We start from the raw sequence: 55,648 nt of genomic DNA, 5'->3' as shown, positions 1-55,648 counted from the left end.
GGTACGGCCGGAAGTTGGCGTACGAGGTGGTGCTCAGCGACACGATGACGTTCACGCTGCCGTCGGCCGGGTCGACGAACCACTCGGGGGCCCAGGTGTTGACGATGCCGGAGATGCCGACCGGCACGTTGCGCACGAACGACCAGTTGATCAGGTCGGTGCTGGACGCGATGCCGAACTCGGTGCCGGTCCAGTTGGTGGTGTAGACGACGTAGTAGCGCCCGTCGCTGTGCTTGAGCACGCTGGGGTCGCGGATCAAACCTGACGGCGGGGTGTACGCCGGGCCGCGCAGCAGGGTGAAGTCGCGCGCGTTGGTGGACGTGTAGACGTACAGGTTGCTCTCGCTGCTGTTGGTGAACGCGGTGAGCACGTAGCGGGTCACCGTGGCCGCGGCGGCGGGGCGTGCGCCGGACAGGCCGGTGAGCAGGGCGAGCAGGACGGCCGCGGTGGCGGCGACGGCGCGGGCGGTGGGGGACAGCCTGGGGGACGGAATGCTGCCGAGCATGTGCTGCTCCTTGTCGCAGTCGGCAATGCATAGAGGTACGTGTATGTTAGCGCTAACATAACGCGCCCGGACATGCCCGGGTAGGCCGGACGCGATGCTCCACAGTGTCCGTACCCTCATCGAGAACTGTCAAGGTCACGGCCGCCCTCGGCACGGCGTGACCGGGGCCACGCTTGCCTTGACACCGACGGCAACGTTTAGCGTGTTGCAAGGACAGGGAGGAGGACCCGGATGCTCATCGGCGAACTGGCGCAGCGCGCCGGCACCAGCACCCGCACGCTGCGGTACTACGAGCAGCACGGACTCATCCGGTCGCGTCGCGCGACCAACGGCTACCGGGCCTTCGACGAGGCCGAGCTGCGCGTGGTGCACGAGATCCGGGCCCTGCTCGCGGTCGGGTTCGACCTGGACGACATCCGCCCGTTCGTGGCCTGCCTGCGCGCCGGGCACGCGACCGGCGACGTCTGCCCCGACTCGGTCGCCGTGCTGCGGCGCAAACTCGACGAGGTCGACACCTGCCTCGCCCGCCTCAACACCGTCCGTGAAAAGCTCGACCACCAGCTCAACGAAGCCATCGCCCACCGGGAGAAGACATGTCTGAGAAGAACGGCCCCCTGATCGAGGTCACCGACGCCACGTTCGCCGACGTCGTGCTGAAGTCGGACCGGCCCGTGGTGGTCGACTTCTGGGCCGAGTGGTGCGCGCCCTGCAAGGTGCTGGAGCGCTCGCTGAACGAGCTGTCCGCGGAGTACGGCGACCGGGTGGTGTTCACCAAGCTCGACTCCGACAACAACCCGGAGACGGCACGCGCCTACAAGGTGATGTCGATGCCGACGCTGCTCGTGTTCCGCGGCGGCGAGGTCGTCGCCAGCCAGATCGGCAACCGCCCGAAGATGGCGCTGCGCCAGTTCCTGGACGCCGGCATCGAGGGCTGAGCCCGGATCAGGCCGCGGCGGGCGACGCCGCCGCGGCCCGCCGCCCCGCCGCGATAATCAGGACGGCGATCGTCAGCAGGTGCGCGGTGAGGCCGAGCACCCCCCGGGTGTACGCGGTGACCGGGTCGATCGGGTCGCTCAGTTCGCTGCCCAGGATGACCGACGCCTGCGCGTGCAGCGCGACCCCGGCCTCCGCGGCGAGCAGGATCACCGCCGCGACCCGGGCCGGGCGGGTGAGCCCCGCGAACATCCAGCGCCACAGGTCCCTGGTCTTTTTGCTGTCGGGCATCCCGTGCCGGGCCATCGTCCCGCCGATCGCGATCGCCAGGAAGATCACCCCCAGCGGGGCCGTCAGCGACACGAGCTCCTCGAAGTCGATCGACGTGGTCGGCAGGAACGTGGCGGCGGTCAGCGCCACCCACACGGCGTTCACGGCGGCGGTCACCCGCAGCGTCCAGAGCATGCCAGCACCGTAAGAGCCGTCCGCAACCTTCGATGCCTCGCCGGCGCTCCTGTTCCGCGCCGGTCGGCGGGCTGCTTTGACATGATCGGCGCATGGGCCAGGCGTACGCCGTCACCGCCGAGTTCTACGACCTGCTGCAGGCCACCGAGCATCGCGCGGTCACCGGGCGGCTGCTGGACCGGTGGCTCGGCAGCCCCGAGGTCGGCGTGCTGGACGTCGGTGCGGGCACCGGGCTGGCCACCGACCTGCTGGCCCGCCGCTGCGCCGTGACCGTGCACGCCGTGGAACCCGCCGCGAGCATGCGGGCCGTGCTGCTGAGCCGTCTCGCCGGGCAGGCCGAGGTGCTGCCCCGGGTCCGCGTGCACGCCCGCTGCGTCCAGGATCTGGGCCTGACCGGCGTCGCCGACTTCGCCTGGTGCCTGAACACCATGGCCGGGCTCGACCGGTCCGACCGCGCCGCGGCGCTGCGTGCCCTGGCGAGGGCGCTGGTGCCCGGCGGCCGCCTCGTCGTGCAGCGCCCGCCGACCCGCGCCGCGCAGGAACGCCGTGACCTGCCGTCGTGGCGGCTCGGCGGAGACCTGTACACCGGCGAGGTGTCCACCACACCGGTCGGCGCGGACCGCGTCCGCTGGCGCTTCAGCTACCGGGTCAGCCGCGACGGCGCCCTGGTGCGCGAGGAGACCGAGGTCTTCGACGGCCACCTCGCCACGGAGTCCGGATTCGACGCCGAGCTGGCCGCCGCCGGGTTCACCGTGGTCGGCACGGACGAGCCCGACATCGTCGTCGCCCGGCGCTGAGGCGAAGAACTGTGCCCTGACCGGCCGGTCCTGAGCGGCGCGCTTCGGTAGCGTGGTCGTTCATGAACGACAACGGGGTGACGATCCGCCTGGCCGGCGCGGAGGCCGTCGACGCGCTGGAGCCGCTGTGGCTGTCTTTGCACCGCCACCACCGGCAGGTCGCGCCGGAGCTGGCCATGTACCCCGACGAGCGGTCGTGGGGGCTGCGCCGGGACCTGTACCGGCAGTGGATCACCGAGCCGGGCTCGTTCATCCTGCTCGCCGAGGACGGCGGGGAGCTGGTCGGCTACGCGTTCACGCACGTGTTCGCGGGCCCGGACGACACCTGGGTCTCCGGCGACCGGATCGCCGAACTGGAGTCGCTGTCCGTGGCGGCGAGCCACCGCGGCCGGGGCGTCGGCACCCGGCTGCTCGACGCCGTCGACGAGCGGCTCGCCGAGCTGGGCATCGGCGACCTGTACATCGGCACGCTGGCCGCCAATCTCGGCGCGCAGCGGGTGTACGAGAAGCGCGGCCTGCGCCCCTTGATGATCAAATACGCGCGGCTGGCCGCTTCGCCTGCCCGCGACTGAGCCACCCGTCGCGAATTGGCCGTGGGGGAGCGCGATCGCCCACCGTACGGTCGACGAGTGGAGATCTTGAGATACGCGGCGTTCAGCGCCGACCCGGCCGGCGGCAACCCCGCGGGCGTCGTGCTCGACGCGAGCACGCTCGACGACGCGGCCATGCTCGCCATCGCGGCGGACGTCGGCTACTCCGAGACGGCGTTCCTCGTGCCGCGCGGCGGCGGCCGGTTCACGGTCCGCTACTTCAGCCCGCTGGCCGAGGTGGACTTCTGCGGGCACGCGACCATCGCGTCCGCGGCGGCGTACGCCGAGCGGCACGGCGCGGGCCCGCTGACCTTCGACACGAACGCGGGCACCGTCGAGGTGTCCACCGCGGTGGCCGCCGACGGCACCGCCACGGCCACCCTGACCAGCGTCGCACCGCGTACCGCGCCGATCGCGGAGTCCGATCTCGCCGCGCTGCTGGACGTGCTGGGCTGGTCGGCGGCCGAGCTGGACCCGGCCCTGCCGCCGCGGTTGGCGTACGCCGGGAATTGGCACCCGATCCTCGCCGCGGCGACCCGGCAGCGGCTGTCCGACCTGGACTACGACATGGCCGTGCTCGGTGAGCTGATGGCCCGGCGCGCCTGGACCACCGTCGACCTGGTGTGGCGGGAGTCCGCGGACGTGTTCCACGCGCGCAACCCGTTCCCGCCCGGCGGTGTGGTCGACGACCCGGCGACCGGCGCGGCCGCCGCGGCGTTCGGCGGCTACCTGCGCGAGCTGGGTGCGGTGACGCCGCCCGCCGCGATCACCGTGCACCAGGGCGTCGACATGGGACGGCCCAGCCTGCTGACGGTCGGGATCGGGCCCGACCCGGCCGGCGGCATCGCGGTCAGCGGCGCGGCCGTCGCCATGTAGTCCTGGCGGCGGGTGTTTTCGCAGGTCACGGGCGTGGCGAAGATCGGTTCGGCGCAGTCGCCTCCGTAGGATCTGGTCGATCCCAGGAAAGGTGACATGTAGTGAAAAAGTCGTATCGAGCGGTGGCGCTGAGCGCGGCGCTGCTCGCCGGATCCGTCGTCGGCGGCGCGCCGTCCTGGAGCGCCGTCGCCGCCGGTGAGCAGGTCTACGACACCGCGGGCACATACACGTTCGACGTGCCCGCCGGTGTCGAGGTGACGCTGGAACTGTGGGGCGCGGGCGGCGGTGGCGGTGGCGGCAACGGCGGCGGAGCCGGCGGAGGCGGCGGCGGTGGCGGCAAGTCCCTGTTCGGCAGGGGCGGTGGCGGCGGTGCAGGTGGCAGTTCCGGCGGCGGCGGCGCGGGCGGCGGCTCAGGCGGTGCGGGGCAGTACGTCAAGTGCGTGCTGCCCGCCGGCTTCCCCGCGACGCAGCTGTCCATCGTGGTCGGCCGTGGCGGCAGCGGAGGACGCGGCGCGGCCGCGGCGACCGGTGGCGCGCCGAGTTCGCCCGGCGGCAACGGCAACGCCGGTCAGATCTCCCGGGCGGGCGCGGACGGGGCGGAGGGCGCGCTCACCGAGGTCAGCGTGCTGCTCAACGGAACCGAACTGCTGCTGACCCAGGCCGCGGGCGGTGCGGGCGGCCAGGGCAGCCCCGAGTTCTCCAACGGCGGCCCCGGCGGCATGGACGCCACCGGCAGCCGTCCGGGCAGCACCCGCCCCGGCGGGATCGGCAGCAGCGCACCCGGTGACGGCGGAGCGGGCGGCACGATGACGGTGCCCTCGGCAGCCCTGTGCACCGGCACCGACGGCGAGGCCGGGAACGCGGGCAAGGGCGGCGGCGACGGCGCGGGCGGCGGCTCCGGGGTCGACGGAGCGAGCAGCGGCACCGGCGGGGCCGGCGGCGCGGGCGCGACCGTGGTCGGCCTGGGCGGTGCGGGCGGCGTCGTGACCGACGGCGTCGAGCACGGCGTCGGCGGGGCCGGTGGCGCGGGCGGCAACGGCGGACGAGGTGGCGCGGGTGGTCGCGGGGGCTACTTCCGCAGCCTCGCCCCGAACGGCGGCCTCGCGGGCGGAAACTCCGCCGCGGGCGTGACCGGCAAACCCGGAACCGACGGGTACGCCCGCCTCACCTGGTGAGCCGAGGACCAGGGCGCCTGCCGACCGGTCAGCGGTCGGCAGGCACCCTGCGGTCACGGCGTCGCGCAGACGGCGCGGCCGGTCAGGGTCCATTCGGCCAGGCCGGGGGCGTTGTTCATGAGGGCCACGGTGAGCACGCCCGTGGCGGACGGGGCGGCGGCGACCGGGAAGATCGAACCCGGGAACCTTGAGTTGACGTCCCAGCCCGTGCCGAGGGCCGCCGTGCCCGCCGGGCAGGCCGGGGACGCGCCCTGCTGGAAGCCGGTCGTCGGCGGGCTGGTCACCGTCGGCAGGGCCAGGCCGGGCAGCGCCGGCGCGCAGATCGCGTACGCGGTCAGGGTCCAGGTGGCGGTGGTGCCGTCACTGTCCTCGTAGGCCGCCGCGGTGACCGTGGTCGTGGCGGGCATCATCGCGTCGATCACCACCTGGCCGAGCCCGCCGGTGACCGTCGCGCCGCCGCCGAGGGCCCGCTTGCCGGTGGGGCAGGCGGCGGTCGTCGAGCGCGCGGCCGAGCCGGGGGCGCTGACGGCGGTGACGATCTCCAGCCCCGGCACCGGGTCGGCGCAGACCGCGTACGCGCGGATCCACCAGCTCTCGGCCGTGCCGTCCTGGTCCTCGTAACCGGTGGCGGTCACCGCGCCCGCCGCCGGGATGAGGTCGTCGAGCACCACCTGCGCGGCCGCGCCGTCGAGGTAGAAGCCCGCGCCGACGACCCGCTTGCCGGCCGGGCACGTGGCCGTCACGCTCTTGGGCGAACCGCTGCCGCCCGCGCTCGCCGTGGTCACGATCTGCAGGCCCGGCACCGCGGCCTCGGCGGGTGCGCCGGTCTGTGCCAGGCCGGTCGCCGCGGCGAGCGCGACGGCGGCCGCTGCCGCCCTGGTCCTGCCCCTCATCTGTGGCCTCCTCCGCCGGTGGTCGGTGCACTGTGCACGGTGCCGCATGAGCGGGCGCATCCGCGCGTTCTGTCACGGCTCCGACATGGAGCGGCGGCTCGGCGTCGCCGGGAAGGGTCAGGAAGTTCCCGGTGAATCGGTGAGAGTCCACACATACGTGCGGGAACCGGCGACCGGGTTCGCGCGACCTGTGTCGCGCGGTGACCCTGTCGCCGCCGGGCGCGCCGCGTGGCGTGCCGGGTCCCCGAGGTGAAGGACGCGAGATGAAGATCGGTGCGAGGGCACGGTGGCGGGCCGGCGTGGTGACGATCGCGGCGGCGGCGATGATCGGCCTGTCGGCGGTGCCGGCGGCGGCGCATGTGACCGTGAACCCGAAGGAGGCGACGGTCGGCGGATACGCCCGGCTGACCTTCCGGGTGCCGAACGAGAAGGACAACGCCTCGACGGTGAAGGTGGAGGTAACGCTGCCCGAGGACGCCCCGTTCGCGAGCGTCTCGGTCAAGCCGACGCCGGGCTGGACGGCCGTGGTCGAGAAGCGCGAGCTGGCGACGCCGATCAAGAACCACGACCGTGAGATCACCGAGGCCACCTCGAAGATCACCTGGACGGCGGACGCCGCGTCGGCCGTCAAGCCCGGCCAGTTCCAGGAGTTCGACGTGTCCGCCGGGCCGGTGCCGGAGGTCAGCCAGGTCGTGTTCAAGGCGCTGCAGACGTACTCCGACGGCGAGGTCGTGCGCTGGATCGAGGAGCCGAAGGAAGGCGCGGAGCTAGAGCACCCCGCGCCGGTGCTCAAGGTCGTGCCGAAGGCGGCCGCGGCCGCGTCCCCGGCAGCGGCCGGTAACAACGCGGCGTCGGGCGCTGCTCCGGCGTCCTCGGACGGCGGCAACGGCTGGCCGCTCGGCCTGAGCATCGCCGCGCTGGTCGTGGCCCTGGCCGCCCTCGGCCTGGCCCTGCGCGGCAAGCCCGGCCCCGCCCAGCCCTGACCCGTCGCCGGGCGGGGCCGGCGCATCCTGCCGGATCACGTGATCACGTGATCACGTGATCCAGCCGCACTTCATAAACGGTGGCCTATCTCATCGAATGACACGAGATCGAACTCGATGAGATAGGCCACCGTTTATGCAAAACGGGGCGGCGGTCACCCGGCCGCCAGGCGCGGGTGGCGTGAGCGGGCGGAGCTGGTCAGACGGCGCGCAGGTGGCGGCGCGGGGTGGCGGAGGCGCTGTCGCCGAGCGCGGCGGCGAGGTCGTCGCGGGCGCGGGCGACCCGGGACCGGATGGTGCCGATCGGGCAGCCGATGACCTCGGCGGCCTCGCCGTACGACAGCCCCAGCACCTGCGTGGCGACGAACGCCTCCCGCCGGTCGGGGTCCAGCCCGGCGACCAGCCGGTCGAGCAGGATCTGCTCGTCGAAGCGCCCGGCCGCGCCCGCCGAGACGGTGTCGGCCACGGCGGCCCAGTCCGCCAGGTCCGCCGAGCGCGGTCGGCGGGCGAGCATACGCAGGTGGTCCACGACGGTGTGCCGGGCGATGGCCAGCAGCCAGGTGCGGGCCGAGGAGCGGCCCTCGAACGAGGGCAGGGCGCGCATCGCCCGCAGGTAGGTGTCCTGCGCGAGGTCGTCGGCGTCGGCGGCCCCGGCCAGGTGCGCCACGAAGCGGACCACGTCGCGCTGGGTCGCCGCCACGAACGCCTCGACGGCGGCGCGGTCGCCGCCGCGGGCCGCCAGGGCCAGCGCCGTGATGCGCTCGTCGTCACCGCCGTAAGACATGACCGGAAGCGTATCGTTCGCCGCCCGTCGATGCGATCCCCCCGGTGCGCGACAGCGCCGCAGGTCACAGCGATGTCCGGGAACCAACTCGCGGGTACGGGCGACAATGTGTCCCATGGGAGTGGGCATGGGGTGCACACAGGCACGTGAACTGCTGTCGGCCCGCCTGGACGGCGCGGACGAGCCGGGTGAACGCGCGGCGGTCGACGCGCACGTCGACGGCTGTGCGGAGTGCGCGGACTGGTGGCAGCGGGCGGAGTCGGTGACCCGGCTGGCCCGGACCGCCGCGGCGTTGCCGGTGCCGGGGCTCAGCGAGCAGGCCCTGGCGGCGGTGCTCGCCGCGGCGCCGACCCCGCCGGTCCGGCGCGCCCGGTTCGACGTCGCCGCCTTGCTGCGGCGGGCGCTGCTGGTCGTCGGGCTGGGCCAGTTCCTGCTCGGCGTGGCACAGATCAGCAGCCTGGCCGCGGCGGAGCGGCACGCGCACGGCGTGGTCGGCTCGGTGTCGTCGGGCCACCTGTGGCACGAGTCCGCCGCCTGGAACGTGGCGATCGGCGCGGCCCTGGCCTGGCTGGCGTGGCGGCGTACCCGCCCGGCGGCGCTGCTACCGGTGATGACCGCGTTCGTGATCGTGCTCAGTCTGCTGACGGTCAACGACGCGCTCGCCGACCGGGTCGAGGCGGGCCGGGTGCTGTCGCACGGGCTGGTGCTCGCCGGATACGGGCTGCTGCTGGCGCTGAACCATCCGCGCCTGCGCGGCGACGGGCCGTCCGACCGCGCCGCCCGGCCGCGAAGCCCCTGGTCGATCCGCGGCGGGGACGAGGGGGAGGGCCCGCTCGCGCCGGTTTATCCGTTCCCGGTGCGGGTCGGCGTCACCCGGAAGGTGACGGTGGAGCAGCGCCGCGCGGCCTGAATGTCGGACCCGTCCGGTAGACGTCGGGTTGACGTCAACCTCGCTTGAGGTTCTACGGTGACGGCGGCGGGCCCACCCCGCCCGCACCGGTCCGTACGGGAAGGCACAGCTCGATGAGCATGGAAATGGCGGCGTGGAACTCCCTCTACCACGCCATGAACGCCCAGGACGAGCGGCGGCCGTTCTCGCTGGCGACGCTGCGGCGCATCCTCGGGTTCGCCCGGCCGCACCGCCGGCAGCTGCTGGCCTTCCTCGCGCTGAGCGTGGTCGGCGCGGTGCTGGCGGTGGCCACGCCGATCCTGGCCGGCCGGGTGATCGACACGATCACCGACGGCGGGCCGGAAACCACGGTCGTATGGCTGGCGGTGATCATCGCAGGGCTGGCGCTGGCCGAGGCCGGGTTGAGCCTGGCCACCCGTTGGCTCTCGGCGACCATCGGCGAAGGGCTGATCCTCGACCTGCGCACCGCCGTGTTCGACCACGTGCAGCGGATGCCGGTCGCGTTCTTCACGCGTACCCGCACCGGCGCGCTGGTCAGCCGACTCAACAACGACGTCATCGGCGCGCAGCGGGCGTTCAGCGACACCCTGTCCGGGGTGGTGGCGAACCTGGTCATGCTCGCCCTGACCCTGGTCGTCATGATCCAGCTGTCCTGGCAGATCACCCTGCTGGCGCTGGTGCTGCTGCCGGTGTTCGTGCTGCCCGCCCGGCGGATGGGCAACAAGCTGGCCCGGCTGGAGCGCGAGGCGGCCGAGCACAATTCGGCCATGAGCACCAACATGACCGAGCGCTTCTCCGCCCCCGGCGCGACGCTGGTCAAGCTGTTCGGGCAGCCCGAACGGGAGTCGGCCGAGTTCGCGTCACGGGCCCGGCGGGTGCGCGACATCGGTGTGCGCACCGCGATGGTGCAGTGGGTCTTCGTGACCGCGCTGATGCTGGTCTCCTCGCTCGCGCTGGCCCTGGTGTACGGCCTGGGCGGGGTGTTCGCGCTGCGCGGCACGCTGGACGAAGGCGCGGTGGTGGCGCTGGCGCTGCTGCTGGCCCGCCTCTACGCCCCGCTGACCTCGCTGGCCAGCGCCCGGGTCGAGGTGATGAGCGCCCTGGTCAGCTTCGAGCGGGTGTTCGAGATCCTCGACCTCAAGCCGCTGATCGCCGAGCCCGAGCAGCCACGGCCGATCCCCGACGGCCCGGTGTCGGTGCAGTTCGACGGCGTCGACTTCGGCTACCCGTCGGCGGACAAGGTGTCGCTGGCGTCGCTGGAGGAGGTCGCCGTGCTCGACACCCGCGGCGGCGCGCAGGTGCTGCACGACGTGTCGTTCACCGCCGAGCCGGGCCAGCTCGTGGCACTGGTCGGCTCGTCCGGGGCGGGCAAGTCCACCATCGCACAGCTGCTGCCGCGGCTGTACGACACCGACGGCGGCACGATCCGGCTGGCCGGCGTGGACGTCCGCGACCTGGACGCCAAGACGATCCGGCAGACGCTGGGCATGGTCACCCAGGACGGTCACCTGTTCCACGAGTCGGTGCGGGCCAACCTGCTGCTGGCTCGGCCGGAGGCGACGGACGAGGAGCTGTGGGACGCCTTGCGCCGGGCGCGGCTCGCCGAGCTGGTCGAGGCGCTGCCCGACGGGCTGGACACGGTGGTCGGCGAGCGCGGCTACCGGCTGTCGGGCGGCGAGCGGCAGCGGCTGACCATCGCCCGGGTGCTGCTGGCCAGGCCGCGTGTGGTGGTGCTCGACGAGGCGACGGCGCACTTGGACTCGACGTCGGAGGCGGCGGTGCAGGAGGCGCTGGGCGAGGCCCTGGCCGGGCGCACCTCGGTGGTCATCGCGCACCGGCTGTCCACGGTGCGGCAGGCCGACCAGATCCTGGTGATCGAGGCCGGCCGGGTGGTCGAGCGCGGCACACATCCGGACCTGCTGGCCCGCGACGGCCGCTACGCCGAGCTCTACCGCACCCAGTTCGACCAGCCGGTCGGCAGCGCGGCCTGACCTGCGGCGGAGCATGGTGAGTGTTAGGAAGGGCACCTTCTACAACGCGGAGCGTTGTGAAGGTGCCCTTCCTTTCATTCGCGCAGGGCGCGCAGGAAGCCGTGCCGGTGGAGGGACCACGCGAGGCGGCGGGCCGTGCCGTGACGGGCGAGCAGGGCGAGCAGTCGGCGGGCCAGGGACCAGCGGCGGTGCCGGGCGCCTTCCTCGGCGGCTTGCAGGAGCAGGTCGCGTACCTGGGGGGTGTCCAGGGCGTCGTGGAGCTGGGCACGGACGCGGGGGTCGTTGAGGGCTGAGGCGATCGCGACGGCGAGGGCGGGGCGGTCGGGCAGGCCCTCCGCGATCGCGGCGGACAGCTGGAGGCGGATGTCGTCAGACTCCACGAGCAGCAGGACCGCCCGGCGGATCTCGGGGGAGTCCAGTGCGGAGCGCAGCAGGTCCATGGCGCGGCGTTCCTGCTCGTGGTCACGGTCCTCGGTGGACAGTGCGGCCAGCAGCGCGGTCACCTGGTCGAGGTCGATCAGGTGCTGTAGGCCGGCGCGGAACTCGGGCCGTTCCCAGGCGTACAGCAGCGCCCGGATCAGGTTGCGGTTCATGGCGTCTGATACCCGCGGTCGCCGGGCGCTGAAACCGGTAGCCCGTGACCTGCACAGTCACTCCACTTTCGATCGTGGTGTCGTAACTTTTAGTTGACGCATCCGAAAGTATGGACACCTCGATGAAAAGTCCCTAGTGTGTCCGTCACAGCTCCACAATGTTTCATCGAAGTAACCGGCGGCGCGGTTACCCCCAAACCCACCCCGCCAACAGGCGCGACGGCGCGCGCCCTGCCTGGCGTACCCCTGGTCAGGAAGGGTTGGACGGCTATGTCCATTAGACATCCACGTAGATACATCAGACTATGGCGTGCGGTCGCAGCCGCGCTGTTGGCGACCGGGTCGGCCCTGACGGCCGTCGCCACCACGACCGCCCCCGCGGCCGCGCACACCATCGACCCGAGCAAGTTCCAGCAGATCGAGATGGCCCGCGGCGTCGCCGAGATGGGCGAGCCGATGTCGCTGGCCGTGCTGCCGGACCTGTCCGTGCTGCACACCGCCCGCAACGGCACCCTGCGCCGCACCAACGCCGCCGGGACCACGTCCGTGATCGGCACCATCCCCGTGTACCAGCACGACGAGGAGGGCCTGCAGGGCGTCGGCGTCGACCCGGGCTTCGCCACGAACCGCTACATCTACCTTTACTTCGCCCCACCGCTGTCCACGCCGACCGGAGATGCGCCCGCGACCGGCACGAACTGGACCCAGTGGCAGGGCGTCAACCGGCTGGCCCGGTTCACCCTCAACGCCGACTTCACGGTGAACATGGGCAGCCAGGTCAACGTGCTGGACGTGCCCGCCGACCGGGGCCTGTGCTGCCACGTCGGCGGTGACATCGACTTCGACGCCGCGGGCAACCTCTACCTGTCCACCGGCGACGACTCGAACCCGTTCTCCTCGGACGGCTACTCGCCGCTCGACGAGCGCACCGACCGCAACCCCGCCTACGACGCGCAGCGCTCCGCGGGCAACACCAACGACCTGCGCGGCAAGATCCTGCGCATCAAGGTCAACGCGAACGGGTCGTACTCGATCCCGTCGGGCAACCTGTTCGCGCCCGGCACGGCGCAGACCCGCGCCGAGATCTACGCGATGGGCTTCCGCAACCCGTTCCGGATGAGCGTCGACAAGGCCACCGGCGTCGTGTACGTCGGCGACTACGGGCCGGACGCGGGCACCACCAACGCCAACCGGGGCCCCAGCGGCCAGGTCGAGTTCAACCGGATCACCTCGGCGGGCAACTACGGCTGGCCGTACTGCACCGGCGCGAACACCAGCACCGAGGTCTACAACGAGTGGAACTTCGCGACCGCGTCCACCGGGCCGAAGTACAACTGCACCGGCGGCCCGACCAACAACTCGTTCCGCAACACGGGCCTGTCGATGCTGCCCGCCGCCCGCCCGGCCTGGATCAAGTACGGCGGGGACAGCGGCACGCCGACCGAGTTCGGCGGCGGCTCCGAGTCGCCGATGGGCGGCCCGGTCTACCGGTACAACGCCTCGTCGACCTCGACGGTGAAGTTCCCGCAGGACATGGACGGGCTGTTCTTCGCGACCGAGTTCGGCCGCGGCTGGATCAAGCCGATCCACGTCAACGCCGACGGCTCGCGCGGCACCATCGACGCGTTCCCGTGGACCGGCAAGCAGGTCATGGACTCGGCGTTCGGCCCCGACGGCGCGCTGTACGTGCTCGACTACGGCACCGGCTACTTCAACGGCGACGCGAACTCGGCGCTGTACCGCTTCGAGTACATCGGCACCGGCAACCGGGCCCCGATCGCCAACGCCAACGGCACCCCGACCGCCGGGGCGGCCCCGCTGACCGTGGCGTTCTCGTCGGCCGGCTCGTCGGACCCGGAGGGCGGCGCGCTGACCTACTCGTGGGCGTTCGGCGACGGCACCACCTCGACGGCCGCCAACCCGAGCAAGACCTACAGCGCCAACGGGACGTACACCGCGACCCTGACGGTGCGCGACCCGCAGGGCGCCACCGGCAGCGACTCGGTCGTCATCACGGTCGGCAACACCCCGCCCGCGGTGACCATCAACAGCCCCGGCAACGGCCAGCTGTTCGCATTCGGCGACACGGTCAGCTACTCGCTGACGGTAACCGACGCCGGTGACGGCACGATCGACTGCAGCCGGGTGAAGCTGACCTACGTGCTCGGCCACGACCAGCACGGCCACCAGATCACCTCGAAGAACGGCTGCTCGGGCACCATCACCATCCCGGTCGACGGGGAGCACGACGACGCGGCGAACATCTTCGCGATCTTCGACGCGGAGTACACCGACAACCAGGGCCTGACCACGCACACGCAGCACACGCTGCAGCCGCGGCACCGCCAGGCCGAGCACTTCGGCACCTCGTCGGGCATCAACACGTTCACGAAGACGACCGCCGAGGGCGGCAAGACCGTCGGTGACATCCACAACGGGGACTGGATCTCGTTCACGCCGTACCGGCTGAGCAACGCGACCGGCTTCACCGCCCGGGTGTCCTCGGGTGGCGTGGGCGGCACGCTGCAGATCCGCGCCGGGTCGGCCACCGGCACCGTGCTCGGCTCGGCCACCGTCCCGGTGACCGGCGGCTGGGAGACGTTCACGACGGTGACCGGCACCATCACCAACCCGCCGAACACCACGACCCCGCTGTACCTGACCTTCAGCGGCGGCACCGGGGCGCTGTACGACCTGGACTCGTTCACCTTCACCACCGCGGCGGGCGTCGGCCCGATCACGGGGCTGGCGGGCAAGTGCCTGGACGTGCGCAGCGGCGCGACGGCCGACGGCACGCAGATCCAGATCTACACCTGCAACGGCACCGGCTCGCAGACCTGGACGCGTAACGGCCAGACCCTGCGGGCATTCGGCAAGTGCCTGGACATCGCCGGCGGCGCCAGCGCCGACGGCACCAAGATCCAGCTGTACACCTGCAACGGCTCCGGCGCGCAGAACTGGGCCTACCAGACGTCGGACCAGACGCTGCGCAACCCGCAGTCGGGCAAGTGCCTCGACGTGTCGGGCAGCAACTCCGCCGACAGCACCATCGTCCACCTGTGGACCTGCGGCACCAACGCGGCCAACCAGAAGTGGACCCTGCCCTGATCGACCCGGTCCGGGCGGGGCAGCCCCGTTCCGCCCGGACCGCTCCCGTCCGAGAAAGGAGCAACATCGTGCGTATCCTTCGACCCGTGCTCGGTGCGGCAGCCGCCGCGCTGACCGTCGTGGCCATGACCGCCTGCCCGGCGGCCGCCGCCGACGCCCCGTACGACGTGCTGGTCTTCTCCAAGACCGCCGGTTTCCGGCACGACTCCATCGCCGTGGGCACCCAGGCCATCCGGGACCTGGGCGCGGCCAACAACTTCACCGTCACCGCCACCGAGGACGCGGCCCAGTTCAACGCGAGCAACCTGGCCCAGTACGAGGCGGTCGTCTTCCTCAACACCACCGGTGACGTGCTCGACGCGACGCAGCAGACCGCGTTCGAGAACTACATCCGCTCCGGCAAGGGCTACGTCGGTGTGCACGCCGCCGCCGACACCGAGTACTCCTGGTCCTGGTACGGCAGCCTGGTCGGCGCGTGGTTCGCCTCGCACCCGGCGATCCAGCAGGCCAACGTCAAGGTTGAGGACCGCGGTCACGCCGCGACCGCGCACCTGCCGCAGACCTGGACCCGCACCGACGAGTGGTACAACTACCAGACCAACGCCCGCAGCACCGCGCACGTGCTGGCGACGCTCGACGAGTCGTCGTACAGCGGCGGCGGCATGGGCGCCGACCACCCGCACGCCTGGTGCAAGGCGTACGACGGCGGCCGCTCCTTCTACACTGGCGGCGGCCACACCCAGGCCTCCTACAGCGAGACCAACTTCCGCAACCACCTGCTCGGCGGCATCCGTTACGCGGCAGGGCGCAGCAAGGCCGACTGCCGCCCCGAGACCGGCTACACGCCGATCTTCAACGGCTCGACCACGGGCTGGTCGCAGGCCGGGCCGGGCAGCCTCACCAACTCCGACGCCACGCTGACCACGGTCGGCGGCATGGGCCTGTACTGGTACAGCGCCAAGCAGTACACCTCGTACTCGCTGAAGCTGGACTGGAAGCTGACCGGCGACTCGAACTCGGGCATCTTCATCGGCTTCCCGCCGTCGACCGACCCGTGGTCGGCCGTCGACAACGGCTACGAGATCCAGATCGACGCCACCGACGCGGCCGACCGCACCACCGGCGCGGTGTACACCTTCCAGTCGGCCAACATCGCCGCCCGCGACGCGGCACTCAACGCCGCCGGCGAGTGGAACACCTACGAGCTGCTCGTCGAGGGCCAGCGCCTGCGGATCTACCTCAACGGCGTGCTGATCAACGACTTCACCAACACCAACGCCGCCCGTGACCTGGCCGGCCACATCGGCATCCAGAACCACGGCGCGGCCGACACCGCCCAGTTCCGCAACATCCGCATCAAGGAGCTGGGCACCCCGCCGGTCGGCGACGTGACCGTGCAGGCCGAGTCGTTCAGCAGCCAGAGCGGCGTGCAGGCGTTCACCAAGGCGGGCGCGAACAACGGCCAGACGCTGGGCTACATCGAGCCGGGCGACTGGGCGGCGTACAACGGCGTCAACGTCGGCGGCGCGACCGCCTTCCGGGCGCGGGTCGTGTCCGGCGGCGCGGGCGGCGGCATCCAGGTGCGCACCGGGTCCACCACCGGGCCGATCCTGGGCACGGTGGCGGTCCCCAACACGGGCGGCTGGTCCACGTTCGCCAACGTGCAGACCACGCTGACCGGGGTGCCGTCGGGCAACCAGAACGTGTACCTCACGTTCACCGGGACCGGGACCGGCCTGTTCGACGTCGACGACTTCACCTTCGTGAAGACCGCGACGCCGGGCACCGGGCCGATCAAGGGCCTGGCCGGCAAGTGCCTCGACGTGCGCAGCAGCGGCACCGCCGACGGCACGCAGATCCAGATCTACACCTGCAACGGCTCCACGGCGCAGACCTGGACCCAGAACGGGCAGACCCTGCGCGCGCTGGGCAAGTGCCTGGACATCTCGGGCGGCGGCAGCGCCAACGGCACGAAGATCCAGCTGTGGACGTGCAACGGCTCCGGCGCGCAGAACTGGACCTACCAGTCCTCCGACCAGACCCTGCGCAACCCGCAGTCGGGCAAGTGCCTGGACGTGTTGGGCAACAACTCCGCCGACAGCACCGTCGTGCACCTGTGGCAGTGCATCGCGGGCGCGGCCAACCAGAAGTGGACCATGCCGTAACGCAGGAAGCGGCGGGTCGTCGGCATGCCCGGCGGCCCGCCGCTCATATCCTGTTGCGACGCCGGTCCTGAGATGCGATCATGAGCGCCATGATCTCCTGTGTACGAAAGGGCGTGCGCGCCCTCGCGGTATGACCGCCCCGCGGCACGAACGTGCCGCCTCCTGGCAGCAGGCAGCCGCCGTCCGCGACGAATGGCACGGCCACGGCACGGCCGTCGGACCGACCGAACAGGCCCTCGCCGAACAGGCCCTCACCGAGCTGTATCGCCGAGTCGGCCGCCCCCGACCCGAGTTCGTCTGGGTCCGCTCTCCCCACGAGGCTCAGCCGCTGGTCCGGCACCTGCCGACGCTGCAGGACCTCTACCTGTGGGCCACCGATCCGCCGCCGGGCCGACGTGCCCCGCTGGCCAGTGACCTGGCCGCCTCCCTGTCCAGGCTGCGCGGGGCCATGGACGACCGGATCGCCCCGCCACTGTTCGACCCCAAACCACCCAAGCGGGACAAGGGTCAACCGTGGCCGAACCAGACGGCGGAAGCGGCTCTGGCGTACGGCGTCCCGTTCGTCGACATCGTGCGCCGCCACGTGCGCGAAGCCCTCTACACCTCACTCGCCCACGGCATCTACCTGCCCGGCAAGCGACTGCTGGGCGGCCCGAGCCCCGTCTGCTGGTACGGCCAGCAGGAGGCGCACTGGATCGCCTACTACGAGGTGTGGCGACGGCTCGGCCTGGCCGTCTACGGCACCGCGCTGGACGCCGAACTCGACGGCTGGCAAACGCTCGCCCGCTCGGCCGGCTGGTTCTGGCCCGACGAACAGCGTTGCGTCATCTCCGCCCGGCCGGTCACCGGCACGACCTTCGCCGACGGCTGGACGATCCCCGCCACCGCCTGAAACGAAGGGCATCGTCGGCTCGCGTCAGCGAGACGAGCAGCAGCTCGGCACATCGCTATGCGTTGTGGAAGGTGCCCTTCCCAACACGCCGAGCCCGTCGCGACGACGTGTCCGCCCGCCACGGGGGTGGGCGGGCGCGTCGTCATGGCATCACCAGGGCCGCCGGGCCGCGCCTTCGAGTTCGGGCATCGCGGACCGGTCCTCGGCGGCCAGGACGGTCAGCATCCGCACCGCCTCGTCGAGGGTCGCGTACTTGCCGGTCGACGTGGCGTCCTCCGGGTGCGGGGTCTCCAGCCACAGGCCGTCCTGCTCCCAGCGCATCTGGACCACGGCGTCCGAGGCGCTCACCGCGCACAGCCAGGAGTTCGTCCGCGTCGGCAGGCGGCGCAGCACGTCCAGCACCTCGGGCAGCATCATGGGCACGCTGGGGAACGCGCTCCCGCCGTCCGGTTGGCTCTCGTACGTCACCTCGAGCAGTCCTGGCTCGTCCGGCGCCTGCGGGTCGTCGTCGCCGGTCAGCAGCCGCAGCCCGTCGAAGCGGCCCACGCTGCGGCCGTCGTCGCTGAACAGGCGGGAGCCCTCGCGGCGCAGTTCGACGGGGGCGCCGCCGCCCTCGACCCGCACCGCCACGCCCTTGGGCAGCCAGGGCAGTTCCAGCATGGCCAGCGCGGTGGCGGTCATCCGCGGCGCGAGCCGTCGGCCCTTGGCGGCATGCACCCCGAGTTCCGGTTCGGCCGGGTCGTACGGGGCGTACGCGGCCATCCGGCCATGACGGCGGCGCGCCCAGTCCACGCGTACGTGGATGCGCTGGCCGGGTGACCCGCTCCAGTCGACCCGCAGGCCTTCGGCGCGCAGCGCGGCGACGATCTCCTCGCCGATCTCCGCGGTGGCGGGCTGCCCGATCGGCCCGTAAGCCAGGTACAGCCCGCCGCCCTCGGCGCAGCGCTCGGCATCCTGCTGGTGGTAGAAGACGTAACCGCGGGCCGGCATGGTGTCGTGCACCTGGTCGCCGATCTCGGTCGCGCCGCAGTTCTGGCAGCAGGTGAAGTCCTCACGGGCCACGATCCCGGCCGCGTCGAGCGCCCGGAACGCGTCGGTGAGCCGGTCGCTGTCGGTGCGCGCGGGCCAGTTCCGCTGCGCGTCGAGGTGCGCGGCGAACGCCGGCCCGACGAGCCGCCAGGCCAGCGTCCGCAGATCGTCGGGTTCGGCCTCGCCGTCGAGGCACTCCACGATGTCGTCGACGATCGCCGCACACGGGAAACTGCCCCGGGCCACCGCCCTGCGCGCGTGGTCGGCAGCGGTCCGCGTCAGTTCTTCGTTCTGCACGGACGGCACCGTAGCAGCGCGCCCTCGGCCGCGGACATCCCCTGCGGGAAGGTCTTGTCTACACCGGAGACCTAAGTCTACGGTGTAGACATGAGCGCGACGGCGGCACGGCTGGTGGAGATCGCACGCGAGATCCTGCTCGCGGAAGGCGCTGCGGCGGTGAGCATGCGGCGGGTGGCGACGGCGGCCGGCGTCACCCCGATGACCATCTACCGGCACTTCGCCAACCGCGAGGCGCTGCTGGCGACCATCGCCGACGCCAGCTTCGCCGAGATCGCCGAACGCTGGGCCGCCCGGCCCGCGGCGGCCGACTTCGACAAGCGCGTGACCGAGCTGCTGGACGACCACCTCGACTTCGCGCTCGGCCAGCCGCACCTGTACGACTTCGTGTTCACCGACCCGCGCGAGGGCGCCCGGCGCTGGCCCGACGACTTCCGCGCGGGCGGCTCGCCCTCGATGAACCTCGTCGCCGACGCGCTGACCGGCGGCATCCGCCAGGGCGCACTGCGCGACCAGGACGTGTGGCCGCTGGCCCTGACCGTCGCCGCGCTCATCCACGGCCTGGTCCAGCTGTTCCGCGGCGGCCGGATCGACCTGCCGGAGCCGGACTTCCGCGCACTGGTACACCAACTCGTCGGGAAGGTGCTGGATGGCAACCGAGCTTGAGATCGCGCCCGAGTGCACGCAGGCTCCGGAGCAGGCGGCCCGGGGCAGGGAAAGCGGGCTGGTGACGCTCGCCGTCGCCGTCTCGGCGGCACTGGTGTGGTTCGGCACCGGACTCGAACCCGTGCCGTGGCTGACCTGGCTGGCCCCGCTGCCGGTGTTCGCGGTGGCGGGCCGGGTGTCCGGGCGGGCCGCGTGCACGGCCGCGTTCCTGGCCTGGGCGCTCGGAAGCCTGAACATGTGGACCTATTACACGGTGACCCTGGAGGTTCCGGTCGTCGTGGTGGCCGGGTTCCTGGTGCTGCAGGCGCTTGCCTTCACCGGAGCCGTCGCCCTGTACCGCCTGCTGCTGCGCCGGGGCAGTCCGGTGTCGGCCGCGCTCGCCACACCGGCCGCGTGGGCCGGTGCCGAGTACCTGATGTCGCTGTTCTCGCCCGGCGGCTCGTTCTCCGCCATCGGCTACACCCAGGCCGAGGTGCTGCCGGTGATCCAGGTGGTTTCGGTGACCGGGATCTGGGGCGTCGGCTTCCTGCTGATGTCGCTGCCCGCGATCGCGGCCGCGGTGGCGGCGGAACGCACGGCGTGGCTCCGGCTGCTGTCGACGGCGGCCGTCCTGATCGTCGGCGTCACGGGATACGGCGTGCTGCGCCTGGCGGGTGCGCCGGACGGTCCGAGCACGACGGTCGCGCTCGCCGACGTGCGGCAGTCCGAGGACTCGTTGCCGATCGCGTCCGCCGAGGCCCAGCAGGTCTTGAAGGACTATCTGGACCGGGCGGCCGAGGCCGGCGCCGCCGGCGCCACCGTGCTGGTGCTGCCGGAGAAGGTGTTCAAGGTGACCGAACCGGAGCTGGCCGACCTCGGTCGCAGGATCGGCGACGTGGCCGCGGCCTACCGGATCACGATCGTCGTCGGGCTCACCCTCAGGGACCCGGCCGGCGTGCACAACATCGCGATGGCGTACGGCAGCACGGTCGCGGTGCGGTATGACAAGCAGCACCTGGTCACTGGATGGGAGAACCACATCACGCCCGGGGAGCGGCTCGTCTGGCTGCCCGGCTCGCGCACGGGTCTGGCGATCTGCAAGGACCTCGACCATCCGCAGCCGGCGCGGGGTTACAGCAGGCAGGACACGACCGTGCTGCTGGTTCCCGCGCTCGACTTCGACCGGGACGGCCGACTGCACAGCAGGATCGCGGTGGCACGCGGGGTGGAGAACGGTATGACCGTCGTCCGGTCCGCCGGGCGCGGCCGCCTGGTCGCCGCCGACTCCCGTGGTCGCCTCGCCGCCGACACGGTCACCGGAACGGCGGTCACCGCCACCACGGTGACGGTGCGGGCCGGGTCGGGCGCCACGCCGTATGCCCGGTTCGGGGACTGGTTCGCATGGCTGTGCCTGCTGCTCGCCGCCGTCGGCGTGCTCGGGTCGCGCCGGGTGCGTCGCTGACGGCTGCCGACCAGACTGGCACGGTGCGCCTACGCTGGCGGACGTGGCTGCGGGTGCGCCCTCATCAGGGCAGTCGGGGCGGGAGGTCGTCCTCGCGCTGCCGTTCACCGAGCTGTGGCTGGCCAGGAACAGCCCGGCGCGCCGGGTGCCCAGCCACGGCACCGACCTGATGGGCTCGCGGTACGCGATCGACTTCGTCGGGGTGGACGAGCGCGGCCGCAGCGCGGGCCACCGCGACTGGCGCACCGTGCTCGCCACCGAACGGCCCGACCGCTACTTCGGTTTCGGCCGCCCGATCCTGGCGCCCGCCGACGGTGTCGTCGTGGCGGCGCACGACGGCGAACCCGACCACGCCGGGCGGCGTTCGCAACTGGCCCTGGTGCCGTACATGCTCGGCCAGGCGGGACGGCTCCGGCAGGGGGTGACGGCGATCGCCGGCAACCACGTGGTCATCGAGTTGCGCGAGAGCGGCGCCTTCGCGGCGCTGGTGCACCTGCGGGCGGGATCCCTGCGGGTGGCCGCGGGCGCCTTGGTGACGGCGGGCCAGCAGCTCGCCGACTGCGGCAACTCCGGCAACTCGACCCAGCCGCACGTTCACCTGCAGGTCATGGACAGCGCCGACCTGTCCGTCGCCCGTGGCGTGCCGATGACCTTCCGGCACTTCCGCGAACGGGTCCGCGGCTCCACGCAGTTCCTGATCAGACAGACCGGGATGCCGGGCGAGGGCGCGATCGTCGCACCGCTGGCCGCCACCGACGTGAATCGCTGACGCGCCGGCGGCATCAGGTCGATACCATCGATGCGATGACGGGCAGCTGACACTGGACGTGTCCATCCTGGTCGCCGCGCAACTGTGCGAGTCGGGGCCCGGTCGATCCGTAGTGACGGCCGCTGCCGGGACAACATGTCCCGGCAGCGGCCGTCACGTCACTGCCAGCTGATGTCGCTCGCGCTGTAGAAGCAGTTCACGCCGTCCGCGCCGCTGCCCACGTGGGTGGGCTCGCTGCCCTTCGGGACACCGCCTGTGACGATCCGCCGTCAACGGTGGACTTCCTTACGGCGATCCGACCGCGCACCCTGGGGAACCGAGACCACGACATGCTCGATGTGCTGATGGGCTTCCTGTCAGGGGTGGCACGCCGACGGAAGCTGACCTGTGTCAGCCTCGCCGTGACGGGCCGTTACGGTGGGCGCGTGACCGATCAGGATCTCAAGCCGTTGTTCGCCGCGGCCGCCGCCAACCTCGTCTACAACGCGCCGCTGAGCGAGGAGCGGGTGGCGGACCTCGTCCGGCGGCTGGCCCCGCCGGATGCGGACCGGCGTGTGCTGGACCTGGGCTGCGGCAGTGGCGAGCTGCTCCGCCGGCTGTGCCGCGCGCACGGCGTCGCGGGCGACGGGGTGGAGTACGACCCCGCGATCGCCGAACGGGCCCGCGCGGCGACCACCGGCCTCGACCAGGTCACCTTCCACACCGCTGACGCGACCACCTGGACGCGGCCCGCCGACGTCGTCGTCAACGTCGGCGGCAGCCACATCTGGGACGGGACCGCCCCCGCGCTCGCCGCGCTGCACAAGCTCACCGCAGCCGACGGGCGGCTGCTGTTCGGCGAGGGCTTCTACCGGACCGCGCCCACCGACCAGGTCCGCGAGGCGTTCGGTGACCTGCCCGATCTGGCCGGGCTCGCCCGGCTGGCGGTGGACGCCGGATTCCGGCCGCTGCACGTCGCCGAGTCGACGCTCGCCGAGTGGGACGACTTCGAGTCCGACTGGCGGGCCGGGATCGAGCGGGTCGGCACGCCGCAGGCGCGCGCCTTCGCCGACCGGCGGCGCGAGGAGTATCTCGGCGGCTACCGCGGCGTGCTCGGCTTCGCGTGGCTGATCCTCATGCCGGCCTGACGTCCGGGTGCCGGGCTGGTCTCGGCGCGTTCCTGCAGGTAGGCGTCCAATGCGGCGGCGCCGGACAACATCGCGCGGCCGCGCCAGGCGAGCCGGTCGCGCCAGTCCTCCAGCATCGCCTCCAATGGCTCGACCCCGCCGGCCGCCCGTACCTGGTCCAGCAGGGTGGCGATGTGTTCGAGCAGGTAGCCGCCGCGCCGGAGCTGGTGCGCCAGCCGGGCGTCGCGTACGTCGGCCGGAGTGTAGACGCGGTAGCCGGTCGCCGGGTCGCGCGGCGGGCGGACCACCCCCGCGCGTTCCCATTTGCGCAGCGTGGCGGGTTTGACGCCGAGCTGTCGGGCGAGCGGCCCGACGAACGTGCCTGCAGACCGGGTCACCGCGGGCTCGGCGTCGGCCAGGTCGCGTAGGGCCTGCTCGACGGCGGTGAGGGTGCGCCGGTCCGTGCGCAGCTGCAGGTGGCTGTCGTCGATGACGGCGAGCGCGTCCTCGACGGCGCCCTCGTTGACCGCCCGCATGATCGCCGTCGCGGTCTGGTGGCCGTGTGCCGGGGCCAGGGCCGCGAACGCGCGCAGCGCGTGCACGTGCAGTCCGGTGTAGACGCGGTAGCCGGACGGGGTGCGGTCGGCGGGCGGGAGGATGCCCGCCTCCTCGTAGTTGCGGATCGCCTGGGTGGACAGGCCCTGTCCCCGGGCGAGGTCGACGGGCCGTAGGCGCGGTTCGCTCATGAGGGTGACCCGTCGTTTGAGGGTTTCAAGCCTTTACAGGTGCAGTTCAGCGAGAAAGTTTACACCGTCGGTTCAACGATACGGTTGAAGGCGTAGAACGAACCGGCGAGAGGATCACACCTGATGACCGTCCATTCCGCCCTGTCCGACGCCGGCTGGGCGTTCACCGACGACGCCGGGCCTGCCGTGACCCGGCTGCTCGACACGCTGCCGCGGCGGCCGCGGCTGCTCGGCCTCGGCGAACCCCTGCACGGCGAGGACCTGTTCCTGCGGGTACGCAACCGGCTGCTGCGCCACCTCGTGGAGCACGAGGGCTACCGGTCGGTCGCGCTGGAGAGCGACTGCCTGGGCGGGCTCCTCGTGGACGCGTACGTCGCGGGCGGCCCCGGCTCGCTCGACGACGTGATGGCCCGCGGCGTCAGCCACGGCTGGGGCGCGTTCGCGGGCAACCGGGAACTGGTCGCCTGGATGCGCGAGTACAACCAGGGCCGCCCGGAAACGGACCGGCTGCGGTTCTACGGCTTCGACGCCCCGACCGAGATGATGTACGCCGCGAGCCCGCGTCAGGCCCTCATCGAGGTCCGCGACCACCTGGCGGCCTGGGGCGACCCGGGGCAGCTCCCGGACGACGCCGCCCTGATCGAGGAGCTCGCCGGTGCGGACGGACGGTGGACCGACGAGGCGGCGGCGATGGACCCGTCGCGGTCGGTCGGCTCGTCGCCGGAGGCGGTGCGGCTCCGGCTGCTGGCCGACGACCTGCGGGCGCTGCTGTCGGCGCAGGCGCCGCGGCTGCTCGCCGCCGCACCGGAGGCGGACCGGTGGCGGGCGCGGCTGCACGCAAGCGCGGCCGCGGGACTGCTGCGGTATCACGCGGTCATGGCCGCGCCCTCCCCGGCGCGGTACGCCCGGCTCATGATCACGCGCGACACGATGATGGCCGAGAACCTGCTCGCGATCGAGGCGCGGGAGGCCGACCGGGGGCCGACGCTGGTGTTCGCACACAACGCGCACCTGCAGCGCGAGGAGGGCCACTGGCAAGCCGACTACCTCGACCAGGCGCTGATCTGGTGGACCGCGGGTGCGATCGCGGCCGCCGAACTCGGTGACCGCTACGCCTTCGTGGCCACGGCCGTCGGCGCGATACAGCACCGCGGCCTGGGGGCACCGGCGGCGGACACGCTGGAGGGTGTCCTGGCCGCACTCCCGGACGACCGCTGCCTGCTCGACGGCCGCCGCCTGTCGGCGACGCTGCGAGCTGCCGGAACGGAACCGGTGCGGCGTGCCGACAACACCGACGACCACGGCTACTTCCCGCGCGACCCGGCCCACGTCGCCGACAGCGACGGCATCCTGTTCCTACGCGACGTCCCCACCCACAAGCCCTGACCCCCCGCCCGTCGAAAGGAAGGGCACCTTCACATCGCCATACGTTGTAGAAGGTGCCCTTCCCATCCTGCGGTCAGGGTCACCGCCAGTCGACCAGCGACGCGTCCGGCCTTTCCGGGGCTCGCCGCAGTGCGAGGCCGAGCGTGAGCGCAACGAACGCGCCCGTCACCGCGAGCCCGGCCCACCACGGCAGCGGGAAGTACCCGGCGTGCGGCGCGTAGTGCATAGTGACCTGGGGGTATGCCGTCAGTGTCTGCAGCACCGCGAACCCGGCGGCCGGGGTGAGCCGCAGCAGCCAGTCCGCGACGGCGTCGGGCAGCAGCGGCACGACCACCAGCAGGTACGGCAGCACGAGCCCGGCCAGCAGCACGGTCACCGCGAGCCAGGCCCGCCGCAGCAGCACGCCGAGCGCCAGCGCGAGCACCGCGACGAGCGCGAGCAGCACCGCGGTCCCGACGATGACGCGCAGTTCGGTCAGCGGCCCGGCCGACACGACCGTGAGGCCGCCGTCGCGCAGCAGCTTCGTGCCGAGCGGCACGGCCACCGCCACGGCGGCGAGCCCGCTCGCGAACACGGCCCCGCCGAGCACCAGCGCCCCGGCCGCGAGCCGCCGCCCGCCGGGCGCGGCCCCGGTGGAGCCACCGGCCACGGCGTACCGGGCCGCGGTCACGATCAGGACGAGCACCGCGACGAACAGGCCGACGAGGGTGTCCTTGGGCGTACGGCCGCCCTCGGTGCCGACCGGGCCGATGTCGCCGGACCCGGTCACGGTGAGCGTGCCGCCGTCGGAGATCAGGCCGGGCGCGCGGTGGAACTTCTCCCAGTCGGTGTGGCCGAGTTCGCCGACGGTGTCGGCGCTCCACGGACCGGCCGCCACCCCGCCGGTCGTGGTGACGCTGTCGAACGAGCCGACGGCCTGGGTGAACCGCACCTGGCCGACGCTGCCGCCGAGGCCGACCGGCGCGAGGGTCAGGTCGCCCGGCGAGGTGGCGAACAGGCCGATCCGGACGGTGGCGGGCAGCCCCGCGAGCCGGGCGGTGCCGACCGGTGTCCACGAGACACCGTCGGCCGACTCCTCGCCGGTGATCGTGTCGCCCGTGCGGGTCAGCCGCAGCCAGCGCGGCGACTGCGGGGACACCCCGCCGGGCCGGCCGGCCGTGTCGTGGGTGTAGTCGTGCTGCATCCGTACGCCGTGCGAGCCGGTCATCATCAGCGCGGCGTAGGAGGAGCCCTGCCCGAGGCCGTCCTTGATGATGATCCCGGTCTTCGCCCACGGCACCACCCCGGCGACGATCTCGTCGTGGTCCGGCGGGGGATAGGTGATGGTTCCGGTCAGCGAGGTCAGCCGCACCGTGAGGCTGCCGTCGCCGGTCAGCGGCCGGTGCGCGAAGAAGAACAGGTCGGATACGGGCCGGCCGTCGGGAGTCAGCGGGTCGGTCGGGCAGGGCACCTCGACCGGGCCTTGGCTGCACGAGCCGTGGCTGCCGATCGCGGGCAGCACGGCCAGGGCGATGACGGCCAGCGCCGCCACGAGCAGGGCGGCCATCCGGCCGCGGGACCGGAACGCGGACCATTCGGCCTGGACCAGCGCCGCCAGGCTGGGAGTGGTGCTTTCGTCGGGGGTACTCATGGCCGATGTTCTACGGAGCGCGCGGTAACACGGGCCGAAGCGACGCTGTCATGCCGCCGTTAGGCCGGCCGGGGCATGCTGGTCACCGGCACGACGGCGGGAGGCGCTTATGAGATGGCCGGGCAGGACGGTGGGGTGGCGGTTCACGCTGCTCTACGCGTCGGTGTTCCTGGCGTCCGGGTTCGGGCTGCTGCTGCTCACCAACCTGCTGGCCGCCGGCAAGAGCACCCAGATCGCCCCCGGGCAGCTCCCGCAGAACCAGCCCGACCTCGCCGCGGCTCGGCAGCAGATCCATGACCTGCAGGCCCGGCTGGCGGAGGCCGAGGCGCTGCAGTCCCGGCGGCTGCTGGTCGGCTCGCTGATCGCGCTGGTGGTGATGGGTCTGGTGTCACTCCTGCTGGGCAGGCTGATCTCGGGCCGGGTGCTACGCCCGCTGCGCACGGTCACCGCGGCGACCCGCCGGATCTCCGCCGAGAACCTGCACGAGCGGCTAGCCGTGGCCGGGCCCGAGGACGAGGTCAAAGACCTCGCCGACACCATCGACGGGCTGCTGGCCAGGCTGGAGGCGTCGTTCGCCGCGCAGCGCCGCTACGTCGCGAACGCCTCGCACGAGCTGCGCACCCCGCTGGCCACCATGCGCGCCGCGCTGGACGTCGCCGAGGCCAAGCCGGGGCCGCTGCCCGTGCAGACCGCCGCGCTCGCCGGGCGCGTACGCACCGAACTCGACCGGGTGGACCGGCTGCTCGACGGCTTGCTCGTGCTGGCCCGCGCGCAGCACGGCGCGCTCGGCGACCAGGCCCCGGTGGCGCTCGGTGACCTGGCCGTCGCGGCGCTGGCCGCCCGCGCCGCCGACATCCGGGCCGCGGGCCTGACCGCCGACACCGCCGACGTCACGCCGCGCGCCTGGACCGAGGGCAATGCCACGCTGCTGGCCCGTTTGACACAGAACCTCGTCGACAACGCGGTGCTGCACAACGTGGACGGCGGCTGGCTGCGGGTCGCGGTCACCGCCACCGACGGCACGGTCGCCCTGGTCGTGGAGTCCGGCGGACCGGTGCTGGAACAGTCGCAGGTCGACCGGCTCGCCTCGCCGTTCCAGCGCCTCGGCGCGGACCGCGTCGGCTCCGACGACGGCTCCGGCCTCGGCCTGTCGATCGTCGCGGCCGTCGCCCAAGCACACGGCGGCCGGCTGGAGCTGCGGGCACGCCCGGCCGGCGGACTGCGCGCCACCGTGACGCTGCCCCGCACGCGGCAAGAGGTCGCGGCATGAGGGTGCTCGTGGTCGAGGACGCACGGGCGCTCGCCGAGGTGGTGGCCGAAGGCCTACGGGATCAGGGCATGGCCGTGGACCTGGCGCACGACGGCCTGGCCGCCGCGGCGAAACTGGACGTCAACGCGTACGACGTGGTGGTCCTCGATCGTGATCTACCCGGCATCCACGGCGACACGCTCTGCCAGATGGTCACCGAGCGGGATGAGCGGCCCATGGTGCTGATGCTGACCGCGGCCGTCGCGCCCGGTGACCGGGTCAGCGGACTCACCCTGGGCGCGGACGACTACCTGGGCAAGCCGTTCCACTTCCCGGAGCTGGTGCTGCGAGTACGCGCGCTGGCCCGCAGGCGCCCCACGGCACGGGCCCGGACACTGCGCGCCGCCGGTGTCGAACTCGACCCGGTACGCCGCACCGCCACCCGCGACGGCCGGCCGCTCGACCTGTCGGTGAAGGAGTTCGCCGTGCTGGAGGCCCTGCTGTCGGCGAGCCCGGCGTTCCTGAGCACGGAAGACCTGCTCGAACGGGTCTGGGACGAGCACGCCGACCCGTTCACCAACACGGTCACCGTCACCGTCGGCCGGCTGCGCCGCAAACTGGGCAGCCCGCAGGTCGTCATGACCACACCCGGTGTCGGCTACCGCATCGCCGATCCCTCGGCCTAGCCGGTCACTGCCGGCGCTTGCGGCGCTTTCCGCGCTCGGCCGCCGTTCGCGCCGCCTGCGACGCACGCCGGTGGCGCACCAGACTGAGGGCGGCGATCGCGGCGAACCCGAGCCCTCCCGGCATGCCCATCCAGGTGTTGAAGAAGGCGAGGGAGTCGTCGGTGCTGCCGTTGAGCGCGACGAACTCGGCCGGGTCGGCCGGGTCGAGCCACAGCCACATGTTCTCGCCGACCCGCGCGTCACCCTTGATCCATTGCTGGTACGAGTGCCCCTGGGCCTGGTAGGCGACCCGGATCTGCTCCGCCAACCGGCCGCTGCCGTCTTTGTGGTCGGTGACGGTGGCGATGACCTCGGTTCCGCCCGCCCGTAGCCGGTGCTGCTTGTCCAGATCGCCGAACTTCGTCATCGCCGTCATCGCGGCCAACACCGAACCGGCGAGCAGGACCAGCCACCACGCCACGATCCAGCGCGGTTTGAGCAGATCTCCCTCGGTCTTGGCCATCGCGTTCCCGTCCCCGTCACCCGTCGCGAGCCGGGACGCCTGACCTTGCCTGCCCCGTGCGGAGCAGGCTAGGTCAGCGTCGCAAGGTCGTGGGGGCACCTGGTCGCACCCGTCACAGCCGCAGCTCGCGGCCGGGCCAGCGGGAGCGCAGCCAGCGGTCGTGGCTGGCGACCACGATCGCGCCCGGTCCGGTGCCCAGCGCCTGCTCCAGCTCGTCGGCCAGGCGCGGCGACAGGTGGTTGGTCGGCTCGTCGAGCAGCAGCAGCTCCGGCGGGTTCGCCACCAGCAGCGCGAGGGCGAGCCGCCGACGCTGGCCGACCGAGAGGTCCCCGACCCGGGTGCCCTGGTCGCGCGGGGCGAGCAGGCCGAGCTCGCCCAGCGGCACGGCCTCGGCGCGGGCGGTGCCCAGCGTCAGCTCGTAGGTCTCCCGCGCGGTGCGGTCGGGCCGTGCGAACACGCTGTCCTGGGTGAGCAGCCCCACGGTCAGCCCGCGCCGCCGGTGCACCTCGCCCGCGGCGTCCAGCCGCCCGGCCAGCACCGCGAGCAGCGTCGACTTGCCCGCGCCGTTGGCTCCGGTGACCAGCAGCCGGTCCGTGGACGACAGGTCGAGCCGGTCCAGGGCGAGCCGGCCCGGCACGCGTACGTCGCGCAGCGACAGCAGGGTGCCGTCGGCCGACGTGCCCGCGAGCCGGGTCGCCCGGAAACGCAGCGGCTCCGGCGGGCGGCGCACCTGCTCGCGTTCCAGCTCGTCGAGGCGGCGGGAGGCGTTGCGGACCCGGCGCGAGATCTGGTTCTGCACCCGGCCGGTGGTGTGGCCGTAGCCCATCTTCTCGCTGTCGCGCTTGGCCCGGCCGGGCGCGACCTGGTGCGCGGTGACCGACACGGCCTGGCGCAGGTCGTCGAGCTCCTCCTGCTCCTGCTCGAAGCGGCGCTGCCAGCGGGCCCGCTCGGCCTGCTTCTCGGCCTGGTACGCGGTGTAGCCGCCGCCGTAGCGGGTCGGGCCGTCGACCGCGGGGTCGAGGTCGATCAGGTCGGTGCACACGGCGTCGAGGAACGCCCGGTCGTGGCTGGCGACCACGACCACCCCGGGCAGCCCGCGCAGCTGCTCCTCCAGGAACGCCGCCGCGGCGTCGTCGAGGTGGTTGGTCGGCTCGTCGAGCAGCAGCGCCGACGGCCGCCGGGCCAGCAGGGCGGCCAGCGCGAGCCGCCCGCGCTGCCCGCCGGACAGCGAGCCGAGTGAACGCTCGTGCGGGATGCCGCCCAGGCCGAGCCCGGCCAGGACGATCTCCGCGCGCCGGTCGGCGTCCCAGGCCTCGTGCTCCTGGGCCCGGTCCAGCCGCTCGCCGTACGCGGCGAGCAGGGCGGGATAGCCGTCGGAGTCGGGTGCGACCTCGGCCAGCTCGGCGGTGAGCCGGTCGAGTTCGGCGAGGTCCTCCCGGGCCTCGCGCAGGGCGTCGTCGATCACGTCGGCGACGGTCGCCGCGGCGTCGAACGGCATCTCCTGGTGCAGGAAGCCGAGGTCGTCCGGTCGGGTGACGGTGCCGGAGTCGGGCTCGTCGGTCCCGGCGAGCAGCCGCAGCAGGGTGGACTTGCCGACGCCGTTCTCACCGATCAGTCCGATCCGGTGACCGGGGGACGCGGTGAGACTGACGCCGTCGAGCACCCGGCGCGTGCCGAGGGTACGGACGAGGTCTTGGGCAAGCAGGGCGGAATAGGACATGGAACACCACCGACAAGATCGACTCTTCCGCCCGCCGGGCAGTGCCTCGGTCGCGGGCGCGGGAAGGTGTCAGTGGCTCACATCGCCGTCGACCATACGTCGGCCGCCGATGATCGGCAAACCGATATCGGGCGCGCGGCCGCTGGACGACCGGGGGGTTCCGGAGCTGTCGCAGGTCGCGTGCGGTCCCGGCAGCGGGCGAGCCATATCGTCCGCGACTGCCCTAGACTGCGCTGCCATGGACGCTCAGCTCGCCGATCCCCTCCTGGGCTCGCTCGTCGACGGGCGCTTCCGCATCCGCGGAAGCGTGGCGCGCGGTGGCATGACGACGGTGTACGCGGCGGTGGACGAGCGCCTCGGCCGTACCGTCGCGCTCAAGATGATCCACCCGCCGCAGCCGCGCCGGGGCCAGGCCGCGGCCTTCCACGCGGACCGGTTCGCCGAGGAGGCGACGGGGCTGGCCCGGCTGACCCACCCGAACGTGGTCGCGTTCTACGGCCAGGGCCTGCACGGCGGTGTGCCGTACCTGGTCACGGAGTTCGTCCGCGGGCGCACGCTGCGCGACATCCTCGACGAGCGCCGCCGGCTCACCTCGGCCGAGGCGCTCGCGGTGACCGAGCAGGTCCTGGCGGCGCTGGCCGCGGCGCACCGCACCAACCTGGTGCACCGCGCGGTCAAGCCGGAGAACATCATGCTGGCCGAGGCCCCCGGCGGCGGCCACGACCTGAGCGACGCCGTGGTCAAGGTGACCGACCTCGGGCTCGCCGACGCCGTCGAGGCCGGCGGGGCGGAGCCGTCGATCAGCGCCGCGTACGTCGCGCCGGAGTTCGTGGCCGACGGCCACGTCGACCCGCGCGGCGACGTCTACGGCGCCGGGATCCTGCTGTTCGAGCTGCTCACCGGCCGGGTGCCGTACCAGGGCGAGCGGCCCGTCGAGGTGGCCTGGCAACACGTCGAGCGCGACGTGCCGCCGCCGTCGCAGCTCGTGGGCGGGCTGCCGCCGGTGCTGGACGACCTCGTCGCCTCCGCCACCCGCCGCGCGCCGGGCGCGCGGTTCATGGACGCGGGCGCGATGCTGTCCGCGGTGCAGTCGGCCCGCCACGGTCTGGCCGACGCGACCACGCGGATGCGCCAGGTGGCGCAGGAGACGATGATGGTCGACCAGGTGCGGCCCGCCGACCGCCCGTCCTGGGCCCGGCTGCACGAGGAGCCCGCCGAGCCGCGTACGCGCACCATGACGGCGTCGGCCCCCTCGGTCGCGGGCCTGGTGGAGCAGGCCAAGCAGCACTACACGCGGCTGATGGGCGATCCGCGCGGGCGCATGGCGCTGATGGCCGGCGCGGTGGTGCTGGGCCTGCTGGTGCTGACCGGCGGCTACTACCTGGCCTTCGGCCGCTACGACACGGTGCCGCAGGTGACGAACCTGACCAGGGAGCAGGCCGAGTCCGCGCTGCGGGGCTTGGGCCTGGAGGTCGCCTACGCCAAGCCGCTGTACCGCGAGGACGTGCCCAAGGACGTCGTGCTGGTGCAGGACCCGCCGGCAGGCGAGGACGTGGTGAGCGGCGGCACGGTGACCCTTACCCTGTCGGCCGGTCCCGAGCGTTACGTGGTGCCCGACGTGTCCGGCGTGCCGTGGGACCAGGCGCTGGTCGATCTGCAGGCCGAACCGCTGAAGCTCAAGCCGGTGAAGGCCGGCGAGAAGTACAGCGACCTCGTCCCGAAGGGTTCGGTCCTGGAGACCGTGCCCAAGGCCGGCGAGGAGGTCGAGGTCGGGGCCGAGATCAAGGTGACGCTCAGCAAGGGCCGCGCCCCGGTGACCGTGCCGTCGGTCGAGGGCAAGCCGCTGGCCGAGGCCAGGTCGATCCTGGAGAACCTGGGCCTGCGGGTCGAGGTCGAGCAGGTCGACTCGGACAAGCCCTTCGAGACCGTGGTCAAGCAGACCCCGGCGCTGGGCACCGGGGTCGAGCGCAACACCGTGGTCAAGCTGCAGGTGAGCAACAACCCGCAGGGCGGCGCCATGCCGGACCTGAACAACTGGAACTGCCAGGACGCGGAGAACCACCTCACGGCGATGGGCCTGCGCGTCGATGTGCGCGGGGTCCGCGGGGACAAGCGCCAGTACCGGGTGGACCGGCAGCTCCCGGGTCCGGGCAGCCCGCTCCAGCCGGGTCAGCGGGTCGTGATCAGGTGCGAGCGCTGAGGCTCGCCCGGCCGCGGGGGCGGCCGGGCGGGGTCAGGCCGTGCGGCGGCGCACGATCCAGACCGCGGCGGCCGGCAGGACGGCCGCCAGGCCGAGGAACGCCGCCGCCTCGACCAGCTGCATCGACAGGAAGCTGCCCGCCGGGTGGTACTCGGTGTAGTGGCGCAGCCCGTGGTCGGCCAGGTAGCGCTCGATCGGGGTGCCCGCGCCGTAGACGGCGTCGCTGCCGCCGTACACCTCGCGGGTGATCGCGACCTCCTCCCGTTCGGTGAGCCGGTGGCCGGTGGCGTCGATCCAGCCGTCGGCGACGACCTACTCGGTGTCCGGCCGCCAGCCGGTGCCGGCGGCGACGCCGGGCTCGGTGACCCGGACCAGCGGGCTGAGCAGGTACGGCCGCACCGCCTCCTCCATGGGCAGCCGGACCGCCAGGTAGCAGGCCAGCGTCGCGCCCATGGCCGCGATGGTGCGTCGCAGCAGCGCCCCGGCCAGCACCCCGACCGCGAAGGCGAACATGGTCGCCCCGACCAGGCTCGGGGCGGCGACCACGAACGAGGTGGTACGCAGCCGGTGCCCGTCGATCGCGTCGAGCGGCCCGCGCCACCAGGTGAACAGTGCGGAAAGGACCAGCGCCAGTGCGGCGACGCCCGCGCCGACCAGGGCGAGCCGGTTCGCCAGCCAGCGGGTGCGGGTGACGCTCTGCGTGAACGCCAACCGCCACGTGCCCTGCTCGAACTCCCGGGCCAGCAGCGGCGGGCCCACGAAGACGCCCACGAGCGCGGGCAGCAGCGTTGCCCAGATGAACCGGTTGCCCCACTCGCTGTGCCGGTCGAGGAACGCGGCGACGAGCCGCCCGCAGCCGCTGCCGTCGGGGGCGGCGACACAGGCCGCGACGCCGTCGGCGGTGTACTCGGCGTGCATCGCCGCGCCGGTGACCAGCAGCGGGATGGCGACGCCGGCCAGCAGCAGCGCGGCGACGGCAGGTCGAGGGTGCAGTCGCGCAGTGCCCAGGTGCGCCGGCCTTAGCGTTTGCCCAGTCCGGCCAAGCGCAGCGCGGAATCGCCGGTCATGCCGCCTCCGCCCGCTGCGCGGTGTTCTCGTCGTCCAGCACCGTGGTGACCAGGGCGCGCACCTGCTCGGGCGCCAGACCGGCCTCGTGGGCGGAGCGGACCCAGGCGCGCAGCCGGGCCGCCAGTTTGAGGTGCACGGCGTGCGGCACCTGGTCGTCGTTGCCGATGACGAAGGTGCCCTGCCCGGCCCGGGGCGCGGCGAGCCCGGCGCGTTCGAGTTCGCGGTACGCCTTGGCGACCGTGTTCGGGTTGACGACCAGCGCGGCGGCGACCTCGCGTACGGTCGGCAGCTGCTCGCCGTCGACCAGGTAGCCGAGCAGGAGCCCGCGCCGCACCTGCTCGACGAGCTGCAGGTAGGTCGGCACCCCCGACCGGGAGTCAAGACGGAAGGCGAACACAGCACCACCTCGCACGACGCTTCTACTAGTGTACTAGTGCAATGGCACAAAGGAGATCATGACAGGCAAGCCGTGGGAAGCAACGCCGGATGGGCGCGGCCTAGGGGAGCTGGTCGGCGAGCACGAACCCGAGCACGCCCAGCAGCATCGCGCCGATGGCGGTCCAGAGGACGGCGGGGCCGTACCGCAGCTTGCGGATCGCCTCCCAGAACTGCACGTGGCGCACAAGTCGAGCGAACGGCTGGTGGCCGGTGGCCAGGAACAATGTACCCATCAGCAGCATGGAAACGCTCGTCAGCACGATCGCAGCGGTCATGGCGATCGAGGCCGCACCCACCTGTAGGTAGCGGGTGCCATCGTCGCGGACCGCGATGCGGTCGCCCCGCTGAGCCGTGTCGCTGGCCAGCTCGTGACCGGGGTCGGCGGTCGAGCCGTCGGCGGCCGCGAACCGGCCCCGGCATCGTCGCGTCTCTCGTCGGTCCTCGGGCTCGTGGTCGCCGTCGACGTAGTAGACGTCGACCCGGCAGTCGGCGACGGTCAGCGTGCCCGGCGTGCCGGCCAGGCCTACCGCGGTGGCGAGTGACTGCACGCCGAAGAAGCCGATGCCAAGGCCCAAGAGCATCACAGCGAGTCCGAAAGTGCGGCCTACCAGGCGAGATATGAACACAGTGGCGGACCCTGGGGCCGCCGGCCGATGATCAACCATCCTCCGGACCGGTACGACCACCCCCCGGTCGGTGGATCATCAGCGCCGGCCCGGTCTCAGCAGATCCGCGCCGATGGATGGAGAAGTGGTCTCCGTGTGCGGGCCAACCGGTCACACTGGACTGCCCGGCGGGCCATCGCGAGCCCGTGAACAGCGATGATGTCGTGTGCGGGTGCGTCGACCGGGATCGTCGGAATGACGACCGTCAACGGATAGGTGGCACCGCCGCATTCAGACTCCTGCCATGACACAGCGTGTGACATTCACGGTGCCGGTGGAAGCCCTGCAAGGGGCACCCGGCTCCGGCGACCGTTTCGTGTACTCCTACCGGTACGCGGCCCTGAGCAACACCGGCAGCAACGGCCGTCCCGTCCTCACCCGCGCGCAGTGGGTGTACCTGGCCAAGGCGGCCGGCCTCACCGGCGAGGCCACCGCCGAGTGGGCCGAGTGGCACGGCGGCTCGGGCAAGACCGTCGCCGCCTCCGCCCCGGTCACCCGGGCGGACGGGCCGGAGGGCGAGGCGACCATGCGGATGCGCCTGACCCACGGCGTGCCGGGTGTCGACCCGGCGGAGGCCGCCGTGCCGCTACCTCTGATGAAGCTGGCCAACCTGCTGCGCAAGGGCAACGAGCCGATCATCGTCGGTCCGGGCGGGGGCGCCGGTGGCACGGGCGGCACCGGCACGGGCGGCACCGGCACGGGCACCGGCGGCCCTAGCACCCACATGCCGCCGAAGGGCGACGGGACCCGCACCGGCACGGTGCTGGACCGCACCCCCGAGCAGGTACTGCTCGACCTGGCCCGGTCGGAGATCGGCCTGCTGTTCCTGGACCGCACCCGGCTGCGCCCGGCCGGTTTCGTGGTCGGCGAGCACCTGCACACCATGGGCCTGGCCCCGGCCGAGGAGGTGGTGCTGGAGCAGCGCTCGTTCGTGCAGCGCGACGTCCTGTCCGAGTCCAGCTCGGAGACCGAGGGCAACACCGAGAGCGAGCAGTCGTCGTCGACGACCATCGACCACGCCGAGGTGATCGCCGGTTCGCTGACCACGACCCGCACCGACGGCTTCACGGCCGGCGGCACGGTCGGCTTCGAGTACGGCATCAAGGCCCAGGTCAACGGCGGGGTGTCGGACACCACGACGCAGGCCGACAATGACACCCGCACCGACTCGGTCAAGGAGGTCGCCGCCCGGACCTCGAAGAACGTGGCCAAGATGCGCGACGTGCACAAGACCGTGTTCCGGGTGTCGGAGTCGGACCGCTTCGAGCGGGCGGCCCGCCGCACGATCCGCAATCCCAACCAGTTCACCCCGATCGACCTGCACTTCTACAAGGTGCTCCAGCGGATGCGGTTCTCCCACGAGCGGTTCGGGGTGCGGTTGTGCTGGACGCCGTTCGTCCGGGACCCCGCCGGCGACTTCTACGCCGCCGAGAGCGCGATGCGCGAGCAGCTGCTCAAGGCGGCCCGGGACTCGGTCCCGGCGGCGGTGCTGCCCCCGCAGCCGAACATCGCCGAGGTGCCCGGCGCGCGGCTGGTCGGGCTCGACCCGCCGCTGACCGAGCTGACGCAGTGGGGCGGCTGGCCGGGCAGCGACATGAGCGCCGACTACACCCTGCCGATCAACGTGCCCCGCGGGATGAAGTGGGACGGCGACATCGCGAGCCTGCAGGGCAGCCTGCGTTCGACGATGACCGGCGCGTCGCGCGGGTACGGCGTGTACACCGTCGGCGACCCCTGGGAGGTCATGAACTCGGCGGGGGACCGTACCGTCTTCCAGATCGTCCACTGCGGCGCGGGCTGGCGGCTGACCGGCTCGTCGCAGATCTGGGTGTCGCTGTCGGCCCGGGTCATTCCGGACGCCACGTCGCTCAGCCAGGCGCAGGCCGAGGCGGCCGCGGCGTGGGAGGCGCAGTGCGCGGTCCTGATCGCCCAGCGGGCGGCGAAGGTGGCCGCCGCCGAGGCGGTCGCGCTGGCCGAGTTCGAGGCGTGGCGGATCGCGCACCGGGCGAGCCTGAACCCGGCGCAGGAGCTGATGCGCCGGTTCATCAACGCCATGTTCCCGGCCGACGCCCGCGACGAGATCGCCGAGCTGGACGTCTGGGAGCAGGTCTTCGACTGGGAACTGGCCGCGGCGCGGACCTACTCCGGCACCTGGAGCGGCGACGGCAGCCTGCGCGACCCGGTCCGCCCGGCCGGCGACTTCGTCAACGCCTCCTGGGCGCGGCTGTTCCTGCCGGTGCGCACCGGATACGAGGAGATCGCGCTGCGCTGGATCTTCCTGCGCTCGCAGCAGGGCACCGGCCCGGCGGGCATCGAGGACCTGGTCCGCAAGGTGCTCAAGGAGCTGGCCGACTGGCGGGTGACCCACCTGGGCGGCCCGTCGGAGGTCGAGCTGGTCCCGGGCAACCCGTGCCCGGAGGTGGTGCAGAAGCACGTGTGCCTGGGCACCTGGTCGGAGGACCTGCCGACCGACGGGGTGCACACCGAGGTGACGCTGGCCGGCACCACCGCGGCCGACCCGTTCACCGAGAGCGTGGCCCAGGGCGAGGCGGGCCGCACCGCGGCGGTGTCGGCCGCGCTGCTGGCCCAGGGCAAGGTGAGCGAGGCGGTGGCGGCCGGCAATCTGACGGCGGCAGAAGTGGCGGTGCACCTGACCGAGCCGCGGCCGTGACCGGCCTGTCCGGACAGCTCAGCGCCGCCGACCAGGCGGCGCTGGGCACGGGCCTGATCCAGGCGGTGACCGCGCAGGCGCCCCGGTCGGCGGGCGTCGCCGACGTCGCGGCGTACCTGCGGATGGTCAGCGCCCCGACGTATCCGCTGCCGGCCACGGCCGGCTTCGTGGACGGCTTCGCCGACGGCTTCCTGGAGGGCGCCGCCGCCTGGAAGCAGGACCTGCAGGCGATGTTCAAGCTGGTCGGGGTCGGGGTCACGGTGAGCCTGGCCGAGTTCTTCGTCCGTCCGATCGTCGAGGAGGTGCCGCAAGGGCTGTCCCCGCAGGTCAAGGCGGAGCTGGAGACGCTGCGGGCGATGCAGCGCATGGGCGCGGTGTTCCGCTGGCTCGACCAGGTGGGGCCGGTCGAGGCGGCGAAAGCGCTGCGCGACATCATCCCCGACGCCGAGGACATCGCCACCATGATCGGCCGGGCCGGCCTGGAGTGGTGGTCCGAGCAGGTGCGCACCGCCCCCGACGCCGCAGCGTCCGGTCGGCACCTGGGCCGCCTGGTCGGCCGGATCGCGCTCGAACTGATCCGGGCGTTCTGCGAACCGGACAGCTTCGCCATCGGCGAGGCCCTCGAGGTGTCCTACGAGGAGGCCGCGCCGTGAGCAAGGTGGTGGCACTGATCCGGCTCGGGCACGGCACCAAGTTCGCCCGCGGCGTCAAGCGGCTCAGCCTGCAGATCTTCGGCAAGGAGGTGGTGCGGTACGAGATCCGGGCCGCGCCGAAGGCGCTCGCCGCCGCGAGCATGCGCGACCTGGAGCGTTTGGTCAAACTGATCACCGGAGCCGTGGTGGCCGAGGCGCTCAAGCTCTACGACCGCTTCCTGTCCCGCTTCCCGACCATCCTCACCGGGGTGGAGCGGGCCACCTTCGCCGACATCGTCGCCCAGGCGATGGGCCGCGGCGAGATGAGCCCGCAGTCGCTGCGCGGCCTGATCGTGGAACGGCTGGCCCGCTCGCTGCCCGAGCTGGAGGACATGATGTCCGCCCTGGACAAGGTACGGGTGCGGGCCTCGGCGAAGCTGTCGAAGAAGTGGGGCAAGGTGCAGCTGGTCGGCGGGGTGACCGACGGCCAGGGCAAGCAGCTCGGCGACCTGCTGGCGATCTCGGTGCATCCGGACGGCCGGGTCTGGGTGCTGGCCGTGTTCGAGTCCAAGTCGATCTCCAACCTGGACGACCTGACCCGGCTGAAGGAACTGCCGGTGGGCCAGCACCTGTGGGACTACGTACGGGCCAAGGGGCACGGGTTGATGATCGACGGCCGGCACTTCAAGCCGGAGAAGGTGGTGCTGGAACCCGTCCCGGTCGGGGCCCGCACCGGCGGCGCGGCGGTGGTCGGGCCGAAGGACGCGGCCCAGCGGCTGGCCGAGATGGACGGCTACTACACCCAGTTCATCGGATTCGCGCCCAAGGAGATGTCGAACAACCAGGCGCTGCGCATCTCCGCCCAGGGCATCCAGCTCGAACTGTGGCGCTGGCCGTTCGACCTGACCGAGTACGGCAAATTCCAGCAGGCCCTCATCGACGCCCTCGACGCCCGCCTCAAATAACCCCTGGCAGAAGGAAGGGCACCTTCTTAACGGACGTCCGTGTAGAAGGTGCCCTTCCTTTCCTTCGGGAGGGGAGGGGGGCGGTAGGGTGGGGGAGGCATGACGAAGATCCTGATCGTGGACGACGAGCCGCAGATCCTGCGGGCGTTGCGGATCAACCTGAAGGCCCGTGGCTACGACGTGGAAACCGCCGCCGACGGCGCCGGGGCGCTGCGGGTGGCCGGGGCGGTGCATCCCGATGTGGTCGTGCTGGACCTGGGCCTGCCCGACATGGACGGCGTCGACGTGATCCGCGGTCTGCGCGGCTGGTCGGCCGCGCCGATCATCGTGCTGTCCGGGCGCACCGGCAGCGAGGACAAGGTGCACGCGCTCGACGCCGGGGCCGACGACTACGTCACGAAGCCGTTCGGCGTGGACGAACTGCTGGCCCGGATCCGGGCGGTGACCCGCCGGCACACCGCCGCGCCGGAGGCGCAGAGCACGGTGCGCATCGGCCGGCACACCGTGGACGTCGGCAACCACCAGGTGCGCCGGCTTGGCGACGGCGGCGACGTGCGGCTGACCCCCACCGAGTGGCACCTGCTCGGCGTGCTGGTGCGTTACCCGGGGAAGCTGGTCGGCCAGCGGCAGCTGCTGCAGGAGGTCTGGGGGCCGCAGTACGCCACGGAGACCAACTACCTGCGCCAGTACATGGCCCAGCTGCGGCGCAAGCTCGAGGACGACGCGGCCCACCCACGCCAGCTGCTCACCGAGCCCGGCATGGGTTACCGGTTCGTGCCGTACGACGCCCCCGCCCAGGGGGGATGATCCGGTCATGGCACGCGGACAGCTGCGCATCTACCTGGGCGCCGCGCCGGGCGTGGGCAAGACCTACGCCGTACTGGAGGAGGCCCAGCGCCGCCGCGGCCGGGGCACCGACATCGTGATCGGCTTCGTCGAGACCCACGGCCGCCAGCACACCGCCGAGATGCTCGACGGGCTGGAGGTCGTGCCCCGCCGGTCGGTGGACTACCGCGGCGCGGCGTTCACCGAGATGGACGTCGACGCGGTGCTGGCCCGCGCGCCGCAGGTCGCCGTCGTCGACGAGCTGGCCCACACCAACGTTCCCGGCAGCCGCAACGCCAAGCGCTGGCAGGACGTCCAGGAGCTGCTCGACGCCGGCATCAACGTGCTGTCGACGGTCAACATCCAGCACCTGGAGTCCCTCAACGACGTCGTCGAGCAGATCACCGGCATCGTCCAGCGCGAGACGGTCCCCGACCAGGTGGTGCGCCAGGCAGACCAGGTCGAGCTGATCGACATGACGCCGGAGGCGCTGCGGCGGCGGATGGCCCACGGCAACGTGTACCAACCCGACAAGATCGATGCCGCGCTGGGCAACTACTTCCGGGTCGGCAACCTCACCGCGCTACGCGAGCTGGCGCTGCTCTGGCTGGCCGACAAGGTCGACGAGCAGCTCGACCGGTACCGGGCCGACCACGACATCGCCAAGCAGTGGGAGACCCGGGAACGGGTCGTCGTCGCGGTCACCGGCGGACCCGAGGGCGAGACCCTGATCCGCCGCGCCGCCCGGATCGCGGGCCGGAGCAAGGGCGCCGACCTGCTGGCCCTGCACGTGGCCCGCTCCGACGGGCTGGCCGGGGCCGACCCCGCGCTGCTGGCCAAGCACCGGGTGCTGGTGGAGAGCCTCGGCGGCACGTACCACCAGGTCGCGGGCGCGGACGTGCCGCAGGCGCTGCTCGATTTCGCCCGCGGCGTCAACGCCACCCAGCTGGTGCTCGGCGCGAGCCGCCGCGGCCGACTGGCGCAGCTGCTCTCGCCCGGGGTCGGGGTGACCACCACGGCGCTGTCCGGCGCGATCGACGTGCACCTCGTGCCGCACGAACGGATCGGCCGGGGCAGGCTTCCCGCCCTGGGTGGGGTCTCGGCGCTGTCGCCGGCCCGGCGGCTGAGCGGTTTCGCGCTCGCCGTGTTCGGCCTGCCGCTGCTGACCCTGCTGCTGCGCACCCTGGGCGAGGACCTGTCGCTGGCCAGCGACATCCTGCTGTTCCTGGCCATGGTGATCGTGGTCGCGCTGGTCGGCGGCCTGTGGCCCGCGCTGCTGGCGGCGGTCGCCGGCTCGCTGCTGCTGAACTTCTTCTTCACTCCGCCGCTGCGCACGTTCAACGTCGCCAACCGGGAGAACGTGCTCGCGCTGGCCGTGTTCATCCTGGTCGGGGTCGCGGTCAGCGCGGTGGTGGACCTGGCGGCCCGCCGCACCCGCGAAGCCGCCCGCGCCTCGGCCGACGCCGGCACGCTGGCCACCGTCGCGGGCAGCGTGCTGCGCGGCGCGAGCCCGCTGCAGGCACTGCTGGAGAACCTGCGCGAGACCTTCCAGCTCGACGCGGTCACCGTGCTGGAGCGGCGCGACGACGTGCCGCCCGCGCCCGACTGCCAGGGCGATCCCAGCGCCTGGCGGGTGGCCGCCACGGTCGGCGGGCAGCCCTGTGTCACGCCGGCGCAGGGCGACACCGCGGTCGCCGTCGACGACCAGGTCACCCTGGTGCTGCGTGGTCCGGTGCCCGCGGCCGCCGATAGGCGGATCATCGAGGCGTTCGCCGCTCAGGCCGCGATCGCGCTGCGCCAGGAGCGGCTGGCCGCCGAGGCCGCCAAGGCCAAGCCGCTGGCCGAGGCCGACAAGATGCGCACGGCGCTGCTCGCCGCGGTCAGCCACGACCTGCGTACGCCGCTGGCCTCGGCCGTCGCCGCCGTGGAGGGTCTGCGCAGCGACGACGTGGCGTTCAGCGACGAGGACCGGCGCGAGTTGCTGGCCACCGCCGCCGAGTCGCTGGACCGGCTGTCCCGGCTGGTCGCGAACCTGCTGGACATGAGCCGGCTGCAGGCGGGGGCGCTGGGCGTGGCCGCCGTCGACGTCTGGCTCGACGAGGCGGTGCCCACGGCCCTGGACGAGCTGGGCGCGCCGGGCCGGGCGGTGCGGGTGCGCATCCCGGACGACCTGTCTGCCGTACGCGCCGATCCGGGCCTGCTGCAGCGGGTGCTGGTGAACGTCGTCAGCAACGCCCTGCGGTTCAGCCCGCCGGACCGCCCGCCGCTGGTCACCGCGAGCGAGCACGGCGAGCTGGTCGAGCTGCGTGTGATCGACCACGGGCCGGGCATCCCCGAGGAGCAGCGCGACCAGGTGTTCCTGCCGTTCCAGCGGCTCGGCGACCGCAACAACGAGAGCGGCGTCGGCCTCGGCCTGGCCCTGTCCCGGGGCCTGGTCGAGGCGATGGGCGGCACGCTGCTGCCCGAGACGACCCCCGGCGGCGGCCTGACGATGGTGCTCAACCTGCTGGCGGTGCCGCCCCCGGCGGGCCTGACCTCGGCCGAGGCGGCCGCGGCCGACCGCGCCTTCGCCGAGGGTCTGCACGGCCCGGCCGACGGCGGCCGCACCGGTGACACGGCGGAACCGACCCGGCAGGACCGGTGACGGTTTCGGGTCGTCCGCTGTCGTACCGCTGTGGTGGGGTGTCGGCCATGGGAGTGCTGACCGACTACTTCCGGGCGGCGGATGACGCCGCCGCGGTGAAGCTGATCGAGGACAACGACGGGAGCCCGGGGCCGTTCAGCGACGGCACCGCGCTGGACCTGCTCTATTTCAAGGGCCTCGACGCCGACGTCACGCTGGGCAAGCTGGTGAGTCTCGCGCGTGGTGTCGAGTGGACCGTCGACACCGTCGACAGTCACCTGCTGTGGAGTGCGGAGGAGACCGGTCCCTGGCTGGCGTCCGTCGACGACGCCACCCGCGACACCCTGGCCGGAATCGCACCGGATCGTCTGCTCGAACTGTCGGCGCGCTGGCAGCGGATCGAGGAGATCGACTCCGACGGGCCGGACGACGACTACGTGCCGACCATCGAGGCGCTGCAGGGCCTGGCCCAGCGGGCCCGTGACGCGGGCGAGCACCTGTACTACTGGATCTGCGTGTGAGCGGTCGCCCGCCGGCCCGGTGACCTCAGCCGGCCGGCCTGCGCAGCACGGTTACCGCGAAGTCGGCGTCGTCACGCCAGGGCCGCAGATCCCAGGTGGCGAAGCGGTGCTCCACGAGCAGCCCGGCGTCGGCCGCGTGGGCGTCGAAGTCGGCCACGGCGTACCCGCGTCCGGTGCCGAAGCCGACCACCACGGGTCCGCCGGGTCGTACGTGCACGCCGACCCGGCGCAGCACCTCGGCCTCGGTGTCCGGCGCGAGGTAGAGCATGACGTTGCCGGCCAGGATCGCGGCGTCGAACAGCCGCCGCTGCCCGCCCGCCGTCAGGTCGAGTTCGGTGAGGTCGCCCACGAGCCACTCGATCTCGGGGAAGTCCTCGCGCGCCGCCGCGATCAGCGTCTCGTCGGCGTCCACGCCGAGCACCGTGTGCCCGCGTACGGCCAGCGCCGCGCCGACCCGGCCGCTGCCGCAGCCCGCGTCGAGCACGGCCGACCGGGGCGCGATGACCGCGTCGAGCAGCCGCGCCTCACCGGCGAGGTCGTGGCCTTCGGCCGCCATCGTGCGGAAGCGGTCGGCCATCCGCTGGGCGTGGCCGCTTTCGGTGTCCGTCTCCCACCGCGTCCGCCGTGCCATGGCCGTCCCCTCCTCGCTGTCATTGCCACCCTGCCAGGCCGCGGCGTCGACGCGGAATCGGCCCCCGCCGGATCAGTCGCCGGAGAAGCCCCAGAAGTAGATCTCCGAGGGCTGCCCGTGCGCGTCGTGCAGGACAGCGCAGCGCCCGACCCAGCGCTGGTCGGCGAGACCGTCGATGGCGTCGACGTGCTCGCGGGTGAGGCGGTCGGTCCCGGCGCGGGCGAGCGCCTCGGCGCTGCTCACCGGCAGGACCATCAGGTGTTCGGGATCCGCGCCCTCGGCCAGTACGCCGAACATGTCGATGATCGAGTGTGTGCCCGACTCCTGCACCCACTCGTCGCGCCAGAGCTCGTCCATGGTGCGGGGCCGGTTGTCGTGAGCGGCTGCCGACGTGCCGAACCCGCCGCGCGCCCACCAGTAGTCGCCCTCGGCGAACATCTGCTCGCGCAGTGCGTCGAGTGCCGCTTCGAGATCTGGCTGATACGGCACGTAGTAGCTCCAGCCGGATGCGCCCACGGTCCCTCCCGTCATCGGATCTTCTCGGCGGAACTCTAGCGGCGGCGGCCGCCGCCGGCTGACCTCGATCGGCCGGCGCGTGGCGGTGTCAGGGCGAGGATTCGCGCCGGCGGGCCTTGTGTTCGGCCCACTGGTCCAGCAGGGAGGGCATGTTGTCCTGCACCCACTGGTAGAAGTCGCGCATCCCGGCCAGCTTCGCCCCGGCCGGCGTGTGCTCCCCGCCGGCCGCGACGACGGCCTGGCCCGCGGCGTCGCTGATCGTCTTGAGCAGGGTCATCTTGGCGACGGTCACCTCATACCAGGAGTCGTCGACCATGCGGTAGCGGTCGCGGCGCGAGCCCGGCACCGGTTCGCGGGCGACCATGTGCAGCTGGACCAGGTAGCGCAGCGCGCCGGAGACACCCGCGGCGCTGACCCCGAGGCGTTCGCCCAGCTCGGCTGCGGTCAGGGCGCGCTCGTCGGCGGCCATGAGGGTGAACACCACGCGGCCGGCCATCCGCGGGAAACCCCAGTCGGCCAGGGTCCGGGCCATGTACTCGACGAAGTTGCGCATCGCCTGCTCGTCGCGCTGCGGCGGGGAGTGTGCCACGTGACCTCCGTCAAAATTTCGTCAAGACTGCAGCTTTCGTACTTTCACAAACTTGTGAAATGAGTGTAGCGTCCAAAACATGGACAACGCCATTTCAGTGGTCGGCCTGACCAAGAGTTTCGGCCAGGCCAAGGCCCTCGACGGCCTGGATCTGACTGTCGCACGCGGCGAGGTGCACGGCTTCCTCGGTCCGAACGGCGCCGGCAAGACCACCACGATCCGCATCCTGCTCGGCCTGCTCCGGGCCGACGGAGGCACCGCCACGCTGCTCGGCGGCGACCCCTGGCGCGACGCCGTCGCGCTGCACCGCCGCCTGGCCTACGTGCCCGGCGACGTCACTCTCTGGCCCAACCTCTCCGGCGGCGAGGTCATCGACCTGCTCGGCCGCCTGCGCGGCGGCCTCAACGCCGCCAAGCGCAAGGACCTGCTGGAACGCTTCGACCTCGACCCGAGAAAGAAGGGCCGCGCCTACTCCAAGGGCAACCGGCAGAAGGTCGGGCTCATCGCCGCGCTCGCCTCCGACGTCGAGCTGCTGCTGCTCGACGAGCCGACCTCGGGCCTGGACCCGCTGATGGAGGAGGTCTTCCGGCAGGTCGTCGCCGAGGAGACCCGCAACGGCCGCACCGTCCTGCTGTCCAGCCACATCCTGTCCGAGGTCGAGGCGCTGTGCGACCGGGTCAGCATCATCCGGCAGGGCCGCACCGTGGAGACCGGCACCCTGGCCGAGCTGCGCCACCTGACCCGCACCCACATCACCGCCGAGCTGGCCACCCCGCCGAACGGCCTGGCCCAGCTGCCCGGGGTGCACGATCTGAAGACCGACGGGGCCACCGTGCGTTTCCAGGTCGACCAGGCCGAGCTCGACGCCGTGCTGCGCCAGCTCACCACCCATGGCGTACGCGGCCTGGTCAGCCAGCCGCCGACGCTGGAGGAGCTGTTCCTGCGCCACTACGAGACGGAGCCGGTGCGATGACCTCCCTCACCGGAACCGGCACCCTGGTCCGGCTGATCCTGCGCCGCGACCGGGTGCTGATGCCGATCTGGATGCTGTGCATGGCCCTGCTGCCGCTGGGCCTGGCCTCCGGCACGGCGAGCCTCTACCCGACCGACGCCGGCCGTCAGGGCTACATCGACTCCCTGGCCGCCAGCCCGATGCTGCTGCTGTTCTACGGCCAGAAGCCGGCCGAGCCCAGCCTCGGCGCGCTGATCTTCTGGCGGTCCGCCACCGGCATCGTCATCATGGGCCTGATCGGCCTGCTGGTCGTGATCCGGCACACCCGGGTCGAGGAGGAGGCCGGTCGCCGGGAGCTGCTCGGCTCCGCCGTCGTCGGCCGCCACGCGGCGCTGACCGCAGCGGTGCTCACCGTGTCCGGCGCGAGCCTGGTCGTCGGCGTGCTGGTGGCGCTCGGCATGATCAGCCAGCAGACCCCGGCCTCGGGCGCGTTCGCGATGGGCTTCGCGTGGGCGTTCGCGGGCATCCTGTACGCCGGCGTCGGCGCGCTCGCCGCCCAGCTCACCACCGGTGCGGGCACCGCCCGGGGCATCGCCGGCGCGGTGCTCGGCCTCGACTTCCTGCTGCGCGGCGTCGGCGACGTCAGCGGGGGCGGCCTGACCTGGCTGGCCTGGGCCACCCCGCTGAGCTGGGTGTACAAGGTGCACGCCTACACCGACGACCGCTGGTGGCTGTTCGCGCTGTGCGCTGCCGTCGCGGTGGTGCTGGCGTACGCGGCGCTGCGCCTGTCGGCCCGGCGCGACCTCGGCGCGGGCCTGCTGCCGCCGCGGCTCGGCCCGGCCACGGCCTCCGCCTCGTTGAGCAGCCCGTTCGGCCTGGCCTGGCGGCTGCACCGCGGTTCGCTGCTCGGCTGGACGATCGGGCTCGGCGTCGTCGGTGGCGTCCTGTTCGGCGGCGTCGCCAAGACGGCGAGCAGCCTGCTGGAAGGCAACGGCCAGCTCACCGAGATCATGGAGCGCATCGGCGGCAAGTCGGTGGCCTCCGACATCTTCGTCGGCGGCTCGCTCGGCATCGGCGCGATCGCGGTGGCCGCGTACGGCATCTCGGCCGCGCTGCGGATGCGCACCGAGGAGGCGGCCCTGCGCAGCGAGCCCGTGTTGAGCGCCGGGGTCGGCCGGCTGCGCTGGGCGGCCGGGCACCTGACGTTCGCGCTGCTCGGCCCGACCCTGGTCATGGCGGCCACCGGCCTGTTCGCGGGCCTGGTGTACGGGGCCAGCACCGGGGAGATCGGCCGCCAGGTGCCCCGGGTCATCGGCGCCGCGCTGGTGCAGATGCCCGCGGTGTGGCTGCTGACCGGCCTGACCGTGGCCGCGTACGGGCTGCTGCCGCGGCTGTCGCCCGCCGTCGGCTGGGTGGCGCTGTCGCTGTGCGTGCTGCTCGGCCAGGTCGGCGCGGCACTGCAACTCGACCAGCTCGTGCTGGACGTGTCCCCGTTCACGCACATCCCGCACCTGCCCGGCCCGGCCGCCGTCCCGGCGACCCCGCTACTGGTGTTGACCGCGCTCGCCGCCGCCCTCACCGCCGCGGGCCTGGCCGCCCTCCGCAACCGCGACATCCCCGTCACCTGACCCCGTCCACCCCACTCCGCCACCCCACCCACCCGTCCATCCACCCAACCCACTCCGTCCGTCCCGTCCGCCCCGTCCGCCCCGTCCGCAATAGACGTTGGCCTATCACATCGAAAAATCGCGTCTCGGATTCGATGTGATAGGCCAACGTCGATTAAAGAACGGGTGCGCGGGCGTCGGTGGAGCGGCGCGCGTGCCGCAGCCGTTCAGTACCGGGCCTGCTCGCGGTAGGGCTTGACCGAGGCGGGAACCGGCGTGGCGTCGGTGTCGACGTAGCGCAGCGTGAACGCGCCGCTGTAACCGAACACGGGGCCGAACCACGGGTTGACCACGCGCACGTCGATGCGGAAGACCTCGGCCGCGTCGTCGTAGCGTTCGTGGACCTCGGCGACCGCGGTGGCGGCCGGGGGCAGCGCGGTGTCGATCCCGGGACCGCGGAAGCGCATCTGCCCGCTGCGCAGTCGCAGGCCGCCCTGGTCGTCGACGCTCAGGTGCAGGTCGGCGGCGATGTGCTGGTGGGTGCCGAGGTAGTCGACGATGACCTCGCGGTGCGGGTCCCAGACCATCGTGGCGTCGAAGCGGCGACGCCGCCGGGGCAACTCGAAGGTGCGGACGAAGGTGAGGGTCTCGCGGCCGTAGGAGTCGGGGTAGGCGTAGTTCTCGATGGTGAAGGGCACGTTGCGGCCCTGCTCCGGGAACATGATGTTGCGCATGGTGCCCAGCGCCAGGAACGGCCGGGTGTACGCCGGCCCGCGCCAGATGCGGTCCATGACGCCGTGGCCGACGCAGCCGCGCCCGTCGGTGCTGGTGAAACCGAAGCGCTCCCGCAGACGGGGGTGCAGGCGGTCGAAGTCGTCACCGAGTGCGGTGTGGAACAGCGAGTTCACAGTGTCTCCAAGAGGGACGGGGCGCGGCCGGCGGTCCGGTCGGACGGGGTGCGTAGGCAGCGGCGGGCGGACGGCGCGCCCCAGCGGGGGAGCAGCCGCAGCGGGGAGCGGTGCGGTGGCACGCCGTCCTCCAGCCAGATGCGCAGACGGTCGAAGGACCAGGCGGTTGCCCAGCCCATCAGCGGTCGCAGCACGAAGCGGTCGAGCAGGGCGAAGCGCGGCGTGTAGTCGTAGCCGGTGAGGAAGCGCACCCCGGTGGGGGTCGGCACGTACCGCCAGTAGCCGGCTCCGGTCATCAGCCAGGAGTGGAAGCGCAGCGCCGAGGTGCGCGTGCCGTCCGGGCGGGTCCGCTCGCCCGCCGTCACGCCGACACCTGCCAGCACGAGGCCGGGCGCGAGGCGAGTCGCGTAGCGGAATCGCTGCGGGCTGGTCCCGGGCAGGTACTCGATGGTGGTGAACCGGGCATCCCAACGCTGGTGCAGCGCCGGGTCCTGGGTGGACGCCCACACCCTGTCGAGGTCGGCGCGGATGTGGACCTCGACGTACAGCTGCCGTCCCATCAGTTCCCACCCCTCCCGAAACCGGAGTTGAGCGATCGCTCAAACAGACTGTACGACTGTTTGAGCGATCGCTCAAGGGGTGATTTCCGGGGTCGCTCAGCGCAGCGAGGCCGCGTACGCGGCGGGCGACACCCCGATCGCGGCCGTCACCTCGCGGACCAGGTGCGCCTGGTCGCTGTAGCCCAGCTCCGCGGCGACCGCCGCCCAGTCCACTTCGCCCTCGGCGAGCTCGATCGCCCCGTGCACCCGGTAGCGCAGGATCACCTGCTTCGCGCCTATCCCCACGTACTCGGTGAACAGGCGCTGCAGCGAGCGCACCGACAAACCCGCCTGCTGCGCGAGTTCCTCGACCCGGCGCAGCCCGCGGTCGTGGCGGACCCGGTCCACCAGCCGCATCGCGAGCCGCACCGACTCGTCGAGGTCCGGCCGCAGGCCCAGCAGCAGCTCGTCGAAGACCGCGGCCGCGACCTCGTCCGTCGCCGCGGCGGCCAGCCGGTCACCGGGGTCGGCCACCGGCAGCACCCGCGCCAGCGGCACCCGCCGGCCGGTCAGCTCCGCCGGTGAGCGGCGGGAGAACGCCCGGAACGCGCCGGGCCGGAACTGCACGCCGCGGACCCAGCCCCGCTCCGTCAGCTTGATCGAGAACAGCTCGCGGGCGGCACCGGACACCTCCGCGGCGACCGGGTCGTTCAGGGTCGGGCGCAGCACGACGAGGTTGACCGCCGGGTGACCGACGACGTGCTGCTCGAACGGCTGGTCCAGGTCCCAGTCGATGAACCAGTAGTGCTCGACCAGCTCGGCCAGCTCGACGGCGGGGGCGAGCCGCCGGAACCGCACCTGCCGCAGCAGCGCGGCCGGGTCGACGATGCCCCGGGTGTCCCGGCGTGGCTGTCGCATTTGTTCAAGACCTCCCCGCGCGCCGCTGGTTAGCGTGGCCGGATGACCACGATCTCGAAACTACTGCGCGAGTCCGCCGACGTGGCCGTGCCCGTGCTCCAGGGTGTCACCGACGACCAGCTCGACACCGCCACGCCGTGCGCCGAGTTCCGGGTCGGCGACCTGGTCAACCACCTGTTCCAGGTCGTCGTCAACTTCCAGGCCCTGGCCCGCCGCGAGCCCGTGGACTTCTCCGGCACCCCGAACGTGCTCGGCACGGACTGGCGTGCCCGCTTCGCGACCGAGACGGAAAAGCTGATCGCCGCCTGGTCGGACGAGTCGGCGCTGGAGGGTGTATCGCCCGGCATGGGGCTGCCGCAGCCCGCCGTGGGCCGGATGGCGCTGCTCGACCTGACCCTGCACCCGTGGGACCTGGCGGTGGCGACGGGGCGGCCGTACGCGCCGAGCCAGGCGGCGGTAGAGGAGCTGCTGGTGATGGTCGACGAGATGGGGCCGATGGCCCGGGAGTGGAAGGTCTTCGGCGAACCCGTGCCGACGGCCGCCGACGCGGACCCGTTCACGCGCCTGCTCGGCCAGGCAGGGCGCGACCCGGGCTGGCGGCGTCCGTGACGTACGCGGCCGCACCCGGGTGAGCCGGGTGCGGCCGCGCGCGTTTCAGCAGGTGGCGGTCAGGCCCGCCCAGTTGGCGCGGTCGTTGTAGCCGCCGTCCCCGCCGTCGCCGACGACCAGGTCGAGCACCCGTACGCCGGTCAGGTCGATGGTGATCTGCCGGGTGTCGTCACGGGTCAGCAGCCCGCTGTCGTACAGCGTGCGGCCGTCGCCGATCACCTGGAACGTCGACGTCGCGCCCTCGGGTCCGACGTTGCGCACCGCGTCGTCCAAGCCGATGGTCGCGCTCAGCCCGCCGCACTTCGCGCCGACGTAGTAGCGGATCGTCGACGGCGAGGCGACGCCGATGCCGGTCGGGTACACCGTGCCGAGCATGCTGATCGGCGACCAGCCGCCGACGCTCAGGTCGACGGTCGGGCTCATCCAGCCGCTGGTGGCGCTGATCCAGGTGTGGTGCGACAGGACCACCGATCCGGTCGGCGGGGCCGGGGCCACCACGACCGCCGAGGTGGTCGTCTGCCGCAGCCGCCCGTGCCCGAGCACGTCGTACGACGTGGTGGCGGTCAGCGTGCCGGCACCGGGAGCGGCGCCGGCCGGCACCGTCACCGTGAAGGCGAGGACTGCGCTGCCACCGGGCGCGATCAGCACCGGTGCCTGGCCCGCGGCGCGTACCGTCCAGCCGGCCGGACCGGCCAGCTGGGCCTTGGGCTGCAGCACCGGCAGCAGCCCGTCGTTGCGGACGGCCACCTCGACCCGTGCCTGGTCGCCGCCCGCGAGCACCGGCGCGGCGCCGGCCGGCAGGGTCGCGCCGTTGACCTGCGTCACCTGCGGGATCCCGGCGGTCACGTGCGGCACGCCCGGCACACCGCGGGCCGCGGTGACCCGCAGCAGGGCGGCACCGTGCGCGGGCACCGCCGCGCTCAGCGTGCCCGCGCTCTCGGTGACCTGCCCGGTCCACGCGTTCTTGACGGTGAACCGCGAGCCGGTCAGGCCGGTGGCGGCGGCCTGCGCGGTCAGCGTGCGCGGGCTGTCGCCCCGGTTCAGCAGGACCACGGCCCGTCCGCCGTCGGCCAGCCGCTTGACCCATGTCTCGGTCGTGCCCGCCGGTCCGACCCGGACGGCCTGCACGGCGGCGCGGTCCTGGTTGATCGCCAGCACGTCGCGGTTGGTCAGGATGTCCACCGAGGTCTGGCTCAGCTTGCGGATGTCGCTGCCGACGACCAGCGGCGCGGCGGCCGCCGCCCACAGCGTCATCTGCGTGCGGAACTCCTCGTCGGACATGCCGAGCTGCGGCGCGAGGTAGTCGGGGTCGTTGTAGTGGCCGGGGCCGGTCGCCTCGGGGTGCCGGGCGTTCGCGTCGTAGTTGCGCAGCACGTCCTTGAACTTGATGTCACCGACGAAACCCACGTCGGTGTACGTCCGCCAGGACTGGGCGATGCCCGGCGCGTAGCTCCACGAGTACGTCGACTGCTGCTCCTCGGGGTAGTTGCCCCAGTCCGGGGAGGTCACCGGGTTGCAAAGGTTGAAGATGATCGGCCGACCGCTCGCGTTGTCCCGCAGCGCCTGGGCGAACTCGGTGTAGACCGTCTTCGGGTCCAGGTTCGCGGCGATGCCGCAGAGGAAGTCCACCTTGACCGCGTCGAACTTCCAGGCCGCGAACTGGTCGGCGTCGCGCTGGTAGTAACCGCCGCCGCTGCCGAGGCCGCACTTGCCCGGGATGTACGGGCCCGCGTCGGTGTAGATGCCGGCCTTGAGGCCCTTGCCGTGGATGTAGTCCACCAGGGGCTGCAGCCCGGCGGGGAAGCGGGTCCGGTCGGCCTGCAGGTCGCCCGCTGCGGTCCGCGGCTGCGGGTCCTGCCAGCCGCCGTCGAGCCACACGATGTCGTAGCCGGCCTTGGCGAGCCCGCGCTCGACCATGGCGTCGGCGACCTCCCGCACCGACTGCTCGGAGAAGTCGCCGCCGAGGCCGAAGTAGGTGTTCCAGCCCTGGTAGGGGGTCGGGCTCAGCACCTGTTGGCGGGTCGGCGCCGGGGCTGCGGTCGCGGGTGCCGGGGTGGTCAGCAGGCCGGTGGCGAGGCAGAGCAAGCCGGTGAGCACGCGTCGTTTCACATCGGATTCCTTGCTGCGAAAGGGGTTTCCCCGATCTTGTGCTCTGTTACAGCCGTGTGTCAAGAATAATTCATAATTTATGTACTGAACCGAGGTGGCGCACAGCCGTGAAGAACCGATGAAGGACCGCGGCCGGCGCGCCGACCGGCGGATAAGGTCGGTGACTCGCGGACCAGGGAGGCCGGAGTGAGCGCGCGGGTGCTGATCGCCGAGGACGACCCCAAGCAGGCCCACCTGCTGCGGGTCTACCTCGAACGCGAAGGCCACAGCGTCCAGGTCGTCGGCGACGGCCTCGCCGCGCTGGAGCGCTGCCGGGCGTACCGGCCGGACCTGGTCGTGCTCGACGTGATGATGCCGACCCTCGGCGGCCTCGACGTGTGCCGGATCCTGCGGGCCGAGTCCGACGTCGCGATCCTGCTGCTCACCGCCCGCAGCACCGAGGACGACATCCTCGTCGGCCTCGACCTCGGCGCGGACGACTACGTCACCAAGCCGTACAGCCCTCGGCAGCTCGCCGCCCGGGTGCGGGCACTGATGCGCCGCGCCCGGCCGGGCACCGCCAAGGAGGAGGTGCTCCGGATCGGCGACCTGGAGATCGACGAGGGCCGGTTCGAGGTACGGGTCGCCGGCCGCCTCGTCGCACTCACCGCCAAGGAGTTCGGCATCCTCGCCACCCTCGCCGCGTCACCCGGCCGCGTGTTCTCCCGCGCCCAGATCATCGACCGGGCCTTCGGCTTCGACAACCACGTCGAGGAGCGCACCGTCGACGCGCACGTGATGAACCTGCGCCGCAAGATCGAGGACGACCCGGCCGAGTCCCGCTACGTGCAGACCGTCTACGGCCGCGGCTACCGCCTGGCGGAACAGCCATGAGCGAGCTTGCGAGCGAATCAGCGGGCATCAGCCATGCCGCTGACGAGCGCAGCGAGGAGAAGGCATGAGCTTCCGGTTGCGGGTGATCGCGCTGGTCATGTTCATCGCCGTCACGGCCACCGCGGCGACCGCCTGGCTCACCCTGCAGCAGGCGTCGCGCGAGTTCGACCGCACCGTCAGCGCGAGCGCGGAGCAGCAGGCGCTGATCACCGGTCGGCTCGCCGACTTCGCCCGCACCCGTGGCGACTGGGACGGCGTCGCCGACCGGGTACGCGAGCTGTCCCTGCAGACCGGCCAGCGTGTCCAGGTGACCACGGTCTCCGGTGCGGTCGTGGCCGATTCGGACGTGCTCGCCGGCAGCCCGGCCCGCGGCGTCACCGGCCCGCCGCTGCTCGTCGATCCACGCCCGATGTGGCAGCCGCTACCGAAGTACGGCGCGCCCGCCGGTGCGAAGGCCGTGCTGCTGGCCACGTTCGAGTACCGGGTCGGACTGCGCCTCGCGGCCTGCCTGACCGAGGCCGGGATTGGCGTGCGGCTGGCCGACGCCGGGGTGGGCATCCCCATGCCGCAGCCCGTCGAGTACACCGCGCGGTCGAAGGCGTGCGAGGTCGAGGCGCGGGAGCAGGCCTTCCCGGACATCGACCGGGTGTTCGAGGCGGAGCTGCTGGCCTGCCAGCATCAGGCCGAGCAGACGGTGCCGTGCCTGCAGGACGCGTTCTCGCGGGCCGTCGGCGCGTATGCGCCCGCGCCGATGCGGGTCTACCTCGGCGCGGCCGAGCAGCCGTCGCCGCGGTTGCCCGTGAGATCCGTCGTGCTGACCGCGGCCGTCGTCGCACTCACCGCTGTCGGCGCGTCCTGGCTGCTCAGCCGCCGGGTGCTGCGACCCATCGGCGCGCTGACCGCAGCATCGGCGCGGGTCGGCGAGGGCAAGCTCACCGAACGTGTCCCGGTGCGCGGCCACGACGAGCTCGCCGGGCTGGCCCGCTCGTTCAACCGCATGGCCGACTCCCTGCAGCACAGCGAGGAGCTGCAGCGCCGCATGATCTCCGACGTGGCGCACGAGCTGCGCACACCGCTGGCGAACCTGCGCGGCTACCTGGAGGCGCTCAAGGACGGCGTGCTGCCGCCGTCGCCCGAGCTGTTCGACTCCCTGCACGACGAAGCCGTACTGCAGCAGCGCATCGTCGACGACCTGCAGGACCTGGCGCTGGCCGAGGCGGGCGTGCTGACGTACCAGAAGACCCGCCTCGACCTGGGCGAACTCGTCGCGACCTGCCGGACGGCGCACGCCGCGCTCGCCGCCGCCGCGGGCGTGGTGCTGACGGCGGAGGGCGACGGCCCGCGCTGGGTGCACGCGGACCCGGACCGGCTGCGCCAGGTGATCGGCAACCTCATCCGCAACGCCCTGGCCGCCACCGCGTCCGGCGGCACGATCACGCTCGGCGTCTCCTCGGACGGTGACCGGCACCTGGTCCGCGTCACCGACACCGGCAGCGGCATAGCCGAGCAGGACCTGCCGCACCTGTTCGACCGGCTCTGGCGCGCCGACCGCGCCCGCGGCCGGGGCGAGCGCTACACCACCGGTTCGGGCCTCGGCCTGTCCATCGCCCGGCAGATCATCGCCGACCACGGCGGCACCGTCGACGTCGTCAGCGTGCTGGGCGTGGGCACCACCTTCACCATCGGCCTGCCCGCCGGCTGAGACGTCAGAGCCCCATGGGGATCGGCTGCCCCGGCAGGCCGTCCACCAGCAGCGCCGCCAGCGCCGCAGGCAGCGCCCGGGGCGCGAACAGGTCGCTTCCCCGGTACAGCGCCAGCTCCTGCTGGGTCCACCAGCGGAACTCGCTGATGTTCTCCGTGGCGGCCAACTCGTCGTCGGTCATCGCGCCGCGCGGGTCGAAC

General features: G+C 72.7%; 53 protein-coding genes (2 of these 53 running past the window's edge). 31 read left to right on the top strand and 22 right to left on the bottom strand.

Annotation, left to right across the window (positions count from 1 at the left end; all coding sequences use genetic code 11):
• Positions 1-505, bottom strand: partial view of an RICIN domain-containing protein gene (locus tag AB0B66_RS24690; RefSeq protein WP_360534237.1) — the start only. It extends 839 nt beyond the left edge of the window; only the first 505 of its 1,344 coding nucleotides appear in the window; the start codon lies at positions 503-505; the stop codon falls past the left edge of the window.
• 231 nt (positions 506-736) lie between these two features.
• On the opposite strand from AB0B66_RS24690, the gene AB0B66_RS24685 reads away from it, so the two are divergent.
• Together AB0B66_RS24685 and trxA are read left to right on the top strand one after the other, a co-directional pair.
• Positions 737-1,123, top strand: coding sequence for a MerR family transcriptional regulator (locus tag AB0B66_RS24685; RefSeq protein WP_360534235.1), 387 nt, complete (start codon positions 737-739; stop codon positions 1,121-1,123).
• Positions 1,099-1,440 (top strand): thioredoxin, encoded by a 342-nt coding sequence (gene trxA, locus AB0B66_RS24680; RefSeq protein WP_360534233.1) that lies wholly within the window; start codon positions 1,099-1,101, stop codon positions 1,438-1,440. The genes AB0B66_RS24685 and trxA overlap by 25 nt, the downstream gene beginning before the upstream one ends.
• 7 nt (positions 1,441-1,447) lie before the next feature.
• Here the strand turns inward: trxA and AB0B66_RS24675 are convergent, their stop codons facing one another.
• A complete protein-coding gene (locus AB0B66_RS24675; RefSeq protein WP_360534231.1) occupies positions 1,448-1,903 on the bottom strand; it encodes a hypothetical protein in 456 nt (151 codons plus the stop codon).
• 92 nt (positions 1,904-1,995) lie between these two features.
• On the opposite strand from AB0B66_RS24675, the gene AB0B66_RS24670 reads away from it, so the two are divergent.
• From AB0B66_RS24670 to AB0B66_RS24655, 4 genes are all read left to right on the top strand, one after another.
• Positions 1,996-2,700: a class I SAM-dependent methyltransferase gene (locus AB0B66_RS24670; RefSeq protein WP_360534229.1), complete on the top strand. Its 705-nt coding sequence runs from the start codon at positions 1,996-1,998 to the stop codon at positions 2,698-2,700.
• 62 nt (positions 2,701-2,762) lie between these two features.
• A complete protein-coding gene (locus AB0B66_RS24665; protein ID WP_360534227.1) occupies positions 2,763-3,272 on the top strand; it encodes a GNAT family N-acetyltransferase in 510 nt (169 codons plus the stop codon).
• A 57-nt stretch (positions 3,273-3,329) separates the two neighbouring features.
• Positions 3,330-4,166, top strand: a complete 837-nt coding sequence (locus tag AB0B66_RS24660; RefSeq protein ID WP_360534225.1) for a PhzF family phenazine biosynthesis isomerase — start codon at positions 3,330-3,332, stop codon at positions 4,164-4,166.
• 101 nt (positions 4,167-4,267) lie between these two features.
• Positions 4,268-5,341, top strand: coding sequence for a hypothetical protein (locus AB0B66_RS24655; protein WP_360534223.1), 1,074 nt, complete (start codon positions 4,268-4,270; stop codon positions 5,339-5,341).
• A gap of 53 nt (positions 5,342-5,394) precedes the next feature.
• On the opposite strand, the gene AB0B66_RS24650 is transcribed toward AB0B66_RS24655, so the two are convergent.
• The gene (locus AB0B66_RS24650) at positions 5,395-6,234 is read right to left on the bottom strand and encodes a hypothetical protein (RefSeq protein WP_360534221.1); all 840 of its coding nucleotides are present in this window, start codon (positions 6,232-6,234) and stop codon (positions 5,395-5,397) included.
• A gap of 263 nt (positions 6,235-6,497) precedes the next feature.
• Between AB0B66_RS24650 and AB0B66_RS24645 the strand changes: the two genes are divergently transcribed.
• Positions 6,498-7,217, top strand: coding sequence for a YcnI family protein (locus tag AB0B66_RS24645; protein WP_360534219.1), 720 nt, complete (start codon positions 6,498-6,500; stop codon positions 7,215-7,217).
• 199 nt (positions 7,218-7,416) lie between these two features.
• Here AB0B66_RS24645 and AB0B66_RS24640 read toward each other — a convergent pair whose 3' ends face one another.
• Entirely contained in the window at positions 7,417-8,001 is a 585-nt protein-coding gene (locus AB0B66_RS24640) for a sigma-70 family RNA polymerase sigma factor (RefSeq protein WP_360534217.1), read from the bottom strand.
• A gap of 115 nt (positions 8,002-8,116) precedes the next feature.
• On the opposite strand from AB0B66_RS24640, the gene AB0B66_RS24635 reads away from it, so the two are divergent.
• Together AB0B66_RS24635 and AB0B66_RS24630 are read left to right on the top strand one after the other, a co-directional pair.
• Positions 8,117-8,911 carry a zf-HC2 domain-containing protein gene (locus AB0B66_RS24635; RefSeq protein ID WP_360534215.1) on the top strand — a complete coding sequence of 265 codons (795 nt, stop codon included), beginning with the start codon at positions 8,117-8,119 and terminating at the stop codon, positions 8,909-8,911.
• A gap of 155 nt (positions 8,912-9,066) precedes the next feature.
• Positions 9,067-10,902: an ABC transporter ATP-binding protein gene (locus AB0B66_RS24630; RefSeq protein WP_360534292.1), complete on the top strand. Its 1,836-nt coding sequence runs from the start codon at positions 9,067-9,069 to the stop codon at positions 10,900-10,902.
• Positions 10,903-10,976: 74 nt separating this feature from the next.
• On the opposite strand, the gene AB0B66_RS24625 is transcribed toward AB0B66_RS24630, so the two are convergent.
• Positions 10,977-11,495 carry a hypothetical protein gene (locus tag AB0B66_RS24625; protein ID WP_360534214.1) on the bottom strand — a complete coding sequence of 173 codons (519 nt, stop codon included), beginning with the start codon at positions 11,493-11,495 and terminating at the stop codon, positions 10,977-10,979.
• 270 nt (positions 11,496-11,765) lie between these two features.
• Between AB0B66_RS24625 and AB0B66_RS24620 the strand changes: the two genes are divergently transcribed.
• The 3 genes from AB0B66_RS24620 to AB0B66_RS24610 all read left to right on the top strand — a co-directional run bounded on the left by AB0B66_RS24620 (position 11,766) and on the right by AB0B66_RS24610 (position 17,660).
• Complete coding sequence (locus tag AB0B66_RS24620) at positions 11,766-14,603, top strand: PQQ-dependent sugar dehydrogenase (RefSeq protein ID WP_360534212.1); 2,838 nt, start codon at positions 11,766-11,768, stop codon at positions 14,601-14,603.
• 125 nt (positions 14,604-14,728) lie between these two features.
• Positions 14,729-16,768 (top strand): ThuA domain-containing protein, encoded by a 2,040-nt coding sequence (locus AB0B66_RS24615; protein WP_360534290.1) that lies wholly within the window; start codon positions 14,729-14,731, stop codon positions 16,766-16,768.
• Between the two features lie 130 nt (positions 16,769-16,898).
• Positions 16,899-17,660, top strand: coding sequence for a hypothetical protein (locus AB0B66_RS24610; RefSeq protein WP_360534210.1), 762 nt, complete (start codon positions 16,899-16,901; stop codon positions 17,658-17,660).
• 150 nt (positions 17,661-17,810) lie between these two features.
• On the opposite strand, the gene AB0B66_RS24605 is transcribed toward AB0B66_RS24610, so the two are convergent.
• Positions 17,811-18,986 carry a hypothetical protein gene (locus tag AB0B66_RS24605; RefSeq protein WP_360534208.1) on the bottom strand — a complete coding sequence of 392 codons (1,176 nt, stop codon included), beginning with the start codon at positions 18,984-18,986 and terminating at the stop codon, positions 17,811-17,813.
• 90 nt (positions 18,987-19,076) lie between these two features.
• Between AB0B66_RS24605 and AB0B66_RS24600 the strand changes: the two genes are divergently transcribed.
• The 4 genes from AB0B66_RS24600 (at position 19,077) to AB0B66_RS24585 (ending at position 22,989) form a co-directional block, all read left to right on the top strand.
• The gene (locus AB0B66_RS24600; RefSeq protein ID WP_360534206.1) at positions 19,077-19,652 is read left to right on the top strand and encodes a TetR/AcrR family transcriptional regulator; all 576 of its coding nucleotides are present in this window, start codon (positions 19,077-19,079) and stop codon (positions 19,650-19,652) included.
• Entirely contained in the window at positions 19,636-21,093 is a 1,458-nt protein-coding gene (locus AB0B66_RS24595) for a nitrilase-related carbon-nitrogen hydrolase (protein WP_360534204.1), read from the top strand. The genes AB0B66_RS24600 and AB0B66_RS24595 overlap by 17 nt, the downstream gene beginning before the upstream one ends.
• Positions 21,094-21,136: 43 nt before the next feature.
• A complete protein-coding gene (locus tag AB0B66_RS24590; RefSeq protein WP_360534202.1) occupies positions 21,137-21,862 on the top strand; it encodes a M23 family metallopeptidase in 726 nt (241 codons plus the stop codon).
• 425 nt (positions 21,863-22,287) lie between these two features.
• Positions 22,288-22,989 carry a class I SAM-dependent methyltransferase gene (locus AB0B66_RS24585; protein WP_360534200.1) on the top strand — a complete coding sequence of 234 codons (702 nt, stop codon included), beginning with the start codon at positions 22,288-22,290 and terminating at the stop codon, positions 22,987-22,989.
• On the opposite strand, the gene AB0B66_RS24580 is transcribed toward AB0B66_RS24585, so the two are convergent.
• Entirely contained in the window at positions 22,941-23,714 is a 774-nt protein-coding gene (locus AB0B66_RS24580; protein ID WP_360534198.1) for a TioE family transcriptional regulator, read from the bottom strand. The two genes, AB0B66_RS24585 and AB0B66_RS24580, sit on opposite strands and share 49 nt — an antisense overlap.
• A 123-nt stretch (positions 23,715-23,837) precedes the next feature.
• Between AB0B66_RS24580 and AB0B66_RS24575 the strand changes: the two genes are divergently transcribed.
• Positions 23,838-25,100 (top strand): erythromycin esterase family protein, encoded by a 1,263-nt coding sequence (locus AB0B66_RS24575; RefSeq protein WP_360534196.1) that lies wholly within the window; start codon positions 23,838-23,840, stop codon positions 25,098-25,100.
• A gap of 79 nt (positions 25,101-25,179) precedes the next feature.
• On the opposite strand, the gene AB0B66_RS24570 is transcribed toward AB0B66_RS24575, so the two are convergent.
• Positions 25,180-26,730 (bottom strand): hypothetical protein, encoded by a 1,551-nt coding sequence (locus AB0B66_RS24570; protein ID WP_360534194.1) that lies wholly within the window; start codon positions 26,728-26,730, stop codon positions 25,180-25,182.
• A gap of 109 nt (positions 26,731-26,839) precedes the next feature.
• Here AB0B66_RS24570 and AB0B66_RS24565 point away from each other — a divergent pair, with 109 nt between their 5' ends.
• Together AB0B66_RS24565 and AB0B66_RS24560 are read left to right on the top strand one after the other, a co-directional pair.
• Positions 26,840-28,000 (top strand): HAMP domain-containing sensor histidine kinase, encoded by a 1,161-nt coding sequence (locus AB0B66_RS24565; RefSeq protein ID WP_360534192.1) that lies wholly within the window; start codon positions 26,840-26,842, stop codon positions 27,998-28,000.
• Entirely contained in the window at positions 27,997-28,665 is a 669-nt protein-coding gene (locus AB0B66_RS24560; RefSeq protein WP_360534190.1) for a response regulator transcription factor, read from the top strand. Before AB0B66_RS24565 ends, AB0B66_RS24560 begins: the two co-directional genes overlap by 4 nt.
• Before the next feature lie 4 nt (positions 28,666-28,669).
• Here the strand turns inward: AB0B66_RS24560 and AB0B66_RS24555 are convergent, their stop codons facing one another.
• Entirely contained in the window at positions 28,670-29,167 is a 498-nt protein-coding gene (locus AB0B66_RS24555; protein ID WP_360534188.1) for a hypothetical protein, read from the bottom strand.
• A 112-nt stretch (positions 29,168-29,279) separates the two neighbouring features.
• Positions 29,280-30,887, bottom strand: coding sequence for an ABC-F family ATP-binding cassette domain-containing protein (locus AB0B66_RS24550; protein WP_360534186.1), 1,608 nt, complete (start codon positions 30,885-30,887; stop codon positions 29,280-29,282).
• A gap of 238 nt (positions 30,888-31,125) precedes the next feature.
• Here AB0B66_RS24550 and AB0B66_RS24545 point away from each other — a divergent pair, with 238 nt between their 5' ends.
• Complete coding sequence (locus AB0B66_RS24545) at positions 31,126-33,087, top strand: PASTA domain-containing protein (RefSeq protein ID WP_360534184.1); 1,962 nt, start codon at positions 31,126-31,128, stop codon at positions 33,085-33,087.
• Between the two features lie 33 nt (positions 33,088-33,120).
• On the opposite strand, the gene AB0B66_RS24540 is transcribed toward AB0B66_RS24545, so the two are convergent.
• From AB0B66_RS24540 to AB0B66_RS24525, 4 genes are all read right to left on the bottom strand, one after another.
• Positions 33,121-33,324: a hypothetical protein gene (locus AB0B66_RS24540; protein ID WP_360534182.1), complete on the bottom strand. Its 204-nt coding sequence runs from the start codon at positions 33,322-33,324 to the stop codon at positions 33,121-33,123.
• Between the two features lie 75 nt (positions 33,325-33,399).
• The gene (locus AB0B66_RS24535; protein ID WP_360534180.1) at positions 33,400-34,005 is read right to left on the bottom strand and encodes a hypothetical protein; all 606 of its coding nucleotides are present in this window, start codon (positions 34,003-34,005) and stop codon (positions 33,400-33,402) included.
• A 145-nt stretch (positions 34,006-34,150) separates the two neighbouring features.
• Complete coding sequence (locus AB0B66_RS24530) at positions 34,151-34,552, bottom strand: GntR family transcriptional regulator (protein WP_360534178.1); 402 nt, start codon at positions 34,550-34,552, stop codon at positions 34,151-34,153.
• 100 nt (positions 34,553-34,652) lie between these two features.
• On the bottom strand, positions 34,653-35,174 hold the full coding sequence (locus AB0B66_RS24525) for a hypothetical protein (RefSeq protein ID WP_360534176.1): 522 nt from the start codon (positions 35,172-35,174) through the stop codon (positions 34,653-34,655).
• Positions 35,175-35,502: 328 nt separating this feature from the next.
• Between AB0B66_RS24525 and AB0B66_RS24520 the strand changes: the two genes are divergently transcribed.
• The 6 genes from AB0B66_RS24520 to AB0B66_RS24495 all read left to right on the top strand — a co-directional run bounded on the left by AB0B66_RS24520 (position 35,503) and on the right by AB0B66_RS24495 (position 43,495).
• Positions 35,503-37,929, top strand: a complete 2,427-nt coding sequence (locus AB0B66_RS24520; RefSeq protein WP_360534174.1) for a hypothetical protein — start codon at positions 35,503-35,505, stop codon at positions 37,927-37,929.
• Complete coding sequence (locus AB0B66_RS24515) at positions 37,926-38,582, top strand: hypothetical protein (RefSeq protein WP_360534172.1); 657 nt, start codon at positions 37,926-37,928, stop codon at positions 38,580-38,582. Before AB0B66_RS24520 ends, AB0B66_RS24515 begins: the two co-directional genes overlap by 4 nt.
• Positions 38,579-39,526: a hypothetical protein gene (locus AB0B66_RS24510; protein WP_360534170.1), complete on the top strand. Its 948-nt coding sequence runs from the start codon at positions 38,579-38,581 to the stop codon at positions 39,524-39,526. Before AB0B66_RS24515 ends, AB0B66_RS24510 begins: the two co-directional genes overlap by 4 nt.
• A gap of 99 nt (positions 39,527-39,625) precedes the next feature.
• Positions 39,626-40,333, top strand: a complete 708-nt coding sequence (locus AB0B66_RS24505; RefSeq protein ID WP_360534168.1) for a response regulator — start codon at positions 39,626-39,628, stop codon at positions 40,331-40,333.
• Between the two features lie 7 nt (positions 40,334-40,340).
• Positions 40,341-42,995 carry a sensor histidine kinase KdpD gene (locus AB0B66_RS24500; RefSeq protein WP_360534166.1) on the top strand — a complete coding sequence of 885 codons (2,655 nt, stop codon included), beginning with the start codon at positions 40,341-40,343 and terminating at the stop codon, positions 42,993-42,995.
• Positions 42,996-43,042: 47 nt separating this feature from the next.
• The gene (locus AB0B66_RS24495) at positions 43,043-43,495 is read left to right on the top strand and encodes a hypothetical protein (protein WP_360534164.1); all 453 of its coding nucleotides are present in this window, start codon (positions 43,043-43,045) and stop codon (positions 43,493-43,495) included.
• Positions 43,496-43,520: 25 nt separating this feature from the next.
• On the opposite strand, the gene AB0B66_RS24490 is transcribed toward AB0B66_RS24495, so the two are convergent.
• From AB0B66_RS24490 to AB0B66_RS24480, 3 genes are all read right to left on the bottom strand, one after another.
• Positions 43,521-44,126, bottom strand: coding sequence for a methyltransferase domain-containing protein (locus tag AB0B66_RS24490; RefSeq protein ID WP_360534162.1), 606 nt, complete (start codon positions 44,124-44,126; stop codon positions 43,521-43,523).
• A gap of 72 nt (positions 44,127-44,198) precedes the next feature.
• Positions 44,199-44,657, bottom strand: coding sequence for a hypothetical protein (locus tag AB0B66_RS24485; RefSeq protein WP_360534160.1), 459 nt, complete (start codon positions 44,655-44,657; stop codon positions 44,199-44,201).
• 73 nt (positions 44,658-44,730) lie between these two features.
• Positions 44,731-45,231, bottom strand: a complete 501-nt coding sequence (locus AB0B66_RS24480; protein ID WP_360534158.1) for a MarR family transcriptional regulator — start codon at positions 45,229-45,231, stop codon at positions 44,731-44,733.
• 79 nt (positions 45,232-45,310) lie between these two features.
• Between AB0B66_RS24480 and AB0B66_RS24475 the strand changes: the two genes are divergently transcribed.
• Together AB0B66_RS24475 and AB0B66_RS24470 are read left to right on the top strand one after the other, a co-directional pair.
• Positions 45,311-46,204 (top strand): ABC transporter ATP-binding protein, encoded by an 894-nt coding sequence (locus AB0B66_RS24475; RefSeq protein WP_203692342.1) that lies wholly within the window; start codon positions 45,311-45,313, stop codon positions 46,202-46,204.
• Positions 46,201-47,811, top strand: coding sequence for an ABC transporter permease (locus tag AB0B66_RS24470; protein WP_360534156.1), 1,611 nt, complete (start codon positions 46,201-46,203; stop codon positions 47,809-47,811). Before AB0B66_RS24475 ends, AB0B66_RS24470 begins: the two co-directional genes overlap by 4 nt.
• A 206-nt stretch (positions 47,812-48,017) precedes the next feature.
• Here the strand turns inward: AB0B66_RS24470 and AB0B66_RS24465 are convergent, their stop codons facing one another.
• The 3 genes from AB0B66_RS24465 to AB0B66_RS24455 form a co-directional block, all read right to left on the bottom strand.
• Positions 48,018-48,698: a DUF4166 domain-containing protein gene (locus tag AB0B66_RS24465; protein WP_360534154.1), complete on the bottom strand. Its 681-nt coding sequence runs from the start codon at positions 48,696-48,698 to the stop codon at positions 48,018-48,020.
• The gene (locus AB0B66_RS24460; protein WP_360534152.1) at positions 48,695-49,258 is read right to left on the bottom strand and encodes an SRPBCC family protein; all 564 of its coding nucleotides are present in this window, start codon (positions 49,256-49,258) and stop codon (positions 48,695-48,697) included. Before AB0B66_RS24460 ends, AB0B66_RS24465 begins: the two co-directional genes overlap by 4 nt.
• A 96-nt stretch (positions 49,259-49,354) precedes the next feature.
• Entirely contained in the window at positions 49,355-50,155 is an 801-nt protein-coding gene (locus AB0B66_RS24455; protein WP_360534150.1) for an AraC family transcriptional regulator, read from the bottom strand.
• A 42-nt stretch (positions 50,156-50,197) separates the two neighbouring features.
• Between AB0B66_RS24455 and AB0B66_RS24450 the strand changes: the two genes are divergently transcribed.
• Positions 50,198-50,764 (top strand): TIGR03086 family metal-binding protein, encoded by a 567-nt coding sequence (locus AB0B66_RS24450; RefSeq protein WP_360534148.1) that lies wholly within the window; start codon positions 50,198-50,200, stop codon positions 50,762-50,764.
• A 45-nt stretch (positions 50,765-50,809) separates the two neighbouring features.
• On the opposite strand, the gene AB0B66_RS24445 is transcribed toward AB0B66_RS24450, so the two are convergent.
• A complete protein-coding gene (locus AB0B66_RS24445) occupies positions 50,810-52,873 on the bottom strand; it encodes an NPCBM/NEW2 domain-containing protein (protein ID WP_360534146.1) in 2,064 nt (687 codons plus the stop codon).
• Positions 52,874-53,059: 186 nt separating this feature from the next.
• On the opposite strand from AB0B66_RS24445, the gene AB0B66_RS24440 reads away from it, so the two are divergent.
• Together AB0B66_RS24440 and AB0B66_RS24435 are read left to right on the top strand one after the other, a co-directional pair.
• Complete coding sequence (locus AB0B66_RS24440) at positions 53,060-53,746, top strand: response regulator transcription factor (protein ID WP_360534144.1); 687 nt, start codon at positions 53,060-53,062, stop codon at positions 53,744-53,746.
• A 64-nt stretch (positions 53,747-53,810) separates the two neighbouring features.
• Entirely contained in the window at positions 53,811-55,448 is a 1,638-nt protein-coding gene (locus AB0B66_RS24435) for a HAMP domain-containing sensor histidine kinase (protein WP_360534142.1), read from the top strand.
• A 4-nt stretch (positions 55,449-55,452) separates the two neighbouring features.
• On the opposite strand, the gene AB0B66_RS24430 is transcribed toward AB0B66_RS24435, so the two are convergent.
• Positions 55,453-55,648 carry the end of an NUDIX domain-containing protein gene (locus AB0B66_RS24430; protein ID WP_360534140.1) on the bottom strand. It continues 311 nt past the right edge of the window, so only the last 196 of its 507 coding nucleotides appear in the window; its start codon lies beyond the right edge, outside the window — the gene reads right to left on this strand; the stop codon is at positions 55,453-55,455.

Source organism: Catellatospora sp. NPDC049111 (genome assembly GCF_040648615.1).
In the GTDB taxonomy this organism is placed as follows: domain Bacteria; phylum Actinomycetota; class Actinomycetes; order Mycobacteriales; family Micromonosporaceae; genus Catellatospora; species Catellatospora aurea.
Note: the sequence above shows the minus strand (reverse complement) of the source record. Positions and strands in the feature narration are given on the sequence as shown.

Excerpts from the sequence above, each read along its gene's own strand:
- AB0B66_RS24685 (WP_360534235.1), top strand. The coding sequence starts at position 737 with ATGCTCATCGGCGAACTGGCGCAGCGCGCCGGCACCAGCACCCGCACG.
- trxA (WP_360534233.1), top strand. The coding sequence starts at position 1,099 with ATGTCTGAGAAGAACGGCCCCCTGATCGAGGTCACCGACGCCACGTTC.
- AB0B66_RS24675 (WP_360534231.1), bottom strand. The coding sequence starts at position 1,903 with ATGCTCTGGACGCTGCGGGTGACCGCCGCCGTGAACGCCGTGTGGGTG.
- AB0B66_RS24670 (WP_360534229.1), top strand. The coding sequence starts at position 1,996 with ATGGGCCAGGCGTACGCCGTCACCGCCGAGTTCTACGACCTGCTGCAG.
- AB0B66_RS24665 (WP_360534227.1), top strand. The coding sequence starts at position 2,763 with ATGAACGACAACGGGGTGACGATCCGCCTGGCCGGCGCGGAGGCCGTC.
- AB0B66_RS24650 (WP_360534221.1), bottom strand. The coding sequence starts at position 6,234 with ATGAGGGGCAGGACCAGGGCGGCAGCGGCCGCCGTCGCGCTCGCCGCG.
- AB0B66_RS24645 (WP_360534219.1), top strand. The coding sequence starts at position 6,498 with ATGAAGATCGGTGCGAGGGCACGGTGGCGGGCCGGCGTGGTGACGATC.
- AB0B66_RS24640 (WP_360534217.1), bottom strand. The coding sequence starts at position 8,001 with ATGTCTTACGGCGGTGACGACGAGCGCATCACGGCGCTGGCCCTGGCG.
- AB0B66_RS24635 (WP_360534215.1), top strand. The coding sequence starts at position 8,117 with ATGGGAGTGGGCATGGGGTGCACACAGGCACGTGAACTGCTGTCGGCC.
- AB0B66_RS24630 (WP_360534292.1), top strand. The coding sequence starts at position 9,067 with ATGAACGCCCAGGACGAGCGGCGGCCGTTCTCGCTGGCGACGCTGCGG.
- AB0B66_RS24625 (WP_360534214.1), bottom strand. The coding sequence starts at position 11,495 with ATGAACCGCAACCTGATCCGGGCGCTGCTGTACGCCTGGGAACGGCCC.
- AB0B66_RS24620 (WP_360534212.1), top strand. The coding sequence starts at position 11,766 with ATGTCCATTAGACATCCACGTAGATACATCAGACTATGGCGTGCGGTC.
- AB0B66_RS24615 (WP_360534290.1), top strand. The coding sequence starts at position 14,729 with ATGACCGCCTGCCCGGCGGCCGCCGCCGACGCCCCGTACGACGTGCTG.
- AB0B66_RS24610 (WP_360534210.1), top strand. The coding sequence starts at position 16,899 with ATGACCGCCCCGCGGCACGAACGTGCCGCCTCCTGGCAGCAGGCAGCC.
- AB0B66_RS24600 (WP_360534206.1), top strand. The coding sequence starts at position 19,077 with ATGAGCGCGACGGCGGCACGGCTGGTGGAGATCGCACGCGAGATCCTG.
- AB0B66_RS24595 (WP_360534204.1), top strand. The coding sequence starts at position 19,636 with ATGGCAACCGAGCTTGAGATCGCGCCCGAGTGCACGCAGGCTCCGGAG.
- AB0B66_RS24580 (WP_360534198.1), bottom strand. The coding sequence starts at position 23,714 with ATGAGCGAACCGCGCCTACGGCCCGTCGACCTCGCCCGGGGACAGGGC.
- AB0B66_RS24575 (WP_360534196.1), top strand. The coding sequence starts at position 23,838 with ATGACCGTCCATTCCGCCCTGTCCGACGCCGGCTGGGCGTTCACCGAC.
- AB0B66_RS24570 (WP_360534194.1), bottom strand. The coding sequence starts at position 26,730 with ATGAGTACCCCCGACGAAAGCACCACTCCCAGCCTGGCGGCGCTGGTC.
- AB0B66_RS24565 (WP_360534192.1), top strand. The coding sequence starts at position 26,840 with ATGAGATGGCCGGGCAGGACGGTGGGGTGGCGGTTCACGCTGCTCTAC.
- AB0B66_RS24560 (WP_360534190.1), top strand. The coding sequence starts at position 27,997 with ATGAGGGTGCTCGTGGTCGAGGACGCACGGGCGCTCGCCGAGGTGGTG.
- AB0B66_RS24555 (WP_360534188.1), bottom strand. The coding sequence starts at position 29,167 with ATGGCCAAGACCGAGGGAGATCTGCTCAAACCGCGCTGGATCGTGGCG.
- AB0B66_RS24550 (WP_360534186.1), bottom strand. The coding sequence starts at position 30,887 with ATGTCCTATTCCGCCCTGCTTGCCCAAGACCTCGTCCGTACCCTCGGC.
- AB0B66_RS24545 (WP_360534184.1), top strand. The coding sequence starts at position 31,126 with ATGGACGCTCAGCTCGCCGATCCCCTCCTGGGCTCGCTCGTCGACGGG.
- AB0B66_RS24535 (WP_360534180.1), bottom strand. The coding sequence starts at position 34,005 with ATGCACGCCGAGTACACCGCCGACGGCGTCGCGGCCTGTGTCGCCGCC.
- AB0B66_RS24525 (WP_360534176.1), bottom strand. The coding sequence starts at position 35,174 with ATGCTCTTGGGCCTTGGCATCGGCTTCTTCGGCGTGCAGTCACTCGCC.
- AB0B66_RS24520 (WP_360534174.1), top strand. The coding sequence starts at position 35,503 with ATGACACAGCGTGTGACATTCACGGTGCCGGTGGAAGCCCTGCAAGGG.
- AB0B66_RS24505 (WP_360534168.1), top strand. The coding sequence starts at position 39,626 with ATGACGAAGATCCTGATCGTGGACGACGAGCCGCAGATCCTGCGGGCG.
- AB0B66_RS24500 (WP_360534166.1), top strand. The coding sequence starts at position 40,341 with ATGGCACGCGGACAGCTGCGCATCTACCTGGGCGCCGCGCCGGGCGTG.
- AB0B66_RS24495 (WP_360534164.1), top strand. The coding sequence starts at position 43,043 with ATGGGAGTGCTGACCGACTACTTCCGGGCGGCGGATGACGCCGCCGCG.
- AB0B66_RS24490 (WP_360534162.1), bottom strand. The coding sequence starts at position 44,126 with ATGGCACGGCGGACGCGGTGGGAGACGGACACCGAAAGCGGCCACGCC.
- AB0B66_RS24485 (WP_360534160.1), bottom strand. The coding sequence starts at position 44,657 with ATGACGGGAGGGACCGTGGGCGCATCCGGCTGGAGCTACTACGTGCCG.
- AB0B66_RS24475 (WP_203692342.1), top strand. The coding sequence starts at position 45,311 with ATGGACAACGCCATTTCAGTGGTCGGCCTGACCAAGAGTTTCGGCCAG.
- AB0B66_RS24470 (WP_360534156.1), top strand. The coding sequence starts at position 46,201 with ATGACCTCCCTCACCGGAACCGGCACCCTGGTCCGGCTGATCCTGCGC.
- AB0B66_RS24460 (WP_360534152.1), bottom strand. The coding sequence starts at position 49,258 with ATGGGACGGCAGCTGTACGTCGAGGTCCACATCCGCGCCGACCTCGAC.
- AB0B66_RS24455 (WP_360534150.1), bottom strand. The coding sequence starts at position 50,155 with ATGCGACAGCCACGCCGGGACACCCGGGGCATCGTCGACCCGGCCGCG.
- AB0B66_RS24450 (WP_360534148.1), top strand. The coding sequence starts at position 50,198 with ATGACCACGATCTCGAAACTACTGCGCGAGTCCGCCGACGTGGCCGTG.
- AB0B66_RS24435 (WP_360534142.1), top strand. The coding sequence starts at position 53,811 with ATGAGCTTCCGGTTGCGGGTGATCGCGCTGGTCATGTTCATCGCCGTC.